The organism is Enterococcus sp. LJL120 (assembly GCF_054871765.1).
Map to the genome: position 1 here is coordinate 1 of NZ_JBTXLV010000012.1, position 57,671 is coordinate 57,671.

Here is a 57,671-nt window from a genome sequence, read left to right on the forward strand (position 1 = left end):
AAAGGGGACAAGGGAGACCGAGGCGACCAAGGTATTCAAGGCTTACAGGGTCCTCAAGGAACGCAAGGAGTCCGTGGTCCTACGGGTGCTGATGGGAAAACTCAATACACCCATATTGCTTACGCAGACAATAGTTCAGGTAGCGGATTCTCTCAATCGCCAACAGGTAAAACGTTTATCGGAATGTATGTTGATTTCACAGCTGAAGACTCAACAGACCCTAGTAAATATCTTTGGTCAAAATATGTTGGAGACCCGGGTGAAAAAGGGATTCCCGGTGCGGCTGGAACTGATGGGAAAACACCCTATTTCCACACAGCATGGGCAAACTCAGCAGATGGTAAGACAGATTTTAGTACCTCGGTTTCTGTAAATAAACTGTATATGGGAACATACACGGATTATACATCGGCAGATTCAACCGACCCTTCAAAATACAGTTGGACAAAGGTTAAAGGAGACAATGCATACAACCACACCGCTTGGGCTTGGGATGCTGATGGGACGGATAGGTTTACTACGGTTTATCCTAAAGAGAATTTATTATTAAATACGGATACTTTTGGAACTCCTTGGGCTAAGTATACGGGAACTTTAACCTCTAATGGTGACGGTACAAAATATTCACTTAAAAATACTTATAGTAGCGGGAATTATCTAGAGCTTGCGAACTATCCGATACTTAATAGTGAATCGACATTTTTTGCAGGAAAATGGTATGCAGTTTTATTCCGAGCTAAAGGATTGGGCGTTAGAACACATGTGTATCCAAATGTTCCTGATGTGTTAATTACTAATGATGGTCGTCAGACTTCGGCAACTGATGGAATGATGAACTGGACATTGACATCGGGTTGGAAAGATTATTGGTATAAATTCAAAGCTAAATCAGGAATAACTGGTGGTAAAAATATTCTGTTCAGATTAGCACCAGGTGTTACACAAGCTGAAATTTCAAGTGTGGCTCTGATAGAGTTAGATAGTCAAAATGATGATCCAGGAATTTATACAAGCAATCCAGACTCAAACTTCACGGATGCCTATCCACTTTACCAAGGTACTTACTCAGACAACAATCTAGTAGCCTCTACTGACCCTACAAAATACACATGGTCACGGATTTTAGGTCAGACCGGCCAAGATGGCACTGATGGTTCAAACGGTAAGGACGGCACAAATGGAAAAGATGGTGTAGGAATCGTTCCTGGTTCCACAGTTATCGATTACCAAGTCTCAAGTTCCGGCACAACGCCGCCAACAGGAACGTGGACGACTGCCATTCCTTTGATGAAGGCAGGGCAATATTTATGGACTAGAACAACGTTTACGTTTACTGACGGTACTAAGAAAAGCAATTACACTGTGGGCATGGCTGGTAAAGATGGAACCAGTGGAATCATTGTGTCTCAAACAGCGCCACAGTCACCGGTAGTCAATCAACTATGGCAAGACACGTCAGCGTCGCCCATCATAATAAAACGTTGGACAGGTAGTGCGTGGGTCGAGTGGGGAATGTCCATTGATAATCTAATTGTCGAGAATGTGGCCATTGAAAATGGTGTGTTTAAGACTTTGTCTGGTGTGGAGATTAACGCATCTAGATTTGTCAACACCTTTACAAAAGTTCCATTACCTAACAATTCCGGTAGTACGGCGACTGGCACGACTTCTTTGGTAAACGGAGAATTAAGTTCAACTGGATTAATCGATAATACTTTTCCGATTCAGACAAAATACAATCCTGTTGGATTAGACCAGGTGGCATTTAATACTAATGGTAGTGTGCGCTTCAGGCAACAGTTAACACAAGGAACTTTGATTTTACAGGATTCCGTTGGCAATCAAGGTAGCTTGAGTGCTGAAGAAATAATGGATACTGGATGGGTTTATCAGACGGTTCAAACTGGTACAGGCAGAGTTGCAGTTCGGCGACGATTTGGGCGGTGGTTAATTCTTCTAGATGGTTGGCGCCCTGCGGCATCAGGGCGCGAGCAAAAAATCTTTACATTCCCTGCCGCTATGAATCCGAAACGACAACAGATGGTTCTAGCTGGCGCATGGAATCTACAAAATCAACCAGAGAAATTCCAGTTAAATGCGGACGGTGCATTTTATAGAATCACTGAAACTCAGGGACAGGTGGATTATCGCACCATTATTGAAGTATTTAGTTAATCCGAGACGTGCTACGGCAGGTCTTTTTATTTTGAAGAAAGTTGGTGAGGTATGCTTTTTGAACAGTGGATTTCTTTAGTCAGTTTATTAGGAACTTTGGTGGGTACATTCAGCGGGATTATGATTTCTAGTAAACTGACTATGTTTAGAATTGAACAACTTGAAAAGAAAGTTGAGAAGCACAATAACGTAGTTGAACGGACATATAGTCTTGAAGGGCGTATGCGAGAAGCAGAACACGATATTGTTGAAATTAAGAAAGAGGGGAAATAAAATGAAAAAAATTAACTGGAAAGTACGTTTTAACAAAAATAATTTAACGTTTGTCATTCGGTTTATCGGTGCCTTGTTGGTGCCGATTTTAGTTTATATGGGATTGGAAGTAACTGACCTTACATCTTGGTCAGCGCTAGGAGAAGTGTTTGTATCAGCAATCTCCAACCCTTATTTGGTTGGTTTAACCATTTTAAACGCCATTAACTTAATTCCTGACCCAACAACTAAAGGAGTAGGAGATAGTGTTCAGGCGTTAACGTATGAAACGCCAAAAGAAAAAATCGTTCAACCACAAGACGAACGGAAAGGATTTGAATAAAATGGACGACAAACAATTAGCGGTTCCAGAAGAAGAACTAACAGCTACAATGTCCAATGACAATGGTCCAAGACCGGGAGACGAGGTGCTAGACGATGGCAACAGCAAATGATGTAGTCAACTGGATGTTGTCTAAGGTCGGCATTAAAGAAAACCCTATGGGGTCGAATAACGTTGAGTTTAATACCAAGTATTATGGTAGAGCGGTATCTGGCTCTGCCTATGCTTGGTGTCAGGCTATGATTTGGTGTTGCTTCCAAGAGCTAGGTATTTCCAATCTGTTTGGGACTAAATCAGCCTATACGGTATTTGTGGCCTCAGCATTTAATCAGCAAGGCAGATTCCATCGAGACAAACCACAAAAAGGCGACATGGTGTTTTTTGACTGGGGCGGAAGCAAAAATATTTCGGCAATAGATCACGTCGGAATCGTAGTATCTGTTAACGCTGATGGCTCTGTAAATACTGTTGAAGGCAATGTCTCCAATCAAGTAATGAAGATGCGCCGTACAATGCAGTTTATCGTCGGCTTTGGACGCCCGGCATATGGAACTTCTGGTTCCACTGGTGGCAATAGCGGTTCAACTCCTGCTACTGGTACTTACACAGTCGTAGCTGGGGATAGTTTGTGGAAGATTTCTCAAAAATTCAACACAACAGTGGCTTCTTTGAAGCAGCTAAATAACCTTAGTTCTGACTTGATTTTTATCGGCCAAACATTGAAGATGTCGGGTAGCTCCTCAACGCCTAGCAGTCATCAAATTGCCGTAAATGGTTATTGGGGTTCTGCGACAACACGCCGGATTCAACAAGTGCTTGGAATTACAGTCGATAGCATCAAAGGTCCAGAAACGTACAAAGCGATTCAACGAAAAGTTGGCACTACTGCTGACGGCATGATTGGACCGAACACGATTCAAGCTATGCAGCGCTATTTTGGAACAGTACAAGACGGAGTTATCAGCGAGCCTTCTCTAATGGTCAAAGCTATGCAGACTAGATTGAACCAGAATAAATTTTAATAAAAATAGTACCGTTACTTAAAATTAAATAAATGTATTTTCATTGTTAATGAAGGAGTTGGGTGAGATGGATAAAGCAACTAGAATCCATATTAGACATTTATTGTGGGAATTGAGAAGTACACGGAGGAAGTATAAAGAGTTAGCATACATTTTATCTTCTGATGAGTTTTTTCATTACGATTGCCCCTTTGTTGAAAGTGAAGAAGCTTGGTCATTAAATAAAATCATTTTTTCTAAACTATTTGATCAAACAGTACGAGGGATTTTGCAAGATTCGACATCTGAAGTCAATGATATTTTTATTTCCAAATATCTCCAAGGCAATGCAAGCAAAGAAAATGCGATTGTTTCATATGAGACTAATTTAAGTGAATCTACTGTGAAAAGAAGAGATAATGAATTGTTGCAAGAAATTGCCAATCGATTAGGCTGGGGATAAGTTTGGCCTATTTGGCTTAAACATCGGCGTTACAATTATAAATGAAATAGAGTGATTACTTGAAAATGGAAATAGACGTATTTCTAATTTTCAGAGAGGAGCAGATTATGAGTCAAGAACAAACAGCTAAAGAGATTTGGGATTATCTAACAAATCGAGGATGGTCAAAAGAATCTACCGCTGGTGTTTTAGGTAATATGCAGTCAGAGAGCGGTATTATCGCAGATCGCTGGGAAGGCGATCGGATTGGTAATATGTCTGGCGGTTATGGTTTAGTTCAATGGACGCCTGCTACTAAGTATATTAATTGGGCAAATGGAAGAGGGTTACCCTACAAAGCTGTGAGTAGCCAATGCGAACGATTAATATGGGAAGTAGCGAACAATGAGCAGTTTTATCATCCGTCCATGTCGTTTAAACAATTTACTCAAAGTACGCAATCGCCAGAAACCTTAGCAGACATCTTTATTCGTTATTATGAACGACCTGCTAATCCTAATCAGCCAATTCGACAAACACAAGCTCGTTATTGGTACAACAAATTCAAAGAATCACATTCAACGTCAACAGAAAAATTAGAATCGGAGGGAATTGGAATGTTTGTATATTGGAGTCCTAGAAAAAATAGTGATATTCGTGATGCATATGGGGTTTGGGGGAATAAACGTATTTACTTAGATACGTTAACTAAGGTTAAACACTTCAAAAACATTGTTAAGGCTGTCACTGGAAGAGAATGCATGGAGTGGCACTATGACTGGCAATACGGTAGCGAACCGATTGCATTAGTCGAAACCTTTACTGAATTCAAATAAACTAAACAAAGCCGCTACTCTCGATTGAGTGGCGGCCTTCTTATGTTATAATCAACTCACGTACCTTTAGCCCAGTTGGTCAGAGCAGACGGCTCATAACCGTCCGGTCGCAGGTTCGAGTCCTGTGAGGTACATAAAAAAAGACAGCCGAAACCGGCTGCCCTGTCAAAAGAAGTGCACAAGTTTCCCGCCCTGTGCAGTGTGGCTATGAATCAAACATTACTTAGGAGAAATGTAATAGCCACTAGTAGATTATATCATTATAAAAGAATACTTCCAAATTTCTGTTTCGAGGTAATATAAAACATATTTGGTCGCATTGTCATAGCATATTACTTGTAATGTGAATAATACGTGGTATAACTCATACATCCATTTAGCAATTTGCTCGGCCCCTCTTTCCGTTTGCTCACGGTTGGAGGGTCTTTTTTTATTATAAATATGCGGACGTTTGATAGACAAATATTAAAGACAAAAAAAGGCAGCCAATTAAGACTGCCCCTGTTGTGTGGTCTGCACTAGGTTTCCGCCAAATGCAGTGTGGCTAATTGTACCAAAAACTCATCATATTATTTTCGAAAAAAGCTAGCCACAACAAAATTATAGCATGAACAAAAGCAGATATATACTTCTTGAGAGTAGAATTTTTTACATAAATTTTACAACATTAAAATATATGGATGATATACTAAGTTAAGTCCCAAGCTGCACAAACTAAAAAGTTTTCTTCATTATCCCGTAATTGACCACCTCAGTTACGGGATTACTTTTTTGTACAAAAATAGCCGCCTAGTTTCCGCTAGACGACTAAATGTACAAACTCTGAGAAAAGTATATCAAAAAACTTGAATTGTAACAATATTATGGTAAAGTAAAGATAATCCATTGAGCAAATTCTGCTCTTGACCCTCTTGTTGTTGATGGACAGCTGGAGGGTCTTTTTTTGCGTAAAAAGAGCCACCCAGTTTCCGCTAGGTGACAAAAGAAAGAAACAGCCACCCGTTTTTCACCGGGCTTGTATAAATCATACCAAAAATATCACTTCAATAAAATATTAATTTAAATTAATATTTTTACAGTCCCAACTCCCTTGTAAACTTATCCACATTATCCACAGCTAACCAGCGTATAACTAATTGGCTACGAGTATTCATGTGCCCTCTAACAGTAACGTTGTACTTGTCATCCGGAAGCATGAGAACCAACTTAGCCAGTATTTCTCTACTGACAATACAATTAATCGACTCCTCGCCAGTATCTAGCGTAAAACGCACCAGAAGCGGTTCCTCTTTGATTAATCTAATCTTCGTCAACAATCCCGTGTGCTTGTCCATAGAGTTCACCTCACAGCTATTTTACCAGAAGTGGCATTTTGGTTAAATAAGATAGCAGCTTTGTATTCCTATTTGCAAAAAAAGCGAGTTTTTTTAATGTTGGTCAAACAAACTCAGTTGATGTTTATGGAAGAAAATTGTATAAAAGTTGATGAACGGTAGAAAGACTGTTGTACTAAACTTCGGTTGTGAAAATCAAGCTGAAATTGTGCGATAGTTGTAAAAAACAGAAATAGTATTTTTGTCACCTTTCTACCAAAAGTGGCGGTGTGGGTGAATAGGGATAAAATGACCATACTTATTTTAAATAACACATAACAAGACTTTTTTTGGGGCAGAAAATGGGGCAGAAACTAGTTGAAGTTAACTAAAGTTGATAAAATAGCAATCTTAGAATGCTTTAAATTCAATAATCTTAATCCTGTTTTGTGCTATTTAGCTATCTCGTAACGCGTAGGTCACAGGTTCGATTCCTGCAGCTGGCATCAGCAAAAAAAGAGTTTCAATAAATTGAATTCAAAAAAAGAATCATCTGAGAAGGAAATGATTGGCAACCGGTCAAAAGGTTTGCTGGCACATTCATTCTCAGATGATTTTTTTGTTGCGGTAAAATCGCTAAGCAAAAATTGTTTCACAAAAATAAACTGGTCAGTAGGCGAATTGTCAGGGGGACTTGCCGCCAAGTTTAAAATTGTGAAACAAATGGAATGGGTTTCATAAGAATTATCCACAAATAAAATTTAAGAGCGCTGACGAGTTAGATTTTCAAACTCCAGCATGATGCTGGTTTTTCCGTGGACAGCGTATTTTTTAACGACAAATTGTTTTCGCTGATTGAAGCTGCCGTAAACGGATAGCTCCATGCCCTCCGTGACGTCTGCAAAAAAGTTTAAGCTATGGCTGGCAATTAAACAATTCAATTGACTCTGATCGGCTAAAGTTAGGCCGAACCATAAAAGCGGCCGATCCTTAAGTTGCTTGATAATACGAATTTTTGTCACAACACCATGATAACTTTCCATAGTAAAACCTCCCTTAAGCGCTGACGACCAAATGCTGTTACTGCTTATCTCTATAATACGAACAAACGTTCTGTTTGTAAAGAGAAAAAGTTTAGCTTCTTAAACTTTTTATAGGAACCTTCAGAAAAACTTTGCAATTCTTCGAAAAGTCTTCAAGTATTTTTAATTTTGATTTTAGGTTTCAGGCTTAAGATAAAGTCAGTTCAACAACTTGTGGATGAATCGGTGTTGGTACTCATCTGTGCCGTAGGTTCAAATCCTGCCATCCACTTTTATGCGCAAGCATAATTTTGAAAAATAGAGAGGATGTTTCCCATGAAAAAAATTATTTCAGTTGGTTCAGCAATTTCTGCAACAGGTTTGATTGTCTTAATGACCTATCGAGGTATCCAAAAAAGACGGGGCTATTAAAAAAAGTCCGGTTTGCCTTCCTCGATTGTTTAAAGAGGAGTTGAGTGCAATGACAGCAATTTTAGATTTTTTAACAAGCGTTAAAGTGACTCTACGCTTTAGTCTGATGGTTTTTTGGGAGTTTCGAGGCAATCGAGAAATTCCCGCCTGTGTTATCGATTGAAATCCTTGACGCAAATTTACTAGAAATTAAATGACGGAGGAATTACATCCCATGAAATGGTTGAGGGACCATGCTACAAGCCTCTGGTATCAAAGAAATAGCCGCTAATTTTTTGACAGTTGTCAAGAGTTAGCGGCTTTTTTGTCAAAAATTCCTTCAAAGTCGCAAATGAAGGGAAACTTTTTACTTAAAATAGAAAAATATTTTTCATTATTTATAAATAAAAAAAATAAATATGAGAATTATATAAATGACATGAAGGACACTTTTTGACGAATCGTGATATAATAAATGAAAGAGAGCGCTTTTAAAATTGAGAATGAGACTTTGCTATTTTGAGGAGGTGTTGTTATGGAAACAATTTTATCCACCGGCATGAGACGGCGTTTTTATGTATTGCATATGTTACACAATTCCAATGGTTGGGTGACCATCGAACAGCTGATGAAACAGATGGAGGCCTCTAGGAAGACGATTATGCGGGACTTGGATTATTTAGCAGAACGTTGGCCCGACAGAATTACAATTGATTATCAAGAAAAATTCGGCGTGCGTTTGTGGCAGTCCACCCATTACTCTATTCATGATATTTATCGGACAATGCTAAAGGAGTCGAGTGCCTTTAAATTATTGGAGGCAGTTTTTTTTGACCCGACAGAAAATCGTGACTACTGGGGCAGTAAATTTTACTTGAGTCAGTCTTCTTTGTATCGGTTGACACATCGTTTAGAAGCAGATTTGAGCGCCCGAGGAATGCGGTTGAATCGTACGCCCTATGCCGTTGAAGGCAATAACGAGCGTCAGATTCAAATCTTTTTTAAACGTTTTTTCTGGGAAATATATGGAATTCACGATTGGCCCTTTGCCTTTGATCAAGAGGCCGTCAATGAATTTGTTGAAAAATTGAACCACGATTTTCATTGGAATCACGAAGATGTTGATCGCGTTGATTTGGCATTTGCTATCGGAGTTTCTCTGGTTCGCAGTGAACAGGGCCACCTGCTTTTAACCGATCCCAATCTAACCGATAAGCATCGGGAGTTAATTAATTCGATGGAAAAATACCGGGGGGATATTGAACGGATTATTCGGCCATTGGGTTATAAGATGCCGAAGGGCTGGAAGGAAGATTTTATTTTAACCATTTTTTGGTGGGAATTTGCGTGGGATAATCCTGAAGAGGAGCGGCGCTTACATAAGCTAGGTTATGAGTTCATTGATACAATTGTTGAAGCTTTGGGGTTATCAATTGATCCCGAGAGTCGGCAAAAAATTCAAGACAGCTTTATCAAAAGTTATATGCGCCATAAAGTTTACCCGTATCCCCGTTATATTTTTTACGATCGCAACTGGTTTGCTAGTAATGTCTTGCAAAGTTACGCGCCCCTCTTTAAAGAAGTGTTGGAAAAAGTTTTAAAGGATTTAGAAAAGAAAACGAAAATGCCTTGGTACAGCATGTATTTTGACCACATGCTGGTGATGATTTCTTCTTGTTGGAAGGATTTTTCCTTGCAGATTGACAGCCTGCGAAAGCCCGCCAAAGTTGCTGTGTTTAGTGATTTAGGCATGTACCATGCGGAATCTTTAGGCAATTATTTAAAATCCGTCTATCAAGAAAAGGTGGAAATCATCATCCAACCCGCCTCGATTTATTACTTGAAGGATTATCCTCGACCAGAGGCGGATTTATACGTGGCGAATTTTTCAATGGAGGACGTACCCTTTGACGATTTATTTATTGTAGAGGATATTCCGTCTTATAAAAATTTATCCGAATTGCAGCGAAAGATTGACAAACTCAGGGTACCGTCTTTAAGGGATTTTCCCTTCTTAGGTTAAATTCCTAAAGCGAAAATCAAAATTAAAGCCAAAACAGTTTGGAGGCCACCCACTGAAAGACCGTAAATTAAAAAGCGGGGGCCTTCTTTGATAAATTTGCGGAAATCTAAACGCAGGCCAATCGCCGCTAAAGCAATTATTTCAAACCAGCCGCTGATAAAATGAGCACTTGTGTCAATAATTGCTGGTAATTCAATTAGGCTATTTAGAATACAAAACAGTAAAAAGCCCAATACGTACCAAGGAAGAGGCAGCTTGAAGCTGCTTTTTTCTTTGTTCTTTATTTGCAGGCCGTGGTATTTTTGATTGTTTTGGGCAATTTTTTTAAAGGCATAGACAACGACGACTAAAAGCATAATCCGCATAATTTTAAATAAAGTTGCGTACTGGACGACATCGGCCCCTAACATGCTGGCGCCGGCAACAACTTGCCCCACCGATTGCAGGGTGCCACCGATTAGAGCACTTTTAGCCAGCAGATTGCCACCAAAAAGAGCACTGCCAATAAATGGCAGCGTCAGCATCATAACGGTTCCCATCAGATTTACTAAAGTGATAATCTGGCCTTTTTGTTCCTCTTTTGCGCCAATCACCGGAGCAATTGAGGCAATCGCCGATGAACCGCAGACCGCATTGCCCCCCGCCATTAATAAGCGGGTCACCAGCGGAAAATGTAGGCGGCTGCCAATCATTAAGACAGCTAAAATAGTGATGGTCATCTGCAAAACGATAAATAAGACACCTTGCCAACCAATCTGGGTAATCGTTTGGAAGGTGACAGTCGCCCCTAATAAAACAACTGAGATTTCTAAGAGCTTGCTTTCAGAAAATTTGGTCCCCACCTGCAGGCTCTCTTGTTTAAAGAATGTATTGCCCAACAAAATTCCTAATAAAATTGCGATTGTTGCTCCGCCTAAATTTGGAATCACCAGAGCTAATAAGCGGCTGATACCAGCGACGCAGACAGCTAACAAAACCCCCGGGACTAGCGGATGAATTCTGCCAAGTGCGGCAAAAAATTTATTGACTAATTCCATTTCCAACCCTCTTTTTTTAAAATGTTGTGTTTATCTTATCATATTTAAGAAAAAACTCGTCAGAAAAAAATTGTTTTCTAAAAAAACTGTCAAAAGAATCATTAGGGAAGTTTAAATTTTTTTGCATTCAGCGGAAAATGACTTTTCTTTCTGGGGGAGGAATAATATAATAAACAGCAGTATGTTCAAGAAAAGAGATGAAAATTTGGAGAATCGCAGAGAATTATATAAAGAAAAAGCAGAAAAGCCGGCTTCCAGAGACAACCGGATTGATTACGGTGTAATCTTAGTCGTCTTCCTCCTCTGCCTAATTGGTTTGCTCTCCGTCTATGTCGCTTTAAGCCAAGACATCAGCAATCCGCCAATCACCTCAAATTTACTGCGGCAAGGCTTGTGGTATTTCCTTGGTGCTGTATCAATTGTGATTATTATGCATATTAAATCCAAGTGGCTGTGGAAGCTGACGCCGGCATTGTACGCCTTTGGTTTAATCATCATGCTATTATTATTGAAATATTTTGATGTGGGTCTCTATAATGAAACGGGTTCGAAAAACTGGTTTAACATTGCCGGCTTTAGTTTTCAGCCATCAGAGATTATGAAAATTGCCTTAATTTTAATGTTGGCCTATGTCATTACCGGCCACAATGTCAAATATGCAATTAGAACCTTAAAATCTGATTTATTGTTGATTGGGAAAATGATGCTAGTCACTTTGCCGGTTATCGGTTTAGTACTAGCCCAAGAAGACTTCGGGACAATGCTAGTCTTTCTTGCAATTTTTGCCGGCATGTTTTTAATGTCCGGCATCACTTGGAAAATTCTCTTGCCGCTGATTATTTTGGCGGTCGCCTTTGTGGCCTTTATGATTTATTTAGTTACGACAGATTTAGGGCGGGAACTGTTAACAAAAGTCGGTTTCCAACAGTATCAGTTTAATCGAATTGATGCTTGGCTAGATCCTTTTGCTGACTCGCAGGGCTCTGGTTATCAGCTAGCTCGGGCACTTTTGGCAATTGCTAGCGGTGGTATGTTGGGTAAAGGCTTTAATGTCAGTGATGTCTATGTTCCCGTTAGAGAATCCGATATGATTTTCAGTGTTATCGGAGAAAATTTTGGCTTTGTCGGCGGCACCATTGTCATCTTTTTATACTTTGTCTTAATCTACCGCATGGTGCGGGTCTGCTTTGATATGAACAATGAGTTTTACACTTATATTGCAACTGGTTTGATTATGATGCTGCTTTTCCATATTTTTGAAAATATTGGGGCGAATATCGGCCTGTTACCTTTGACGGGAATTCCGCTGCCGTTTATCAGTCAAGGAGGTTCCTCCATTTTGGGGAACATGATTGGGATTGGCTTAATTATGTCGATGCGTTATCAGACGAATCCAAATCAAATTTAAACTAGCTTTTGATGGGAAAATTATGAGAAATAGTTTTCTTCAGCGGAAAATTATCTTAGGAAATTTGAAAGTGAGGAAATTTGGATGTATACTTTTTTATGGTATCCGAAGTGTTCTACTTGTCGAAAAGCGAAGGCTTTTTTAGACAATCAAAAAGTCGATTATCAAGCAGTTGATATGATTCAAGACGTTCCATCGGCACAACAGCTGGAGGAGTGGCTGAACAATAGTGAACTGCCGCTGCGTCGTTTTTTTAATACGAGTGGTCAAAAATATCGGGAGCTGGGCTTAAAAGATCAGCTGGCTGGCTTTAGTAAAGCAGAAGCTGCCAAAGTCTTGGCAACAGACGGTATGCTCATCAAGCGGCCCTTATTAGTCAAAGACAACCAAGTGCAGGCAATCGGCTTTAAAGAAACGGAATACGAAAATTTATTCGGATAAAATTTGAAATCTCGGAGGAAGAGACAATGGTTGGCGAAACACATTTAAAGAAAAAAGATGGTCTATGGATTTTACACAATGGCAAAGAATACTGCATTGGGCTGACCAAAGAATCTCAGGATGAACTGGGTCACATCACTTTTCTTTCTTTACCAAAAGTCGGTCAGTCAGTGAAACAAGGGGAAGGCATTATTGAAGTGGAGGCGGAAAAAGCCGTCAGCGAATTTCTCAGCCCTTTGACTGGTACTATCTCTTCTGTAAATGAAAAATTAGATAGTAGTACGGATATCTTAGACAGTGAAGACGAGTTGGATGCGTGGATTTTATCCTTTAAAGAAGTTCCTGAAGATCAATTCAGTCAATTGTAAAAAGTTTGACAGATGCACAAGCGACTGCTATAATTCTGACATTATAAGAAATGCTTTGAAAAGAAGAGTACATCCTCATGAAAGTTTCAAGAGAGCCCGGCCGCTGAAAAAGGGTAACACTAGTGAGATGGAAGATGGTCTTTGAGCATTAATCAGTAAGCACAGGCGAGCTGATTACGGGATTGCCCGATATAGCAACGCAGTCTGCGATGATTCTATCAAGTACTGATTGAGGTTATTTTTGTGAGAAGATAACAAACTAAGGTGGTAACACGAAAGTTAGGCTTTCGTCCTTTTGGTGAGGCATACTCATTGAAAGGGCGGAGGCTTTTTTAGTGCCAAAAGTCAGCAGCTATTTTAAAGTATAAGTGTTAGTAAGATGGTCAATGAAAAAAGAAAGCAGAGGGTCAACATGTCATTTATTGAATTACACCATGTCGAAAAGGAGTTTTCCGGTAAAGCCGGCGCCATTCACGCAGTGGCGGATGTTTCTTTAGATGTGGAGCAGGGGGATGTCTACGGAATTGTCGGCTATTCAGGAGCCGGTAAAAGCACCTTAGTCCGCTTATTAAACGGCTTGGAAAAACCAAGTAAAGGTGAGGTCATCGTTCAGGGACAAAATATTGCCAACTTAAAAAACAAAGAGCTCCGCAGCTTCCGCCAAAAAGTCGGCATGATTTTCCAGCATTTTAATTTGCTGTGGTCCCGTACCGTCAAAGAAAATATTGAACTGCCTTTAGAGTTAGCCGGTGTTGCCAAAAACGACCGCAGACAAAGAGCCAATGAATTGATTCAATTAGTCGGCTTGGAGGGTCGTGGAGATGCTTATCCCGCACAACTTTCCGGTGGTCAAAAGCAACGGGTGGGAATTGCTCGGGCGTTGGCTAATAATCCGGATATTTTACTCTGTGATGAGGCAACTAGTGCTCTTGATCCGCAGACGACAGATGAAGTGCTAAATCTCTTAGAAAAAATCAATCACGAATTAAAGCTGACAATTGTTTTAATCACCCATGAAATGCATGTGGTGCGCAAAATTTGTAATAAAGTTGCCGTCATGGAATTAGGAAAAATTGTCGAAGACGGACAAGTTTCTGCAGTTTTCCGTCACCCGCAACAAGAGGTCACTAAGCGCTTTGTGCAACAAGAATTGCAGCCGGAAACCAATAGCGATGAACAGCTGATTCAAGAATTTGTGGCGGCTAATCCAGAAGGCCGCATCGTCACGTTGGAATTTAAAGAAAACAATGCCAATGAGCCAGTGATATCGCAGGCAATTCGGCAATTTCCAATTGATATTAATGTCGTGGCTGGTCGCATCAGACGAACTGAGGACGCTTCTTTTGGAACGCTAACTGTTTTATTAACAGGAGACGACCAAGCCATCAGCCAAGCAATTGACTTCTTTAAACTACAGGATGTGGAGGTGACCGATTTTGAATAAGGGCTTTGTCGAAACTTATTTTGATTTTACGCAGATTGATCCCCAAACATTTTTGGATATGACTTTGGAAACTCTTTATATGACGATTATTTCCATGCTGTTTGTGATTGTCTTAGGCTTTTTATTAGGTCTGCTACTTTATTTATTAGGCCGCAGAACATCAGCTTTAGCAAAAATAATTTACAGCATTGTTTCATTGTTTAGCAATATATTTCGCTCGATTCCTTTTATTATTTTGTTACTTTTATTAATGCCTTTTACTCGGCAACTAATCGGTACAAGTATCGGTGCTGAGTCGGCCTTACCTGCTTTAATTATTTCAGCGACACCTTTTTTTGCCAGACTAGCGGAAACTTCTTTTAGAGAAGTCGACAGCGGCGTGTTAGAGGCCGCCGATGCGATGGGGGCGACACCTTTTGAAAAGATTAGCAAGGTGTTGATTCCAGAAAGTCTGCCGAGTATTATCGCCAACATTACTTTAACTACTATTTCGATGATTGGGTTTACGGCAATGGCCGGCCCAATCGGCGGTGGCGGTCTTGGGGGCTGGGCCTATCAGGTCGGCTATGCCCGCAATCAGCAAACAATTGTCTTAGTTGCAACAGTTACGATTTTAGTAATTGTCTTCATCGTGCAATTTATCGGTGACCAGTTAGTGAAACGTTTAGATAAACGCTAAAAATAGAAAAAATGGAGGATTTTAATTTATGAAGAAGAAATTATTTGGTTTTGCTTTATCGGCAGCCGTAGTTTTAGGTTTGGCTGCCTGCGGGAATGACTCAAGTTCAACAGCGAGCTCTAGTACAGACGCTTCTGCTAGCGGTGACACACAGGTGTTAAAAATTGCTGCCAGCTCAACACCTCATGCTGAAATTTTAGAAGAAGCTGCACCCTTATTAGAAGCAGAAGGCGTGACTTTAGATATTACGGTGACAGATGACTATAATATCCCGAACCGTTCGTTAGATGCAGGTGACGTCGATGCCAACTACTTCCAACATTTACCATACTTGAATCAGCAAATTGAAGATTACGGCTATGATATTGTCAGCGCCGGTGCTGTCCATATTGAACCAATGGGCCTATATTCTCAAAGAATTACCAGCTTAGATGATCTTGAAGATGGCGCAACAGTAATTACCTCAAATTCAGTTTCTGACTGGGGCCGGATTTTACAAATTTTTGTGGACAATGATTTACTGACACTAAAAGATGGCGTAGATATTGAAACAGCTACTTTTGATGATATTGAAGACAATCCTAAAAATTTAACCTTTACCAGCGATATTGATACGACCATTTTAGCGCAGGCTTATGAAAATGATGAAGCCAATCTAATTGCCATCAATGCAAACTTAGCGTATGCGGCAGGCTTAAATCCAGTTGAAGATGCAATTGCTTTAGAAAGTGACAGCTCGCCATATGCGAATATTGTGGCAGTTCGTTCCGGCGATGAAGATGATGAAAGAATTGTTAAATTAATGGAAGTTCTCCACAGCGATGAAATCCAACAATGGATTCTCGACAAATGGGGCGGCGCTGTTAAACCAGTTGACGAATAATAAATAGCAAATCAGCCGATAAAGGAGGCATGACCTCTTTTTATCGGCTGATTTTTTTTGTGCTGTCTTTTTGGAAAATCCATAGGCGTGGGTTTATTTTACCCAAAACTTGGATAGAGGCGCAACATCGAGCTGGAAACCACGCTGACCCGCACTGGCTTAATTTATCCAAAGCTGGATAAAGACCGTACCTAAAACTAATGTATCCCGTGAAATTTGCGACAATCCCACTGATAAATATGCCCCGACTGAAGATCCAAAGCGTATCAGAGCACAGATTTTAGAAGCTTTGACGATAGTGGAGTATCAGATACAGTCATCATCACAGCAAAATTCCTCCAAAACACTCCACAAGTAAAAATCATTATTTTTTTTTTTTTACAAAAATAAGAAAAGTCTACTTCATTTTTATCCGGCAGCTTAGAAATCCTTATTTAACGGCTTTTTTTAGTCGGAGCTTTTTAATTTTATTTTTTTGGGTAAAAAGCATAAAACCAAACGAGTTACTAAATCAATCTATTTTATTACTATTACGACAGTGAATTTTAGCCTGTATTGATTAAATAAAATCAGAAAGTCGTGAATCCAATGAAAAATAGACTATCGATAATGTTTTTCCTGCTCTTTGCCTGCAGCATCTTCATTGTTTTAACTCCGGAAAAAGCCTCTGCTGCGGTTACCGGGTCGGGAGTAGAATCCGACCCATATATTGTTGAAAATGCCACTGATTTGACAACAGCCTTAAAAAATGGCGACGGCTCAACTTCGACTTTATACATTCAACTCAATAATGATATCACGTACACCGATAGTGATAGCTTCATCATCTACTCCAATGTAGTTATCAATGGTTTGAAAAATAATACAGCAGGTTCTTACTATAAGATGTTAAAAACCGGAACTTCGACTACCACTTCAACTGCTGGATTTTATGTCAATGCCAGCGGCTATGATGTCACCTATGAAAACCTCTCTTTCGGTGATAGCTCGTATACGTATTACCAGACCTACTACGGCATCATCTTAAATTATAATGCCCAAGTTGATTTAACAATTAGAAATGTTGACTATTTTGGTTCTAACGGTGGACAGCCATTGTGTAATTATAACGGCAACACGACGTTCACCTTTGAGGGGACAAACAATTTTAACGTCGCTTCCGGCAGCAACTCTCAAGAGTTCATGGAGGGGGCAAACCTGACCTTTGCAGCCGATAGTACGACAAATATAGAGCAAACTAGTTCAGGTAACACCGCATTTATTTACAATTCTACTAGTACAGATTCAACTCAAACAACAACTATCAATGTCGAATCAAATGCGTACGTAAATATTACTACTAATAAACGTTATTTTGTTTACGATCGAAATTATGTGAATTTGAATCTAGCTGATTCAGCAGTTTTTCTTTACTCAGCAAGTTCTTATGGGTTCAACCCGGCCAACGGCACTGGAACAGCGTCAACCTACACCATCGGAAATAATGCCACATTATCACTAACAGGAGCAGGGAGAGTCGGCAGCTCTGGTTCAGCAACGATGGCAATCAATGCTACAACGCCTGCTGAAATTTCCTTCGAGAACACTTCAGGCACCGGCTTATTTTCTAGTACATCGACACTGACTCCGACAACCATGGATGCCTATCTTTGGGATTATACCGTTGGCGGCGTGACGACTAAAAAAAGTGCAGCTACCACTTCAACTAGCTTGACGGATAGTGCATTTGCAACAAACGTAGCAAAAGTTGTTTATTATCCAAAATCAATCCTCTCCTTTGATGCAACAAGCACAGTAGCCGATGGAACAAGCGACACCAAAGCCACAAGTAATCTTGATATTACCAATTTGAATGCCAGTTCCTCTTACAGCTTAACCAATGTTGAATATAAAATATTTAGTACTTCACCACTGAGTGATGATGCCGACCTTAGTACCGATAGCAATCAAAGTATTATAACCAACGCTTCAAATGCAGATTACGCTGGCGAGACAACCGCCAACTCAGTCTCTTTAACAGAAGTTCTTGCGGGAACTTATACAGTTTTTGTAAGAGGTACGGCGATTTCTTCTTCGGGGAGATTGACGCAAACAACAGATTGGGTGTCGCAGGTAGTGACTGTCGATAGAAGTACGTTGGTTGTTTCAATCCCAATTGAAATGACATTTTCAATTATCGATAATGCTGAATTTACATCTGCTGATTCCTACACTGTAACGAATCAGTCCAATTATCCGGCAACAATGGGGATTCAATCGGTGACCAGCGTTCCTGGCATCACCTTAGTGAATGATGTCAATAATACAACGGCAACCAATCCTTTGTATTTAGCATTACGAGATACCTCCGATGCCTCATCAGAAATCCCCTTCATCTCAGATGGAAGCACAACGAACAGCTTTTCAATGAATGGCTTCGGTGGTGAGGATACCTTTAATCTTGTCGGGCAATACGGCGGAACGGTTAGCTATACAAGTGTCCAAGATATTCAATATACATTGACTGTCGTAATCGGCAGCTAAGAAAGCGAGAGAAGAAAATTGAAGAAAAAAAATAAAAAAACAATTAAAAGAAAAAAATGGCTTATTCTAGCACTGCTGCTGTTACTGGTTTCTATCGTTGGAGGCGGACTTTATTGGTATTTCTCTTCAAAAACAGAAGAAAAAACAGCAACAGTTGTCGCCGGTAGTTTTTTACCAGAGGGCAAAGATGCAGCCGCAATGACCGATGATGAAATTGCCACATACGCTCAAGCGGAAGTGGATGCGAGTCAATTTCAAATGATTATCGGCTCGGAAATTCAAGTAGACAGTCAGGATGATTCAAGCGATCTTTATATTCAAAATCCACCGACTAATGCTTATCCCATTGCAGTCACTATCACCTTAGATGACGGCACGGTAGTCTATAGCTCGGGAGCGATTGCCGTTGGTTATGAAGTTAAAAATGCCACGCTAGATACTCATTTGGATGCAGGTACGTATACTGGGACGGCCTTGTTCAAATTGTACGATGCGGAAACTTCAGAAGCGAAAGGTCAAGTTGCTGCAACAGTTAGCTTCACTGTGACTTGATAAAAAAATTATAAAGGAGAACAACACATAATGAATAAAAAAGTTTTAGGTACAATTTTAGGAATAGGCACACTGGCTACCTTCGGATTAGGAGCGACAACTGTCCATGCCGCTGAAACTATTAATAATGGCACCAATACCGGAGATGTTCAAATTAACGGAACGCTAGGTCAAAGTAATACCGATCCTGATGCACCTATCAATGAAGGCTCTAACCAGTGGATTAACGTAACTTTAGATACAGCGACAATCTTTTACAATACAGCAGGAAGTACTACCATTGAATCTCCAGACTACGCGATTACCAATAATTCTGGACGTCCGGTCAGTGTTGTTGCCACAGGAATTACACAGACAAATAGTGTAGATATTTCGTCGATTTCTTCATTAGCAGTGAACTTAAATAGAAATGATGGTGGAGCTTCTTCAACAGCTTCTTTAGTGACAGATGGAACTACCGGCGTGACGGGTGCGACTAGCTTAGTTTTAGCTAATAATGTTGGCCAAATTGCAAGTACAGATGAAGCGGCCACAGACAGTAGTACCGTTACAAATAATGCCGCAACTTTTCAATATGATGGGTCTTTAACTTCAGCTCTTTCGGAAACCATTGCCCCAACGTTCACAATGACATTAACCTTTGCAGCTCAAAGCTGGGAGTAAAAAACTATACTCTACAAAGGAGTATTTATGAAAAAAACTAAAGTTGCATTACTTGCTCTTCTCTTCGTTACATTTATCGGTGGATGTTTCCCGATAGATGTAAGTGCAAAAGAAGGGACCGTAACGATTGCCGGAACTCTATCGCCCACTGAAACAACTGAAACCACCAGTAGTTCAAGTATTTCAGAGGAAGTCCCGCAAATTAGCAGCACGCTGTATGAGATTTCGATAGACTCACAAGGAAATAGTAATCTTCCGCAACTTGGCGAGCATCCGATAATCGCTTTACTTAGTTTAATCAGCGGTGTATTTTTACTTGTGCTAGTCTTGTTCCTGTTAAAAAGAAAGTTACGCAATTAATTTTTATATGATGCAGTTTTTTAACGCTATCAGATAGCTAGAGACTTAACCACTAGTTCTAAATTTAAAATTTTGACGTTTTTGAAACTTAAACGACGTCGATTCATTTTCAAGGGTCATATGGAGTTAAGCTCCATATGATCCTTTTTCTTTTTTGAAACGAATTTATTTCGGCTTTTTCACAATTCCATTAAAAATTGCAGAGGCCGATAAAATAGTGCAAGCTCATTAGAATTTTTTTCAGCAGAAATCTTTTGAAATTCTTTTTCTATTTAGATTGATTATAAATAACAGCAAAGGGAGTGAATTTTTTGATTTTTCCGATTTAATTCCTAATTATTCGCAAAAAGCGGGCTTGGAGGTTTGCGCTTGGCCATCATTTGGTCTAGAATGTATCTTAGAATAATTTGGTTTTCGACAGGTTTTTTGAGAATGATGAAAGAAATCTCTCGCTAACTGAGAAATTAAAGAAGGAGTCGAACTAAATGTCTGTTTTAGAAATTAAAAATCTCCATGTGGCTATTGAGGATAAAGAAATTTTAAAAGGTGTTAACCTAACGATGAAGACTGGCGAAATCCATGCCATCATGGGACCTAACGGAACTGGTAAGTCTACTTTATCTGCTGCTATCATGGGTAATCCAAACTACGAAGTTACCAAAGGTGAAATTCTTTTTGACGGTGAAAATATTTTAGAACTAGAAGTGGATGAAAGAGCCCGTTTAGGTTTATTTCTAGCGATGCAATACCCAAGTGAAATTCCTGGTATCACCAATGCCGAATTTATGCGGGCAGCCATCAACGCAAAACGGGATGAAGACCACAAAATTTCTGTGATGGAATTTTTGAAAAAATTAGACGCTAAAATGGAATTGCTGAACATGCCAGAAGAAATGGCGGAACGCTATTTAAATGAAGGCTTTTCTGGTGGGGAAAAGAAACGCAATGAAATTTTGCAATTGTTGATGTTGGAACCAACCTTTGCCATCTTAGATGAAATCGACTCCGGTTTAGATATCGATGCCTTAAAAGTGGTGGCTAAAGGAGTTAATGATATGCGTGGGGATAATTTCGGCTCGTTAATCATCACCCACTACCAACGTCTACTAAATTACATTACACCAGATGTTGTCCACATTATGATGGATGGTCGGGTTGTCTTAACCGGTGATGCTGATTTAGCTAAACGTTTAGAAGCAGAAGGTTATGCTGGCATCAGTAAAGAATTAGGCATTGAATACAAAGAAGAAGAAGCATAAGGAGGCCAAGCTTGATGACAAAAACAAATGAAGCTTATCTAGAGGCCATTACCGCTTTTTCTGCTGAAAAAAACGAACCAGCTTGGTTTTTAGAATTGCGTAAAGCGGCTTTAGCCAAAATGGATGAGCTAGAGTTACCAAAAATTGAACGGGTTAAATTTCACCGTTGGCCGCTCTTGAAGGTGACACCAGAAAATATGGTCACTACAGCAGCTGGCACAGTTCCCGTCTTTGATCAAATGAAAGACAATCCGACAGTCGTGCAAAATGGTTCCGAAACCATTTTTGAACAAATTTCAGAAAAATTGGCTAATCAAGGTGTGATTTTCACCAGTTTGGAAACAGCCTTAGTTGAATATCCTGAATTAGTCAAAGAATATTTTATGACCAAGGCTGTCTTAGCAGACGAAGATAAATTGACAGCTTACCACACAGCCTTTTTAAATGGCGGCTTATTCTTATATGTGCCTAAAAATGTCGTAATTGAAGAACCATTGGAAGCTTTATTTTTAAATGATACCAGCAGTCAACAGCACTATTTCAAACACGTTTTAATCGTTGCTGACGAACATAGTGAATTCAGCTATCTGGAACGTTTTCAAACGATTGGCGAAGATACAACCAAAGCTTCCGTTAACATCGTGGTTGAATTAATCGCCAAAGCCGGCGCCAAAGTAAAATATTCCGCCGTGGACCAATTAGGTGAAAATATGACGACCTATTTAAATCGTCGTGGTTACATTATGCGGGATGCTTCAGTTGACTGGGCAATTGGTGTGATGAATGACGGCGATGTGATTGCCGATTTTGATTCTGATTTAGTTGGTGACGGTGCCCATTCTGAAGTGAAGGTTGTTGCCATCAGCGGTGGCCGCCAAACACAAGGAATTGACACCCGAGTAACCAATAAAGCACCTCATACGATTGGTCATATTCTTCAACACGGAGTGATTAGAGAACGAGGTACTTTGACCTTTAACGGTATTGGCCATATTTTGAAAAAGGCCAAGGGCGCTGATGCCCAACAAGAAAGTCGGGTCCTAATGCTTTCAGATAAAGCAAGAGGCGATGCCAATCCAATTTTATTAATCGACGAAAATGAAGTAACTGCCGGTCACGCAGCCAGCGTTGGTCGAGTTGACCCAGAAGAAATGTATTACTTGATGAGTCGTGGCTTACACAAAGAAGAAGCTGAACGTTTGGTTATTCGTGGTTTCTTAGGTTCAGTGATTACGGCGATTCCAGTTCGAGAAGTCCAAAACGAAATTATTGAGGTTATTGAAGGGAAGTTGAATGCATGATCGATGCACAAAAAATCCGTCAAGAATTTCCAATCTTAGATCAGGAAGTCAACGACGAACCTTTAGTTTATCTAGATAATGCCGCAACCACGCAAAAACCACGGGCCGTTTTGCAAAGTCTAAATCGTTATTATGAGCGGGACAATGCCAATGTTCATCGAGGCGTCCATACCTTAGCCGAACGAGCGACAGCTGAATTTGAAGCAGCTCGTCAAAAAGTTCAAAAGTTTATTCACGCCAATGAAGCGGCAGAAGTTTTATTTACACGGGGAACGACGACCAGTTTAAACTGGGTGGCCCGCAGCTATGGAGATGCCTTTGTCAAGGAAGGCGATGAGATTGTGATTTCTTATATGGAACATCACAGCAACATCATTCCCTGGCAGCAGCTTGCTAAGCGTAAAAAAGCTGTTTTAAAATATATTGAGATTACCGAAGATGGTTTTTTGGACATGACTAGTGCCAAAGAACAAATTACCGATAAAACGGCGATTGTTGCAATCGCCCATGTCTCGAATGTTTTAGGTGTGATTAATCCTGTTGCTGAATTAGCAGAATTAGCTCATCAACACGGTGCTGTAATGGTTGTCGACGGTGCCCAGTCGGTACCGCATATGCCCGTTGATGTTCAAGCAATTAACGCTGATTTTTATTGCTTTAGCGGCCATAAAATGTGCGGCCCAACTGGGATTGGCATTTTGTATGGCAAACGCCAATGGCTAGATCAGATGGAGCCCGTCGAATTTGGTGGCGAGATGATTGATTTTGTTCATCTGCAGGACAGCACTTGGAAAGAGTTGCCGTGGAAATTTGAAGCCGGTACACCTAATATTGGTGATGCAATTGCTTTAGGCAGCGCTGTTGATTACCTCAGTGAACTAGGTTTAGAAAATATCCACAATTACGAAGCAGAATTAGTTGCTTATGTTTTACCACGGCTGCAGGAAATTGAAGGCCTTACGATTTTCGGACCGCAAAATCCGCAAGAGCATACCGGCGTGATCGCCTTTAATCTTGACGGCGTCCACCCTCATGATTTAGCAACTGCACTTGATATGGAGGGCGTTGCCGTTCGAGCTGGCCATCACTGTGCACAACCATTATTAAATTATTTAAACGTTCCCGCAACCACTCGAGCTAGTTTCTATTTTTACAATACGAAAAACGATGCCGACCGTTTAGTCGAAGCGATTATGGCAGCAAAGGAGTTTTTTGCAAATGGCGCTATCTAAATTAGATAATTTATACCGACAAGTCATTCTCGATCACTCAGCTCATCCCCATCATCATGGCAAATTAGGGGAGTCTACCAATGCAATTGAAATGAACAATCCAACCTGTGGCGATGTCATTGAATTGGAATTAGCCATTGAAGACGGCGTAATCAAAGACATCGCCTTCAGCGGCAGCGGCTGTTCAATCTCAACCGCCAGTGCTTCAATGATGACAGACGCCGTTGTTGGCAAAACAGTGGTCGAAGCCGAAGCATTAGCAGATGATTTTTCCCATTTAGTTTTAGGCGAAGATGTCCCTGAGGCAGAAAAACTCGGCGATGCCGCCATGCTCCAAGGCGTTTCCAAATTTCCTGCCCGTATCAAATGTGCAACCTTAGCATGGAAAGCTTTAGGCAAGGCCATCGATGAAGAAGAGGGTCATGGCGTGGTTCATCAATTTCACGGGGCAGAATAAAATTTCCAATGTAATTAAGAAAAGTCCTCAATACTTTTCCATTACACCAATCAGAAAAGGAGCGTGGGACCATGGGAGTACCCGAGTTAGAAGAATATAAATTTGGTTTCCATGACGACGTCAAACCCGTTTTTACTACGGGTGAAGGTTTAACCGAAGAAGTCGTCCGGGAAATCTCACGAGTAAAAGAAGAACCAGAATGGATGTTGGAATTTCGGTTGAAGTCTTTAGAAGCCTTCAACAAAATGCCAATGCAAACCTGGGGCCCAGATTTATCAGATATTGATTTTGCTAAAATCAAATACTATCAAAAAGCCAGCGACCGTCCCGAAAGAGATTGGGAAGATGTGCCGGATAAAATCAAAGAAACCTTTGAACGCATCGGGATTCCAGAAGCAGAGCGGGCTTATCTAGCCGGTGCCTCTGCCCAATATGAATCAGAAGTTGTTTATCACAATATGAAGGATGAATTCACTAAATTAGGAATCATCTTCACCGATACAGATTCTGCTTTAAAGGAATATCCAGAATTATTCAAACAATATTTTGCCAAATTAGTCCCACCAACAGACAATAAATTAGCTGCGCTAAATTCAGCAGTTTGGTCTGGCGGCACCTTTATCTATGTGCCAAAAGGCGTCAAAGTCGATGTCCCTCTGCAAACTTATTTTAGAATCAACGCTGAAAATACCGGTCAATTTGAACGGACACTTATCATCGTTGACGAAGGTGCCAGCGTTCATTATGTCGAAGGCTGTACAGCACCAACTTATTCTAGCAATAGTTTGCATGCAGCCATCGTAGAAATTTTTACCTTGAAAGATGCCTATACACGTTACACGACTATCCAAAACTGGTCAGACAATGTCTATAATTTAGTTACTAAACGAGCAAAAGCTTTAGAAGGCGCAACAGTTGAATGGATTGACGGAAACTTAGGCGCCAAAACTACTATGAAGTATCCAAGTGTTTATCTTGATGGCCGTGGCGCTCGCGGCACTATGTTATCAATTGCTTTTGCTGGCGCTAAACAAATTCAAGACACAGGTGCCAAAATGATTCACAACGCACCAAACACTTCCAGCTCAATTGTTTCAAAATCAATTTCCAAAGACGGCGGCGAAGTAAACTACCGTGGTCAAGTAACCTTTAACAAGGACAGTGCCGGTTCAATTTCCCATATCGAATGTGACACTATCATCATGGATGAACTATCGAAATCCGATACAATTCCATTCAATGAAATCCACAACAGCCAAGTTTCTTTAGAACACGAAGCCAAGGTTTCTAAAATTTCTGAAGAACAACTTTATTACCTGATGAGTCGTGGCCTGACCGAAAGCGAAGCCACAGAAATGATTGTCATGGGCTTTGTCGAACCATTTACGAAGGAATTACCGATGGAATATGCGGTGGAGTTAAATCGTTTGATCAGTTATGAAATGGAAGGTAGTGTGGGATAGGCCTACTTTATATGCTAGGAACGCTGATATGACAGTGTTCCTAGCTTTTTTATTTGTTCTGGAATAGTAGAGGTCTGTGAAAAGGTCTGTGAATCATTTGAAAAGTGATAAAAAATCATCCATAACCATATTATGCTCTTTGAATTTCTTTTTGCTAAAGCTTAAGGTTTTTTTTGGTAAAGTATGTGCAATTTTATTTCTAAGCATTTTAGAAGAATCTTGATTAGAGTGAAATAATTTTGGTATGTTAACTATGCTATATGCTTGGCTGTTACCAAAATACATGTTTAAGGCTGGAGCAATCGATCTACCATCAAGCGTAATTTTTTCAATATTATCAATTTGTTTTTTTGAACGATACTTATACCAGCGAAGAAGTTGTTTCATGATAGTCTCGCAACATACAAATTTTACCAAAAACATATAGTCGAAGTCAGAGCTTACCTTTAATATTTGATTCATTGTGTGAAGTTCTGCTTTAAATGAACTTGGCTTGGGAACAGTTTTTCCCACTGAAAACCACCTCCTTAAAATCCAACAAAGTTAGCAAATTTATCAGCCGTTTTTTCTGCTTCTTCCGGCATGACATGGGTATAAATTTCTAAAGTAATTTTTACATCCTTGTGGCCTAACCGCTCACTTACTTCCTTAACTGGTACGCCAGATTGCAAAAGAAGTGATGCATGGCTATGCCTAAAATGGTGAGGTGTTATCTTGGGCAAGTTATATTTCTTGACGAGATAATTCAGCCAGTCATTTACAACTTGAGGGTAATACAATTCATTGCGATTATTGGTAAAAATATATTGATCTTCGCTAGAAGTATTGAATCCCATGCTTAGATAATCAGTCCGCTGTATTGTGCGCCATTTGGAAAGAATTTTGATAGTTTCATCATCTAGGCTAATGGTTCTTGTGCTGGAAGCTGTCTTAGGTGTCTGGATAATAATATTAGTAAATTCATCCAAAGCTAAAGTTTTGCCGATAGAAACATTTTTATTCACCAAGTCTAAGTCTTTCCATTGTAAAGAAAGCAGTTCAGATTTCCGACACCCACTAAAAGCTAATAGCCTAAAGAATGTTAACTGTTTAAAGTTTCCGAAGTCTTTAAGGCAATCGAAAAAATGTGCTAAATCCTCTTTAGTATAAAATTGAAGCTTTTTTTCTTCTTCTTTAGCCCTAGGAAGAATAGTTTTAGCCATTGGGTTACTATCCATCAACTCCATAGCAACACCATACCTCATGATTTGAGCTGTTCCTTTACGAAAATAGCTATATTGTTTGTATCCTTGGCTAAACCATTTGTTTACTAAGTCTTGGCACTGAATAACTGTGATAGATCCCAAAGGACAGTCACCAAGGTAAGGTAAAACATGACCTTCAATAAAACGTCTATTAAGTGCGATTGTAGAAGGCTTGACGTTTAATCTATGCTGAGCCAACCATTTATCATATAGATGCTTAAATGTCACGATTTCTTCTTTAGCATCATCATCAAAGCCATTCTCATCTATATCCTCTAGCAGCTTAGCAAGTGCAATTTGAGCTTGTTTTTTCGTTTTAAATCCTTGTCGTTTACGATAAACATTTTTCTTAGTTCGAGGGTGGCGACCAACATAAGCATTGAACATATAGGCGGTTGAACCGTCTTTTTTTGTGTATTTTTCTATTTGTGTCATTTTGATTTCTCCTATCTACCACCAACGCCAATTAGAGTAGATATGTAGGGAGTTAAATATAACTAGTATTAATTGAAATCTGCATTAATTAATAAACTACCAACGTTCTCAATTTCATCTGGAAATAGATTTTCCGCCAAATTAATAATGTAATCAATCAAGGATTCTTCAAAATAGTCTCCTGAAAATACTGATGGCACTACCAATTCATTGACTATTTCATTTTTCTTAAAATCTATGTCTAAACCTGAGAGCTCTTTATCATTGTCAATGCTGTATGAAACATTAATTTCACAAGGAATTGCTAAAATAACATCATCGAACTCGGCGGTGACACGAAAGTTAGGGAGCCCAAAGCTTATTTCTGATACATAATTAATAGAATCCTCATCGCTGTTACCATACGTAGATTCAGAAAAAGATACAGTGATATTTGGGGTTTCATCATAATCAAAAATGAATCTAATGCCTGTAATGGAATCAGGAGTGTAGACAATTAGTTCTTGAACAGGAATTTTTAAACATCCTAAAATTTTGTTTAAGGTTTTAAATTGTATTCCTTTAGATGAACCATTTGCAAGTTGACTTAAAGCATTTTTTGAGATTCCAGTTTCTTTATTAATATCTGCCATAGTTTTCTTTGTTTTTGCCAAAGATTGTCTTAATTTAAATTCAATCATTAATATCACCTCTACCTTAAACAATACCATTCAGATGTACAAAATACAATTATAATTATAAAACGCTTGACACAAAAAAAAAACCAATGTACCATACAAATGTACAAAGTAAATGTAAAGTTGTACGGAGAGGAGAGATGGAGATGAAAAATTATTTATCTCGGATTTTAGGAGAACGACTCTTGAAAGTTTCTGATGTCTATCGTGGTACCGGGATTAGTAAAACTACACTTACAGAAATCTATTATCAACGTGCGCTCAATGTTCAATTAGATACTTTGCAAAAAATTTGTGATTATTTGCAAATTCCTTTGAGTGAGTTAATTGAGTACGTACCAACAAAAAAGGAAAAGGCGAATGATCAATTTGAGCACAAATGAAGACTTAACGTAGCTTGTTCTGAAAAAGATTGGAGGTGACAACGTGGAATCTGTAGAAAAATCCAAATTCGAGATTGAAGTGAGCCATACGTTAGCGCCAGAGCAATTGAATTGTATTTATGATTCGGTGTATCAAGTGACTAAGCGAGCTATATCAGATGCCCGTAGAGACGCAGATATTGATAATGACATTCTATACACGAAGATGGCTTTACGACGTTTCTTAGATAATTGCAGCGCTGCATATGTCGAAGAGTTGCTAGCTGATGAAACATTTCCAAGAGGAAGAACATTATCTGATAGAAAACAGTGTTTTAGTAAAACCGCCATAAAAAAATGGTTATTAGAAAATGAAACTAAATAAATCCATCAACGCCAAACCGTGATTATCAGAAAAGAAATAAGTGTTTCTATAAAATATGAAAGAGGGGATAAATATGTTAGATCAAGCAATTATTAAGTATGTGGCATCGTTGGCAGTTAAACGGCATAAAATCGTAATGAGGCTATTTGAAACACTGCAGAAACCAACGGCCGAAGAATTAATTGAGATTGAATGGATTAGATGCAAATTAAGATTAATTGACCGGATGCAAAAGGCAACATGGATAAAAACAGAGACGTAAGATGAGTAATCAGATGAACATTCAGAAAAAAATGGAAGTTCAGATTAAAAGATTAGTGGAGGGTATTTAAATGATTTATGGCAATAAAAAAAGCCTTATCCATTCAAGTCTTGGCGGACAGGATAAAGGCAAGCATGGGAGAAATCCCTATTTATTGCCATAATTATACCAAAGATTATGGAGGAAATCAAAAATGAACGTAAGAAAAATAAATGACATCACTTCTGAATTAAGTAATCAAACTTACCTCTTGTCATTGATAAGAAACTATATTAGCTGTATGCAGCTTCAAATCAAAAAAAATGATAAGAATGATGGCGAATTTTATACACTTTGGAGTTTAACTGCAGAAAACGGGTTTGATAATATTTTTGAGATTTTAAGAATGGTTGAATTAAAGACTGAAAGTTTGGTTAATGAGCTTCTAGATTTGGAGGCGACGATTGATGAAAAAAGTTAGACTCGTAGCATTAGCTTTTTTAGCCGGCGGAATTACTACAGTATTCTCGTTCTATGTGAAGCTGGCCATCTTTATTTTAGTAGGAGTTAGTTTATGGATTGCTTATGATGAATGGGCATATAAGGAATACACAGGAGGGACTAACATTGAATAAAAAAATTGACTTGGACGATTTGGGAAGTGAGTTATTGGAAACAGAGCATTTACTTTTCTTTCTTGGGGAGTCCTTAGACAGTATTCAAAGAGGAAGTGTAAATTACCGGCGGCAGAAAGGCAATTCTGCGAAATTATTAGCACATGAGACTGATCGCAATATAGATCAGTTAGTGACATTGCAATATATCTTAATAGGGAAAATCCAGTTACTAAGGGAGAGTTTTGAATGATGGGGATGGTGAGGCAAATTGAGTAGTTCGCTTTATACAAGTGTTGGTTACAGTACAAAAAAGATGAAGAAAGTTCAAACAGAAAAAACGCCTTTTCAATATTTGTGGGATTACACACCTAAAGAAGTTCCTATTGATGAAAACTTTTCAAAAGAAACCATTGAGGCTACCAAGGCTGTCATAGCACCGTTTAAAAAGAAAGTGGTGTACTTCTTAGCTGGAGAGCTTAAAAATGAACAACGGAGCAACGAGAACCTTTTACAGAAAGACATGATTGTAATTGATTACGATAGCATTGACATGATGTATTCAGTTTTTTTAGGTCAGTTGCGAGATAGGCTTCAAGGCGTGAAGTTTATTCTCTACCCTTCAATTTCTAATTATGTAGGGCAAATGGGATTGAGATTTCGATTGATAATTGAAACCAGCCGGCCATATAACAGAAATGAAAATGATAACCTACTTCAAAATGTGATGGATTATATCGGAATTCCTGCGGATAATGCTTCTAAAACTTGGGGGCAATTAATGGGTATGCCAACGCTTAATAAATTATCTCCTGCAAGTCTTATTACTAAACAAGAAGGAGAGCCTTTGAATGTTGAAAAGTTTCTTTTTGAACCAAAGACGAAAAAAGAGTATGTTCCAAGCGTTACTTTTACTGGCGAATTAAATCATGAATCCGCTGTTGCTATGGTTACGGCTTACACCCAGCGAGTAGGAAATAAATTGTTAGATCGTGATTATTTCATCAAATACCCATATATGAACATCAAACATAATTTTGAAGTTGGTGCCATTGATTGGGAGACGGTCCAGGATTGCTTAACTATTTTGGCCATGGACAATGAGGATTGGGCAATAAATAATATCGAACATTTTAAGCACGACACATCCCAAGTTAAAAATGGTACACCGTTTGCTGAATTCTTTGGTTGGGCATTAGGAACTACGCCAGAAAAGGATTTTGAATTAAATCAGATTTCATTTAAATTAATACAACAGTTAAAAACAGATCTGCTAGAAATCTATGATACAGCCGAAGAAACAGATGCAGCTACTTACAAGGAATGCCTTAAAGTCATTCGAACGTATAGACCAAAAAACCACTATGAACTATTCACTATCCTTGAAATCGAAGGGATTTTAAAACGTCAGATGCTTAAGGAAGTGAAAAAAGGTCCTAAGAATGAATTTATCGTAAAACGCTCACGAATTAAACCAAGAAGTATCGCAAACATTTTAAAAGTACATTGTCAGTTTTACCGTTTGATTGTCCAAAGTGAAGAAGATAGCTACCCATTTATTATCTACGACATGGAAACAGGGTTATACAAACAAAGTTTTGATTTTTTGAAGCGATTAATCTTAAAAATTGACTATGAAAAATTAGAACATGAATGTAAGCAAGTGAAACATTTTTTATCCACTGAATGCAAAATGATGCCCAAAACAAAGGATGAAAATTTAATTGTTTGTAAAAACGGCGTGTTCAATCGTACTACAAGGAAGCTTGAGCCATTTTCACCTAACTATGTATTTTTAACTGGCATTAATACAAAATATGTCGAGAATGCACCAGAACCGAAGTATAAAGATGGCTGGAGTATTGAAACATGGATAAAGCAATTGAGTGGTGATGATCGCACAAAAGAACTCAATTTCTGGAGATGTATTTTTCATGCGAATAACCCAAATATTGAACATGGAAAATCTGTTTTCTTCTATTCTGAGGAAGGTCGAACAGGAAAAGGAACATTCAAGGATTTAATTGTGAACATGGTAGGTGAGCAAAATCATGCTAGCGCTAACCTAAAGAGATTTGATACAAGGTGGGTAAATGCTGAAATCTATGGAAAAACTTTTGTCAGTGGTGATGAAAATGACGATGTTAAATTTTTAGACGGCGAAAACTTTAAAACGGCAGTTTCAAATGATTACAATTCCATTGAACAAAAAAACGAAAAAACGTTTACGGATAAGTTAGGTGTGTTCATTTTGCAGCTAATGAATGAGAGGCCAAATTTCAACAAATTTAATAGTGCTGAGAAAAGAAGGATTCTGCTTGTTGAATTTAAAAATCAATCGTATACAGGAAGTCAAAACAATCCAAATGTCAAAAATAAATATGTAAAAGATGCGAAGCTGCATGAGTATATTCTTTTTAGAGTGTTGAATATGGATAACGTGGGATTTGAAGATACGGAGGAAAGTAAGAATTTAATTTTTCAAATGGAACTTAAGCGGAAGCCAGTTAAACGATATTGGCTAGATTACAAAGATAAATTTGTTAGTTTACGTATACCTATTAGTTTCTTATACAATCATGGTTTCACGTCATATATGCGTGCTGAAGGAGTAAAAGATACCTATATAATTGCGTTGAATACATTCATAGAGGAGCTGAAAAAGGAAATTGGAGACGAATGGGAGTATACGAGCCAAAAGAAACCGGGCAACTATTTTAAGCATGAGGACTTCTCTATGTTTGAAGATATCGAACATTATCCTTTTGTTTGGGATGAAACTCAAAAGGGTAAAAATCAACGTTTGATTGAGAGGAAAGAATAGAATTTAAGCCAATTAAGCCACGATTACGCCAAGAATGCGCCAAACAAAAAGCAGTGTTAGCAATACTTACAGCCGTTTTGGCGTACTTGGCTTAAATTATTTTATTCTTTATATAAAAAAATAGTTATAAAAGAAAAAGAAGAAATAAAAAATTTATATAAAGAGTTGAAACAATTACGCCATAAGCCGAAAACGAGAAAAAGCCTGTTATACGAGTGCTTTAGCATTGGCTTAAGTTTGGCGTACTCTGGCGTAATTTAGTTGTAAAAGGCTTCAAATCAATGTTTTAGTTTGGCGCAAATTACGCCCAAATAATTAAATAACAAAATTGGGGGCTTTTGAGTGAAAGTAAAAATCTTTGAAGGTATTCTTCAACTACCACCAGGAGCTAGAGACGGGGGATTTCTGTCTTTAGATGACAAAGTAAATGCTTTTCTGGAAGATAATGAGGATATAAAAATTAAGTTTATTAAACAAAGTAGTGCTACAACTGGGGATAGTGAATGGATGACAGCTACAACTATCATATCTATATGGTACGAAAAGTAGAGCAGCTAAGCATTGTTAAGGTTGGCTCACATATAAATAATGAAAGGAGGGGAGTAAATGGATAAATTAATACATTGATACCAATAATAAATCAGTTACCCTTGACTTACCGGAACACGGCACAGTAAAAGTCATTATACAGGATGGAAAAGTCATTCGCACAGAAACAACCACGTCACAAAAAATTAAATAGTCTGACTGGAAAACCAGAGGACATGAGAGGTTAGTCGATTTTTTGGCCAGCCCCTTGTGTCCTCTTTTTATTTTTAAGAAGGGAGTGATTTGTTTGGATCCTTTTGATGAAATAATGCTTAAAAGCTATTTCAATATGAATACTATTTTTCAATCATTGCAGCGATACAAAAAGAGGCTGCGAACAATTTTCTATTCTCAAAACATGTCAACTCATACCGAGTATGGAGAGCTGGGGATAGTCACTAGAGGATTCAGACCAGACAGAGAAGTCGAAAAGCTTCTTGAATGTATGGATTTAGTTGACAAGCGCTTTGACCGATACGTGTATCGTAATCGGCATTTTAATCGGTATTTGGAAAGCTTATCTTCCAATGACTGTGATGCGCTTTATCGTGCATTTAAGAGTAACGAAGTAATGCCAATACTCCCTAGGCAATTAATAGACCAGACAATTGACGAAATATACGAAATAGAATCTTCTTTGTGTTTTCGTGATGGTATTGACCCTGGTGAGCTTGAAAGGATTGAGTTAGTTGAGGATGTAGATGAAAATTTAGAAAGGATGTGTGATTTTTTTGCATTATGAATCTGTTAGAGTGCCATTCTATCTCAAGAAATGGAAGTTTTACGAGGTGGCCAGATACGAGTTGACGGAACTTGAAATGACTAACGCTAAGATACTTTTTAACGGACTCAAACAACTCAATGAAGAGGATAGGAAAGTATTGGCCGATAAATATTATTATTCTACCAACTTATGTTCTTTTGATGCAAAGAGAGGTGTTTATCAGACCGTTGATCCAGTCAATGACGTTGAGCTATCACATAAATATGGGTTGCCACTTCATCAGTTTAGAACTAAGAGAATTGAAGCTGAGGAAAATTTAGCTTCAGCAATGAAGCGCATATTGCGCCAAGAATATGATAAGCTGCAAACATTTTATCTTCAACTATCGGGCAAACTCTTTTTTTCGAGAATACCTTCTCAAAAACGGTTCCTGTATCAAAAGGAGTTTGTTGTGACAAGTGAGGAAAGCTTAGCTAAAGTATTTCATTCGTTTGACGAGGATAGCTTAGTATTACAGCTTTTAAGTTTTGGGTTTAAGAAAGTTCCAGTATCAGCAAAAAATAAGAACAATCATGAGGAGAGTTACAATGAAAACATTAGAACAAATTGAAAAAATATTAAACGACAAACTGGCTGTAAATCAGCAAGAGATTCAGGAATATCAAGAGAAAATAGATGAAGCTTCTAAGTCGGTAAAAAAGGCCAATGATGATTTGCTGGCATCAGAAAATGAAGTGAATGTTGACAACTACAACTTGGCGAAAGATAGGATTTGGTCAAGCAATCATGCCAAAGAACTATATCAAAAACAAAAGGAAAAGCTAGCCGGTGAACCTTTGGTCACAAAGACAGAGTATAACCAGCTTTTGTCAGAAGTTACACAAGCGGCAGACGCAGCTCTTGAAGAACAAAATACTCGTGCTGCTGATCTGATAGCAGAGTTACGAAACATATCGGAAGAATCAAGCTGTATCTTTCAACAAGCTAACCAACTACTGCATAGACTGCAGCGAGAAGTATACAAAGAGCCAGAAGGTAAGCTTCAATTAGATAACGGAAACACCACCTGGTCGGCAGATAAGACTTATAAAAAGGATGTTACCGTTCATGCTTTTTATAACAACAAAGTAAAAGGGTCGCCATTAGCAAAACGTTCCGGAGAGCAGGAACAGCCTTCAAGCTTTAAATACTGGGGCTAATAAAATATAGGAGGGGAAACCCATGACAGAAAAGAATTATCTAGACTCACAAGGCATGCAGGAGCGGGCTGATACAGAGTTTCAAAAGAAGGTAGAGAAGTCTAAAGACAACTTTCGGAAGCAGCGGGAGAATGACCAGAAGCAACGAGAAGAAGTTCAGTCACTCTTTGCTAAAGCAATTCTATCAGAGCGTGAGACAGCCGAGAAGCAGCGAGCAGTTGAAGTAGAGCAAGAGAAGGCAAGAGCAATTGCAGAAGTTGAAGCAAGATATGAAGAAAAAGGTGTTAAATCAAATGACCAATTAAAAAAAGATGCAGCGTATAAAAGCTTGCTTTCTGGTCTTACTAAGTCAGAAAAATAAATTGGTCCATTGGAATGAAAGAGGGGGGATACCTCCCCCTCCACGCCTGTGAGTGACCTTCACGCCGTCACTGTACATTTTTTCTCGTGTCTTATGGTTTAACAGAAAAGAAGGTAACCTATGGGTTTAAAAAAGTGTGTAATTTGCGGCAGTTCTTTTGGAACACAGCGTGCGAATGCAAGATATTGTAGTGAAAATTGCAAGCGTATAGCACATAAAGAAAGCCGTGAGCAATGGAAGCTAAAGAATCCTGATTATATGAAAGACTACATGCAATCTCGTAGAAAGAAATAAAAAAGTCGCTCAACTAATCTTGAGCGGCTCTTTTGAATTATATCATTTAGGCAAAAGGCCGAGTATAGATTTATTGAAAACGTTGATTCTGTCGTGTTGGACAAAAATGTCTTTAGCGTTACACTGTGCTACCCTGTACTTTTTGGTACACCCTTAAAATAGCTGAGGGAGAAAGTCCCCAGTCCTTAAATTTACTGACCACAGAAGTGTGGAGAGCGCAAACTTGCGCCGTCAGGATATAATCGTGGATTTAACGAGAGCAAAAATGCGCGGGTAATCAATTTAAAAATAGATTGTATTGAGATGCGATTTGACGATGAGGTGTCGGATTTTAGACGAAGCCAAATTTGGATTGAGGTTATAAAATAGACGAAAGCATTTTTGCTTTGGTAAAGGGTGGTAGGGCACTCTAAGGATAGAGAAAACTTGCCGGACTAGGAATGATAGGGAGTAAAATTAATTTATGAAATGCTATAATCATATTGTCGAGATAAGTTAGCGGTCAGGGGAAACCTTGGCTATTTTTTGTTTGCCATCTCTTTTAAGGTAGCTTTTTTTGGTATACTATTATTAAAAAGATAACTGAAGGCTGTAAGTGGAGGAAATTATTTTATGGTAAAAATAAGTAATCCTAACCTATTTGATTCGTTTGAGATGGAAGGGATATGGTCTACCGATGCTGATTTCAAGAATTTTTACGCTGGCAAATTAACTTATAAAATAGACGCTAATGAGTCAAACTTGGAACTCGACTTATATAATTCAACTTTTAAATTTCAAGAAGAATTACCTATTTTTTATGGTAAGACTGATACCAGTGAATGGATAACGTTAATCGATTGTCGTGTGACTAGGACAAATGAAACTCTTATTAGCAAACAAAAATTAGAAATGCAGAAAATTATAATTGGTCCGTCTGTTTTATCTCAAAAAGAGATGACTACATTTAGAAAAGTGTCTTTCAGTTTCTATCTATTAAACGAGTGGATGAGTAAATTAAGCACAGAACAAATGGAACATTTAAACTTCGCAATGTCGGATATAAAAAATAATACATATAGTTTAGACGCAATAGAAGCAATAATGGAAGAACGTGTTGTTAGGAGAAATGATTATCAAATCACAAAATTTAAAATGGAAGTTGAACAGTTTTACATTTTAAAATTTAAAAAGGAAAAATCAATTGATGAAATATATAATCAAACTTATCTGATAGTACAATTTTTTTATTTTTTGTTTAGTCAGCGATTACCTATGAAATTTATCGAATTTGAAATAGAAAGTCCTGATAGTGGTAAATATCCTCCAAAAACTTATAGAATGTATTTTAAGCAAATTGCGGAGGTTCCTAGTAACAGCAGAAAACAAGTTCATGATTTAATCAGTTATAATGAAATATATGAAAAAATTGGTGGATATATCAATCGATGGCTTGAAATTTATAGCCAGATGCGTACAATCATTCAAACATATGTGGGTGATTTACAGTTAAAATCTTTTGTCGAAACTGAGTTTTTAAATGCTATAAGAAATATTGAAGTCTTTCATCGTACTATTCTTGAAAAGAAAACCGCTATTCCAGTAGAAACTGATAATGTAAGAAGACAACTCATTAAATTTTTAGAAAATGAAGAAAAAACCGTGAGGGATTATTTTATTAAACGAATTAATCATACCGAGGAGGGGACCTTATCAAACAGATTAAAGGAAAGTATCAGCATTCTGCCAGATTATTTAAATAAATATATAAAATATCAAGATAGGAATCCTTCTGCTTCAAGAAAAAGATTTATTAGATCTTGTGTACAGACTCGCAACTATATAACTCATGGCAATGTCAATAAAAGTGATTATCAACCATTATTAGAAGGAAAAAATTTGTTGATTGCTACGCGAATCCTTAATATGATAGCTGAATACTATATCATGCGACAAATAGGTATCGACGATGAGATTATTAAAAAGAAATATACGAATAACCCAAGGTATAGGTTGCTCCAGTATCATGTCTTAGAATAGACAGTTATTTGTATCAAACTTCTTCGTTTATTTTTATCCGCTTGTGACATTATAAGGAAAGGTTATTTAAAGTAGCGTTTTAAGACAATCTTTGAGGGTGATTAAATTGAAAGTAAATATTGAACTAGGAAATATTTGGGATATGTTGGGTGCATTTGGAACTTTAGGAGCAGTCATTGTTTCGTTATGGCTTGCTAAAAGAGAGACAAAAACAGTTATACAAATAATTGGTAGACTTGTCTTTAGAACAGATAAGGACGAGGATGGAGTTGTTAAATCTAATCTGGACAGAATGATTCAAGTTAGTGCCTATAACGCAGGGGTACAAACGATTGGCATTTCATTCCTTGGGTTTGGTGTAGGTTTAAAAAAAGTATCTCTTTTTGATCGTTTAATTAAACGCAAGCGAGAAGAATTAACTACTCACATAGAGTATATGAGGGATATTTTTACTAGCCCAGAATTAGAATTACTTGCTCCAGGAAAAAAAACTAAAGTTTATGAGATGGAAATAAATTATTTATATGATGTTGGGAAAAAGTATGTTGAAGATGATGGTACTTTATTAGTTTATGCTGATTTTGAAGATTTTCGTGGAAAAAAGTATATAAAAGAAATTCGTATTGAAAAATCATCAACAAAGTAAAAAGCCGCCCATAAAATGAGCGGAGGCACCCCAAGATATAGGAGAATTTTACAATATGTATTTTGGCGTTGGTGGTCTGTGAAAAGGTCTGTGACTTCAGGTAAAACTATGTGCTTTTATCTTAACGCTATTTGGTCAAAAGCCTTTAATAGCAAGGATAAACATATCTACTCAAAACTATAGAATAGCCAGATTTTATATGGAAGGTAGTGTGGGGTAAGCTACTATTTAGCCTAAAGAATGTTGAATTATCAGCATTCTTTAGGCTTTTTTTGTTGTGTCCAAAACTTTAAACGCCTGAAGTCTTATGGTGTGAAAAAATAGAAATCGACTTACTGATTCTTTAATAGTCAATTGGAAATTAAGTTGACTAAAAAAGTCATTTGTGTCACGCCTGATAAAGTTCCGACAAATGACGAATACCAATTTTAGAATAAATGAGTTTGCCGTGTTATATTCTTATTCTGAAACACAAACGAATCTGGTCCTATGTATACAACGTATTGAACTATTAGCAATATATTTTTATGTATTAATAATGAGACGAAAATAGGCTTAATTTCATCGTGCTCAGCGTTTATAATTTTTTCTCCTCGAGTTCAAACCATTTTGAGAAATAGCCAAGAGGTAATCCTCAGAGAATTAAGAAAGACTCGTAAGAAGGAGAATCGCTATTTCAGTCTAGTATACGAGGCTATTTTAATTAATTTGGAGGAGATGCATGTGCTTTGCTAAAGTAATTGAAATCGTATAGAAAGATTAATTTTTCAAAAATTACATAACTTGAATTATTATAAAAAATAAAAAAATAATAGCAATTTCATTGAAATAGTGTAATCTTATTGGTGGTAAGAATAGATGGTGTGATATTTTCTAAGAGGAATATGATAAGTGTTAGACACTTTAAAAATCAAAAAAAATTCCTTGTAAGTATCAATTACAAGAAAAACTCGGGAAAATAATATAAATAACTTACAATTAAATATTAATGTTTTTACATTATGTTGTCAATCTTATTTCGTTTATTTTTTTTGTATTTTGGATAAAATTATGCTAAATAGTTATTTTTGTTCGTTGATTACCAAAAAATTGATACCGGATTTCAGCATATGTAATGCAAAAAGCCATAGAGAATGTAAGGGATATTAGAATTTTAAAAAAAGGGTAGCTTGTTTTTCTAGTTTTTTTTATTAACTACAAGTTAAAGAAATTAAAAGCCGTCAAAAAAGTTGTCAAGTAAGGAAGGAAATCATGTGGTAAAAAGAGGAGAAAATATTTATAAAAGAAAAGATGGTCGTTGGGAAGGACGTTACATAAAAAATCGAACATCGGATAAAAAAATAGTTTATGGCTATATCTATGGGAGAAAATATCAAGATGTAAGGCAGAAGCTTAACTTAATTATCGCACAAAAGGTTAATCATTCTCAGGCTAACTTATCTAACTATAATTCGAGCTATTGTGATTGGCTGTTGTTGGATTTTCTACCAGGAGTTCGTCAAAGAGTCAAAATGTCAACATATTCCAACTATCAACGTTTAATAAAAAAGTATATAAGTACATATTTTAATGAATTGACGTTTGAAGATTTAAATGAAAATATTTTTCAAGGATTTATTGACTACTTAGTGCTACGGGGACTGAGTAGTAGCACAATTCGATTAGTTTTTAGCCTCGTAAAACAAGCGTATAAAGAAGCTGTAAAGAAAAGGTATGTAATTGATGGGTATTTGTTAAATATACAGTTTCCTAGGGAAAAGAAAGTTCGAATTCGCCCTTTAAGTGTGAGTCAACAAAAAGAATTAGAAGATATTGCATCAAAAAGCGAGTATGGATTACCGATTATCTTATCTTTATATTCTGGACTAAGAATTGGTGAGATTAGCGGATTAACTTGGCAGGATGTTGGTTTTGAACAAAATGTGATTCATGTAAATAAAACCGTTGCAAGAATTACTAATGAAAACAATTTTAATGGGAAAACACGTATAGTAATCGATGATCCTAAAACCTTGAATTCAAATCGCTATGTTCCACTATCAAATACTTTAAAACAATATTTATTAAAAGAAAAACAAATTAGTTCTTCTAACTATTTAGTAAATGCTAAAGGGAGTTTGGCTGAACCCAGAGTCATAAGTTATCGATTTAAGAAGTTGATCAGTAAGACATCTTTTGCTCACATTCATTTTCATATCTTAAGACATACTTTTGCTACTCGTAGTTTAGAGCTAGGAATGGATATTGCGAGTCTTAGCAAGATTTTGGGGCATCAATCTATTAAGTTGACACTAGATACTTATAGTGATTCTTTAATGGAACAACGTCAGAAAGAAATCCTAAAAATCGATTTAATCTATCAAAATCGATGATTTTGAATATTAAGTACAAAATAAGCTGCCAGATTTTTCTGGCAGCTTTTTTTATCTAAAAGCCGTCGTGAAAGCCGTCATGACTATAATTCATCCTTGCAAAAATGGCTTTTTAGTAGTTTTTCTTGTAATTGATACTTACAAGAAAAACTAGCAAACGAAAGTTCGTTTTTTTTCATTTTAAAAATGGGTAATCTGTTTAGTTTACCATAAAAAGCTATTAAAGTCTTTAATTTTATCATTGTGTAAAAGTCTACGTTAGTTGAGCATTCGTTCTAAAGGTTGTTGCAGATGTCTTTTACCATACATAGTTACTGAAATTTTTGAGAACCACATGAGTTTGTTGAACAACTTTGAATAGAGAGGTAGGTGATAGGTAATGAGACCGGTAATAGTTTTAACTAAGAATAGCCTCGGTGAGGATTTACTGAAAATTACTTTAGAAAAATTGGGCTATGAAGTTTTTTGTTCAGAACAGGTTGTTCACAAATTACTTCAAGGAGAAGGGAAAATCTATTTATCTTTATTTTACAATGTGATATTTAGTGAATCTTTAAGCAATCATGAAGTTCAGCAGTTGTTGGAGTTTTCAAAAGATAGAGATGTAAATTTTATTCGTCTTGATTCAGAAGATATTTCAGATGAAAGATGGAGAAGTTGGCGCGAGCTGGGATTAAAACAATGGCTGCCGAATGATGTCTCTTTACCTCAGTTAAGAGAAAAATTATCTGACAACTATTTAAGCTTCTCTGATTTAAAAAAATCTAGTTTAACTGTTGATAAAGAAAAAAGTAAGGAGGCTGTGAAAAAATTACTGAAAAATCTATCACCAAAGGAAGCGGGATTATTTGAAATCCTATATAAGGCTCAAGGCGAAGTTATTTTACGAGTGGATGTCTGTGAACAGTTATGGAAGAGAGGTGCAAATCACTCGACATTAACGCAACTATCACAGTTGATTCAACGGATAAGAAAAAAAATGGAGCATTTCGGTGTTGATGGCAGTCTATTAGAAACTCACTGGCGCAGTGGTTACTCATTATCACAAGAATTTTTTGAAATCTTGCCAATTGACTTACAAAGAACTTCATCAAAGCAATTAGTTAACCTTATCAGCAGTTGAGCCGAATAAGCGATGGTCTGATTTCATGTGAAGAAATCTTCTGCTTTTTTTCTAACTAAGAGAAGTAAAGCCATGACGGAAAGTATTTACTTCATCCATAAAGAAGTAAACAGATTTCAAATTGTCTTAAGATGGGGGATTAGATGAGGAGCAATAGCAATGGGAAAACAAAGCAGGCAAAGAAACCTGGTACCAATATAGAGGAGAAAAAGAGGAAAACGGCGCATACAGATAATATGCAAAGTTCGAGCAAACCGATAAATAGGACAAAGTCTTCAAAAAAATCAAAATCCGAGAGTTCAGTAAAAACTAAAAATCAAGTAATATCAAAAAATTCAAAAAAGCAAACTTCAAAGAAAAAATATCGGGAGATTCCCCCCTCAAAAACTAAAAGAGTTTTAAAGGTACTATGGGACGTTTTATTCTATGCTTTTCTATTTTTGATTATCGGTGGAGCTATCTTCTTTAATTTTAATGATAGTCCAGATAAATCATTTTTTGGATATCGGTTTATGACCGTATTAACGAACTCAATGGCACCTAATCCAGAGAAGCCAGAACTTACAGATGGCTTCACAAGCGGTTCAGTCATAATTATTCAGCAGGTTAATCCTGAGACTTTACAAGATGGGGATATTATCACCTTTTATCCAGTACCAGGAAATACTGAATCTTATTTAACTCACCGAGTCGTCGAAACGATGGATAACTTAGATGGTGAAGAGGGTTTTTTTATTCAAACCCAAGGAGATGCAAACACAGGAGCTGATATCCCAATTAGTGGTAGCCAAGTAGTGGGGAAAGTAGTTCTTACAATTCCTTTCATTGGTAATTTTCTGAATTTTGTTCGAGATAATTTGGTTGTAGTAGCAATTTTCTTAGCTACACTTTTTGGACTATTCGTTACATTGAAATATTACATAGGATTGGGAAACTATGAAGCTGTACCAGCAAACAAGAAAAAAAGAAAAGCGAGAGCACACCAATAAGAAGTAATTGGATGGATATAAATTAAAAAAATGTTAAAAGGAGAGCGGATGATGGAAAAATTGCGGATGGGAAGCCCGTGACGGCTATGTACTCATTTGATAAATGAAGTGTTTTTAGGTGTGTTCTCTTGCATTGCAAGATTACAAATAAAAAAAGAAAAAGGGGGTTTTTCCAATGAAACGGAAAAACGGAAAAAAGAAAACTGCTATTGTGGCTTCCTCAGTAGCCTTATTAACAGTTTTAGCGGGGACGTTTGCATGGCAATCGTACACAGAATGGGTAAAAAACCATCTGCAATCTAGGGGTTATGAAGAAGGTCGGGTAACAATCGTCGAAAAATTTGACCCTGAAACACCAATTGACGAAGCTGTTAATGGTGAAATTACCAAAGAAGTAAGTGTCGTAAATACTTCAAGTACCGATGCATTTATTCGGGTATCATTTGAAGAAATGCTTCACAAATTGGAAGATACTGCTGCTGGCCTGGGTTATGCTAGTGAATCTGCTGCTGCATTTCCAGTAATCATCAATGCAACAGAATATGTGACAACGTACACAGATAAAACTGCAGATTTGGTTATCTATGATACAGTTGGTGGTACTTCGCAAACTGTACCTAGCAATTTAAAATTATATGTATCTGCAGATGATACTAATGCTGTTTTAATCAATGAAAGAACTTTGAAAGTTGCTGAATTACCTACAGACTTTGATTACAACAAAGCTTCTGCAAAAATGCCAGTTCTTAGTGGCTCATTTGACGCAGATACTGCCGTTGTTGCTCAAAAAGTGACTGGTGAAGTTGTCAAAGATGCTGCAGGTAACTATGTTGTTTATCAAACAGCTGCATCTGCTGACCTTGCTTTAGCTTATTGGGGCTATGGTGTTGGTCTGGGTGCTAAAGAAGATGCAGACTGGGCTGGAGCTAATGTAAATGTTCCTAATCCAACAGCACTTTCTCAAGGTACTGTTACACCAGGCGTTTCAACAACATCTGCAATTGCAGGTAGTGATATTTCGTTTATTACACCAAACGTAACAACTACTAAACCAACTGCTGGTTCTGCACCGGTTGCTGATTGGTATTTTGACAGTACTGATGGCTACTTCTACTATACAAAAGTATTGCCGTCTGGTTCCACTACATCAGCATCAATGATGGATGCGATTAAGTTCCCTAGTGCTACTGATAGAGAAGACTACAAATTAGCTAGCTACAACTTATATGTTGGTTTAGAATCTATTCCAGCAGCTCGTAGTGCAGTAACTGCAGCTTCTAATAATGGTGCGTTGATTGGTTCAGTCCAAACTGAAGGAAACAAAACTTGGGTTTCTAATGGTTCAGGCTGGGGATTAACTGATGCACAATTAACAGCTTATTATGAGTCACTTGCAACAGTCGTAGAATAATAAGTACATGAGTTAGGAGGAAGAAAGATATGAAAAAAATGGTTAAACTCATACTTTTTTTCATGGTGTCACTGCTACTTTCATTTGGCTTTGCTGGCCGTGCCCATGCTGAGACCCTTCCTCCTGGCTTTTTAGTTGGTGATGATACAGGTATCCAAGTCGGGACTGAAGGGGAATATTTTATTGTTAATAATAATATCACTCCCGGACAGACTTTTTCTCGAACAATAACACTAAGCAATTACTCAACAGACGATGGGGATTTTGCTTTGAAATTAGTCATGAATCCTAATGATGAAGATCACCAGCCGGAGATGAATGGGGAACTCAATCTTTTAGAAGTCATCAGTGTCAAATTGACTTATCAAGGGCAAGTAATTTATCAAGGGACAATTGATGGAAATGGAACACCTGTAGCCAATCAAAGACAACAACCGATTGATCTAGGAACTTTAGAAGTTGGAGAGGTTCGCAATATTCAAGCGGATTTTACAGTCAGTAGTGAGTATCCAGATACGAGCTGGCGTGAAATAAGTAAGGTTGATTTTTATTGGCTTTTTTTTGCGAATAGAGAACCAGGCTCCACAGTAACTTCTACAACACCTTCACTACCACCAACTGGAAAATTGCCGCAAACTGGGGAAGACTGGCGAAATGTCTTATTAGGAATGGTTGCCGGATTCATTTTAATCGGCATCGCTTTAATTGTTTTAAAAAAACGCAAAGATGAGCAACAAAATTAATGTCTTAAGAAATCAATTTAATCTTAGTATTGAATTGATTTCATGAGTGAATCCATCTGGGATCCGGTTCATTGATGAATTCAATTCAAAGGGAGTGGGGAAATGAAAAGGAAGAATAAAAAGAAACTGAGTTGGGGAGGCTTGTCGCTAAGGAAGAACAAAAAGTTTTTTGGGGTGTTTGTTGCTGTTTTTTCATTGATTATCATTGTAAATGCGACCTTAGCCTGGTCGAGTTATTCTGAATGGGTAAAAAATCATACACAGTCTAATCCTGAATCAGTTGCAGTAAAAGTAACAGAAACTTTCAAACAGGAAAGTATTTTATCCTTTAAAGAAGAAACTGAAAAATCTGTTAAAGTCAAGAACCTTGCCAACCGAAATGCAATTATTCGAGTGCGGTTTTATGAGTCTGTTTTACCCTTTGAAATGGATATGACCGATGGTGAAGGCAACGGCAATGGCAATATAAAGCTGGTGAAAGATAACGGTGAAACTAAGCTGAACCTAGATGATTTAACGACTTGGGAAAGTGGAAATATTCTTGACTCTGGACTAAAGGATGGTGCTGATCCTCTTTATTACCAAGCTGATAGTCCAGTAATCATCAACCAACTTTATACGGGCGAAACTGACAGGAGTAATGTTTCTCGCCCAGTAGCTTTACAGTATTTTAGCTGGAGTCTTAATCCAGCCGTCCATAGTGTACCTCAAAATGCTGTCTCAACACCATATTGGGTCTTTGATGGTGAATATTTTTATTATTCACAAGTCTTAGAAAGTGGAGAGACGACAACGATTGATTTACTGCAGTCTGTTATATTATCAAATATAAATATTCCTAATCAATACAAGCAGGCTCTATATGATATTGAAATAGAAGCAGAGGGTGTGGAAGCAACTCAAAGAGGTCTTCAAACATGGACGAACGACGGTGGTTATTTGACGATGTACCAAGAAGATACAAGATTCAAGTAAGGAGGCGAAGAGGTTGAAAATTAAAAAGAAATGGTTGGTTTCCTTTCTTCTTGGAATGGTTTTAATTACATCAATTGCTGCTGCAGTTATTTATGCGGCCACACAGAAGAATGATAGTGTTCATAATAAGCTTTCAATTCCAACGATTAAAGGGGAAATTGTTGAAACCTTCACACCAAATGAACCGATTGCTGTCGGTGGGACACAGACAAAAGATATTATTATTGAAAATACAGGAACTACTGGTTTGTTAGTTCGAGTGATGGTCTTTCCAGAAGTAAAGCATCCGAGTATAGATGACGGTCGGTTACCAGCATCTATTGGGAAAGAAGTCTTAATTACTGTGGGAACGAATTGGCAGTATGGTGAAGATGGCTACTACTATTATTTAGGAGAAGTTAGTGCCCTTGGAACAACTACTTCGCTCTTCAATGAGATTTCACTAGCAGACAATTTAGGTACAGAATATAATGGTGCTGATTTTGTTATTCAAGTTAAAAGCGAAACGGTAACTGCTGCAAACTACCAATATCGCAAAGCTTGGTTTAATTTAGGCTTAACTGAAACACCACAAGCAGAACCATTGGCAACAATCGACACTGCTTTGGCGACAGTTGTGAATAGTTGATAAGGGTAAAAGAGGGGTGAAGAATCAAATGGAAAAGATTAAAAAAAATAAATTTTTACGAATCCTATCAGTTATTGTTCTGTTTAGTGTAGCCTGTGTCTTATTAATAAAAAGCGCTTCGCCCACTGAAACAAAAGCCGTCAATAGTATCGATTTGCCACCGGAATTACAAGTAACCAACCTTGATTCACTGGATTTGGCCGATCCAATTGAAGCAACGGATCCGGGACTGCTATCTTCTGTTCGTTTTATTGATGCGGTAGCACTTTATTTAGGCGGCGGTGCCTTGGATGATCAAGGCGGTGTCTGGATGTGGGGCTACAATATGTATGGTGTGATGGGTGTTGATATGGTATGGAATCAAGGGGGTACAAATCGTTACAATGGTGGAATGAAACGGGTCCCTTATTTTACAGATAATAATATCAAGATTAAAAAAATCTGGGGTGCATATCATACAATGTATGCCTTAGCAGAAGATAATACGATGTATGCTTGGGGCAAAGGCGACACTGGAAACATGGGGAATAACACTCTTCAATTACACAATAACAAACCGGTAGAGATGACTGGTATGCCAACAGGAGAAGTTGTTGATGAGTTGTATGTTGGTCGAGAGGAAGCCCACGCAGTATACATTAAGATGGAGAGTGGAAATTATTATGCTTTTGGTAGTCGTACCACTTACAGAATTCCCAATAGCTTTTTGCCAAATAACGGGGCAACTGGTCCAGGTGTCACTGGATCAGCTATTTCAATTCCCCAATATATTGAACCCTTGTCTACATTAAATAAGTCAGATCCAATAGTTTCATTTTCATTAGGTGGATCCCATGCATTGGTTGCGACAGAATCGGGAAAAGCATATTCATGGGGATTAAATGGAACAGGTCAATTGGGGATAGGAAGTGTCACATCAGTCTATACTTTAAATGAGATACCTTTCTTTAGTAATAATAATTTAAAAGTGATACAAGTAAGTGCTAATACGGATGATTCTCTTGCTTTAACAGATACCGGAGATGTATATAATTTTGGGTTGATTAAAGCAGACAATAATACTGGGGCTTCAGCGGCCAGTATCATAAGAACTCCAACGAAAGTAGAAATTGATTTAACATCCGCCAACTATACACCAATCTTTAAAAAAATTCAGGCTGGTCGATATGCTGAGTTAGCGATTGACCAATACGGTCGTGTTTGGGCATGGGCTTCCAATATGACCTATCAGTACGGATCTGATGGTCCAAGCAAGGGTACTGAGGGAGAGAATGTATTATTTCATTTTGAAAACCCAAACTATGGTAAATTAGCTAAGCGTTTATACAAAGCAACACAAGTTTTGACAGTTCTTGGGGATGGAGATACCCAATACGAGACGGGAGGGACAACGGCTAATCCTAATACACCAGTGAAGGCACCAGTATTTAGTGATCTATCTGGGACTAATCAAGTTTATCAACTTGGTCAAACCTTGTCCAAATGGCGTAGTGCCGGCATGTGGTCAAACCAATTGCTACCAGCAGCTGATAGTGGTAATCGCCACCCGACGATTTATGATAAAAGATACTATGAAACAACTGGTGATTTATTGGATATAACATCTGTTGCACCGTCAGACGCTGTAAAAGCGAACTCACATGACAAAGTTTATTTTGTTGATGAGGATGGTAGGAAACTGGTTTATGTGGTTTTACGAGAAGGTACAAGTGCTCCTTATACCTACAGTGGAAACTTTTATGTGGCAGAGGATAGTTATTCAGGTAGTTGGTTTGTTAATAGATCTGGTATTACTGATTTGAATCCAAGTACTGCTAGTAGTAGTCTTCCTATTGGTGTTACCAGCGAAACTGCGTTACCTAAGGTTAAAGAAGATGAACGTGGTTGGATTGAGGCTGTGACTGATGGAGAAGCCAATGATTTTACCGGTACTCAAAATGCAGCAGCTCCATATGCGGGTAAGATTTATACTTATCAATCTTATGTCATGATTCTCGATAAATCTGGTAATCTGTATCGTTCAGCCTTAGATGGTTCTGGAACTATCGCTTGGGGCTGGGATTATATGCCACAGTATGAGTGGAACGGTGCCTCTCATTATTATACCGATGGGAATGGTTTGAAAGCCCGGCACGCTGTAGATGGACTATTTGATATGTACACTTACGAATTGATGTTTATGCGAGGAGCACCACGAATTAACCCTACAACAACAGACATAAATAGTCCGATTCGTAAGATTTATAAGTCTGAGTCTGAAGAGAGCCAAAAGCAAAACACCGACGTTAGAATCACCTTAGGAACAGCGGTAGTTAATGAACAACTGAATATTACAATTGAACCGGAATTGACTCAGGCAAAGTATATTAAGATTCCATTAGATCCTAATGATGTCAACTCTACAATCACAGAGCCAACTCAACAGCAATTTGAAGCGGCTTATAATGGTTCAAATGGATATGAAAAAGGGGACTTAATCACTCTAAACGGATGGACAGCAGATGATTTGATCAATAAAAGTCCAGATACAAGTAAACGTCTATCAGACAATCAGCACATTGTAGTGACAGATAATTGTGTGCTATGGGTGATGACCGTTACTCATGGATACTCCGATGATACGGCCAATATCTCTCGAAAGGTTTATGACAATTATTATACAAATACAACTGTTTATCATGATGGAGTAAATGTAGATCCGCCTAATGAAGAAATTTATCCTGCGACAGAGAAATACATTGCCAAAACGGCCGAGAGTAAAGACTCTGATGATGAAGACATGACCATTTATGGTCTGCCTTTGGATAAAAATGGAGCTGTTATCGTCAATCCAACTTTTGGATACGATGAGGTAGCTATTCGGGCTTTTGAAACTGGGGATCCAGAATACACCCAGTATATTGATGGTTGGTATTTACTGGATAGTAATTTGACACCTGTAAAGTATTCATTAGATAGTACTGATTATCTTTTAGCGAAGACATTTACGCATACTTTTGATTATGAAAGAGATCCAGACGGTTGGGTAACCATCAATTATAAAGGCCGTTTGAATGGTTCTTCGACTGATATCACACCGTATGTAATGGATGGTATTACTGGAAATGAAGGGATATCTGGTAATCAAGAAACGGTTAAGAAATCAACTGCAGGTACTACGATTACGATGACTAGAATTCCAGTCGATGTGCCTAGCGCTACACCGCTCAACTTTACAGTTGATGGTGGAAGTCCGCAAAATTTAACTGATAAAAAAATTGTATTTAATACTATATCTGACCGAAGTATCAACACAATGGAGGTTATTATTTATTATAGTCAAGCTGAATTATTCCTTCGACAAGTAATTTCCAGTCAAAATAATGAAATAGTTGTTCCAAGCCAAGGATACTTCACTTTAGAAAATACCGATGGAACTGATTCTGGAAAAGAATATAATATGTTAGTAAATTCAGGTACTGGGGAGGCAATCGGGTTTAAACGGGTACAGCTCCAAACAGAAACAGGAAAAGATTTATTTACGATTAATCCGATTCTACCAGAAATGTATCAATATTACGGCTATCGTATCTCTGCTACTGAAGAAAGTCATGCTGCTGCTACACTAGAAAGAGCACCAGCTACAGTTTCTGTAGACTTTAGTGCTGGTAGTAAATACTACGTGACGATTTATATTGAGCCGACTATTGCCAATAGTGCCGACATTCCATTTTATAATTGGGATTACAAAATGAATACCTTTGGAAAAATTACTGCACCTTAAATAATTTAAAACTAATGAAGCGCCTAAGTTGCTAACTGATTTATCAAGTTAGAATTTGGGTGCTTCTTCAGGATAAGCTACGTCACTATTTTTTAAAAAAATTGATGAAGTTCCCGAAATGTTGATGAGTAATGTTTCGGGGCTTTTTTTGTTTTCAAATCGTAATAATTTAGTACGATTTTTTTATTAATAGACTGTGATATAATTTAATAGTGAGGGTATAATTATCGTGGTGGTGATTAGTATCTCTTATATGGGTTAAAGGAAAGAAGGCTATTTCTGTAATATGCCAGGAAATGATAATAAAAAAATTGGAGTTGGATATTATTGATACTAGGTCAAAAAAATTAGAAGAGTTTCAAAAATATTTTATAAGTATAGCTAAACAACTGAGAAACGATAATTCTGTAGAATACAATAAAGGGTTTCATGAACATATTTGTGAGCAGATTGATTTTTTCGATTCTTCAAGCGCTTTGCACGGATATTTGATGAAGCAAAATGAACATAGAGAATATAATGGAGATTTCATATTTCCATTTGGGATAAATAGTAGTCAGTTAAAGGCTGTCGAGCAAACATTTGAAAATCAAATTTCAGTGATTCAAGGACCTCCTGGTACAGGCAAAACACAAACTATTTTAACGATTATAGCTAACACCGTAATGAACAATAAGACTATAGCGGTAGTATCGCCTAACAATTCAGCTACAGATAATGTATTTGAAAAGCTTGAAAAAGAGGGTCTATCTCTTATCGCTGCCAATTTAGGGAAAAATGAAAAAAAAGATGCTTTTTTTGAAAATATTTTACCTATTCCCAAAATAATCAACGAGTGGAAAATATCTGAAGATGAGTTAAACAAATATAAGGAGGAATTAGCGAAAGATCTTAAAAGTTTAAGTCAAATTTTAAATGAGCGAAATCGACAAGCTGCATTGGAACAAGAATTGCGAGATTGGCAGCAAGAAAAAAAGTATTTTGAATCTTATATAAAGCATAAAACTGATTCTGATAATAGCTTAGCAACAAAATTGAAACGAACATCCTTAATCGGATTTGATGGTCAAAAGAAAATGAGACTCCTTGTAGATTTGAATTTAAATGATAATCAACAACCAAATTTTAGAAGGAAAATTAAGTACTTTTTCCAATATGGAATATATAATTTTGATCCTTTTCGTTCTAGCGAGTCTATTCAAGAACTTATTGATTATGTAGAACGAGAGTATTATCAGAGTAAAATAGTATCATTAAAAAAAGAAATTGCAGAAACTTTATCATTCTTGGAGGGAAGCAACTACAAAATACTTGACGAGAGAGTTAGAGAGCTTTCATTAAGAATATTTAAATCTTTTTTGAGTAACAAATATGTTGTTGGAAATAGTAGGGCGACTAAAAACCAAGTGTTCCAGAATTATAAAAAATTCACAAATGACTTTCCTGTTACACTCAGCACTTGTGATGCTATTACAAGGAATATTCAAAAAGGTGAAAAATTTGATATTGTTGTAATTGATGAAGCATCTATGGGTGGGTTAGTTCCCAGTATTTTTCCACTTAGTGTCGCAAAAAATATTGTTATAGTTGGTGATAATAAACAGTTGCCCAATATTATAACAGATAAGGAAGAGAAGCAAAAAAATATAGCCCCTCCAAAAGATAGAGCTTATGACTACTTTGGACATAGTATTCTATCATCAATGGAGGCAGTATTTGCTGATGACTTACCTTCAGTTTTACTAAAAGAACATTATCGATGTCACCCCATGATTATCAATTTTTGTAATCAGGAATTCTACAATGGAGAGTTAATTGTTTTAAGTGATTTTAACAAAGACGAAAAAGCGTTAGTTCTTGTTGAGACATCTGAGGGAAATCATATGAAATTTGACTATGATAAGAAAATATTTAATCAGCGGGAAATTGATAGTGTTCTATCAGAGGAGTTTAGTAAAGCTTGTCCACTTATTCACGATATGAAGGGTATCGGAATAGTGACACCGTTTAGAAGACAAGCAGATAAAAGTCTAGCTGCGATTGAAAAACAGCAAAAGAAGCACATTGCAGATACTGTTCATAAATTTCAGGGAAGAGAATGCGAAGCAATAATTTTTTCGACTGTTTTAGATAATAAAGGAAGTAAAAGAAATTATAATTTTGTAGAGGATGAGAAGTTAGTCAATGTTGCAGTATCAAGAGCTGAGCGCCTGTTTGTTCTAAATAGTTCCGTGAAAGAGTTTAGCAAAAGAAATGGCAGCATTGCGAGTTTAATTAGATATATTAAGTATAATAGTGATTATTCACTGGAACATAAAAGTACAGTGAATTCCATTTTTGATTTGTTGACAAAGGACTTCCAAGAGGAATTGTCTAAAAGGAAAAATCATTATAAAGTCAACCATTCAAATTATGATTCAGAAAATCTAATGATGGATATGATTTTAACTATTTTAGCAGAAGAAAGATACAAATCGATTACCTGCACGACAGAATATACCATAAAAAAATTAGCTAGAGATTTTTCGATGTTGACACCTGATGAGCTTCAATATGTAAAGAATGGTGCAAGATTAGATTTTGTTTTTTATTTTAAAACAGGAAAAGAGCCTATTGCTGCTATTGAAGTAGATGGTCATAAGTTTCATTCGAGACCGGAACAGTTGGTAAAAGATTTGCGGAAAGATAGCATTTTATCTAAATTGGGTATAAATCTTGCCCGCTTTTCCACAAATGGAAGTGAAGAAGAAAAGAAACTTAGGACTTTCTTTGATAGTTTGGTGTTGGGTAAATAAAGAGTTTAAATTATTACCATTATTTTTGCGATTAAATAGTATTTCTTTATAGCTAGTATTGAAAGTTGATTGATAGTCACAGGCCAAAATATTGAATATCAGTTTAATTTAGTAAAATCCATGTTAGGAAAAAGATAAAATTTATAAATGTTAATTTTCAATGAGGAAAGTAGATTTGTATGTTCACTTTACACAATAAACAGACAACATTGGAAGGGGAAAATTGGATAACTTCTGTGAACACATTAGAGACTGCGTTTATTCTAATAATCCAATAGATTATAGATATTAAGTAAGAGTAAAATTCTAAAAAGTCAAAGGCAAGGATTTGTGGGTTAAGCTAATACTTAGTCTAAAGAATTCTGATTAGCCAGTATTCTTTAGGCTTTTTAATGCAATAGAAGTTAAAATTTTAACATAACCTTTTTGAACTACTTCACTAATCTCTAGAGACAACCTAATCAATCGAATCCCCATACACTCGATTTCTATAAATACTCAATCATCCCACAAAGATTTTCTTTATACTAGCTACGAAAAATCAGTCCTTTTTTCTCGTACTATGCGCCAACCAAGCTCCCAATTCCTCTAATATCATTTTTGGAGCAAAGTCACCTTCCATGATATAATAGAAGAAAAGGGGTGGAGGCTATGCAAGGAACGGACATTTTATTACTGGTTGTTTTCTTGGTTACGTTTTTAGCGGCGGTGCAATTGCTGCGGGGCAAGTGGCTGATGCTGATTGCTGGCTATAATACGGCTGGTAGAGATGAGCGGGAAAAAATAAATGGCCGAAATTTGGGGAAATTGATGGCTGCAATGTTATTTTTCTCGGACTTCATGATAATAGGGATGCGCTTTTTAGACTTTAATGAAAATGTTTCGGCGATTGTGCTGACGATTGTTGTCTTTATTTGTATTGTGTTTGCTAATGTCTCACCTATATTTAAAAATTGAATCCAATGAAAGCTAGCGCTGCTTGAATTTTGAGCAGCGTTTATTTTTTGATTAAAGCTGTGTGCCTGAAAGATTGATTCACCCTTTCATCCCCAAAAATTCCGATTTCTGTGTTAGAATGGGGGTGAAATTAAAATGCGGAGGTTCATATGGGAAAGAAATACCACGATTCAAGATTGAAGCTGTTTAGTTTAAATTCCAACCAGCCATTGGCGGAAAAAATTGCCAAGGTTTTTGGAACCGAGTTAGGCAAATGTCGTGTGCAGCAGTTTAGTGATGGTGAAATTGCCATCAACATTGAAGAGAGTGTCCGGGGGCATCATGTTTACTTGATTCAATCGACTAATGCACCGGTGAATGATCATTATTTAGAATTGTTGATTATGATTGATGCGCTGAAGCGGGCGAGTGCAAAAACAATTAATATTATTTTGCCTTATTACGGCTATGCGCGACAGGATCGAACTGCTCGTCCCCATGAACCCATCACGGCTAAGTTAGTCGCTAATCTATTAGAAGAGGCTGGGGCAACTCGTTTGCTGACGCTAGATTTGCATACGGTTCAAGTGCAAGGTTTCTTTGATATTCCAGTGGATAATTTATTTACAATGCCGTTGTTTGCCGATTATTATCGAGATAAGGGGCTCTATGGCGATGACGTGGTCGTTGTGTCTCCGAAAAACAGTGGCGTACAGCGGGCCCGCAGTCTATCAGATTATTTGGATTCAACACTTTCAATTGTTGATCAGTATGAAGAAGATGGTGAGCTGACTGGCTATGTCATCGGAAACGTAGCTGGAAAGAAAGCAATTTTGGTCGATGACATTTTAAATACTGGCGAGACGCTGGCGGCTGCTGCCAAAATTTTAAAAGAAGCCGGTGCGATTGAGGTTTATGCATGTTCTTCCCATGGCTTGCTATCTCCACCTGCTAAAAAGGTACTGGAAAATTCAGAAATTGAAGATATTTGTATTACCGATTCAGTTTATACTCCAGATGAACGCCATCCAAAAAATTTAACGATTATTTCCTGTTCAGAATTGATGGGCGAGGGGATTAAACGGATTCATGAAAATCGGCCGATGAGCCCACTATTTAGAAGAAATAAATAAAATTTTGAAATGCTAGAGTCTTTTTGGCTTTAGCATTTTTCTTTATATTGGCTATGAAAAATATGCTATACTAAAAGATAAATTTTTACTTGAAAGCTACCTAGAGTAGCGGAATCTGCTTTTAAATTTAAAAAAGTGAAGGTGTAACATGAAGGAAAAAAATAAAGGTTTGTTATTTGGGATCAGTGCTTATGTGTTGTGGGGAATTATTCCGTTGTATTGGCGGTTGTTGCCGACGGTCAATTCGTTTGATATTTTATGTTATCGAATTGTTTGGTCCTTTATTTTTATGCTGATTTTATTGGTTACCACTGGTAAATGGCAACAATTTTTACAGGAGTGTCGAGAGTTGTGGCAGGACAAGAAAAAATTAGGCTTGATTGCATTGGCGGCAGTCTTAATTACGATAAATTGGGGCGTTTTTATCTGGAGCGTCAGCATCGGCAAGGTGACTGAGGCGAGTTTGGGATATTATATGAATCCATTGGTCAATGTTTTGTTGGCAACTATTTTTTTGAAGGAGCCTTTGAGTCGTAGTGGTAAAATTGCCTGTGGCTTAGCGCTTTTAGGGGTATTATTATTGACTCTTGAAACAGGGACATTACCAATTCCTTCTCTAGTGATGGCCTTTGCCTTTAGCTTTTATGGGCTGATTAAAAAAGGTGTCAAACTTAGCTCAGCTTCTGGGCTAACCATTGAGACGATGATTATTTTTCCCTTTGCGCTGCTGTATTTATTTTTTGTTTCTGATGCGGGCTTTATGAGCTATCCGACCTCCATCAATTTATTGTTGGCTGGGGCGGGAATTGTCACGGCGATTCCCTTGTTGCTTTTCGCTGAGGCGGCTAAGAAAATTTCGTATATTTTGTTAGGCTTTATTCAATATATTAATCCAACGATGATGCTGCTGATGGCTATCTTCCTCTTCCACGAGCCTTATACGACAGAACAATTTGTGGCGTTCGGCTTTATCTGGGCAGGGATTGCCGTCTTTATGTATGGCAATTTAGCTGGCTATTTAAAGGAAAAACGCTTTGTCAAAAAAGAAATGCGATAGGGAATAAAAATTATCTATAATGAGTGCACTTATTACAATTAGTTAGAAAAGCAGCTTTGTTAGGTAAAAAATAACCCCTGTGCTAAAATGTTTCTAGAATTTTTAAGAGGTGATGAACAATGAGCAGAATGTATTTTGACCACGCCGCTACGGCACCAATGGCTCCTGAGGTCATTGACGCAATGACACAGGTGATGAAAGAAGTCTTTGGCAATCCCTCTAGCATTCATCAATTTGGTCGGCAAGCTCATGAATATTTAGAAAATGCCCGGCAGGTGATTGCCAGTTCGCTACAGGTCAAGCCCCATGAAATTATTTTTAATAGCGGCGGTACTGAAGGCGATAATACGGCCATCATTGAGACAGCTTTAGCGCGGCAAAATTTTGGAAAACATCTAATCACAACGGCGATTGAACATCCGGCTGTTTTAAATACTATGAAATATTTAGAAACACTGGGGTTTGAAGTGACGTATTTGCCGGTTGACCAAAAAGGCAACCTTGCTGTAGCTGATTTTCAAAAGGCACTGCGGGAAGATACGATTCTTGTTTCGATTATGTACGTCAACAATGAGACGGGAAATATTTTACCGATTCCAGAGATTGGCGCTATTTTAAAAAATTATCCAGCTTATTTTCACACTGATGCAGTTCAGGCTTATGGATTACTGGAAATTAATCCCCATGAAATCGGAATTGATTTACTAAGTGTTTCGGCCCATAAATTTAATGGTCCAAAGGGTGTCGGATTTTTATTTAAAACAGATGCTATTCAGCTACCGGCCTTTTTGCATGGTGGCGAGCAGGAGGAAAAACGACGGGCCGGCACAGAAAATTTAGCTGGCATTGTCGGCATGAGCCAAGCTGTTTCTTTATTGAAAGCCATCGACAAAAATAGTAAGCGAGCTGAGTTCCAACAATTTCAAACCGTTTTGCTCAAACAGCTGGAAGCAGCCGGCATCCCGTTTGAAATCAACGGGGATGTTGAACAGACAACGCATCACATCTTGAATCTGCGTTTTCCTGGCGTCAGAAATGATCTGTTGCTGATGAAATTAGATTTGCAGGGGATTGCTATTTCAACCGGCTCTGCCTGCACGGCGGGCACCGTTGACCCTTCCCATGTGTTAGAAGCGATGTATGGCAAGGGAAATCCCGCGATCAAAGAATCTGTCAGAATTAGTTTTGGCAGCGACAATACCTTAGCTGAAGTCGAGGAATTGGCGGCAAAACTAATAGCAATTC

58 protein-coding genes, 1 tRNA gene and 1 other annotated feature (1 of these 60 running past the window's edge) are annotated in these 57,671 nt (G+C 37.7%); of the genes, 54 read left to right on the forward strand and 5 right to left on the reverse strand.

What is annotated here, in order from left to right:
* From ACYSNU_RS16520 to ACYSNU_RS16560, 9 genes are all read left to right on the forward strand, one after another.
* On the forward strand, window positions 1–373 hold a 373-nt coding region (locus ACYSNU_RS16520; protein WP_461738268.1), incomplete at its 5' end, for a hypothetical protein.
* A gap of 371 nt (window positions 374–744) precedes the next feature.
* Entirely contained in the window at window positions 745–2,175 is a 1,431-nt protein-coding gene (locus ACYSNU_RS16525) for a hypothetical protein (RefSeq protein ID WP_461738269.1), read from the forward strand.
* 51 nt (window positions 2,176–2,226) lie between these two features.
* Entirely contained in the window at window positions 2,227–2,448 is a 222-nt protein-coding gene (locus tag ACYSNU_RS16530; RefSeq protein ID WP_265460350.1) for a hypothetical protein, read from the forward strand.
* Between the two features lies 1 nt (window position 2,449).
* On the forward strand, window positions 2,450–2,770 hold the full coding sequence (locus ACYSNU_RS16535; protein ID WP_461738270.1) for a phage holin: 321 nt from the start codon (window positions 2,450–2,452) through the stop codon (window positions 2,768–2,770).
* A 95-nt stretch (window positions 2,771–2,865) separates the two neighbouring features.
* Window positions 2,866–3,792: a LysM peptidoglycan-binding domain-containing protein gene (locus ACYSNU_RS16540; protein WP_461738271.1), complete on the forward strand. Its 927-nt coding sequence runs from the start codon at window positions 2,866–2,868 to the stop codon at window positions 3,790–3,792.
* Between the two features lie 67 nt (window positions 3,793–3,859).
* Entirely contained in the window at window positions 3,860–4,234 is a 375-nt protein-coding gene (locus ACYSNU_RS16545; RefSeq protein ID WP_461738272.1) for a transcriptional regulator, read from the forward strand.
* Window positions 4,235–4,341: 107 nt separating this feature from the next.
* Window positions 4,342–5,049, forward strand: coding sequence for a phage tail tip lysozyme (locus ACYSNU_RS16550; RefSeq protein WP_461738273.1), 708 nt, complete (start codon window positions 4,342–4,344; stop codon window positions 5,047–5,049).
* 60 nt (window positions 5,050–5,109) lie between these two features.
* Window positions 5,110–5,183 (forward strand) — tRNA-Ile (locus ACYSNU_RS16555).
* Between the two features lie 1,710 nt (window positions 5,184–6,893).
* A complete protein-coding gene (locus ACYSNU_RS16560; protein ID WP_461738274.1) occupies window positions 6,894–7,103 on the forward strand; it encodes a hypothetical protein in 210 nt (69 codons plus the stop codon).
* Window positions 7,104–7,123: 20 nt separating this feature from the next.
* Here the strand turns inward: ACYSNU_RS16560 and ACYSNU_RS16565 are convergent, their stop codons facing one another.
* The gene (locus ACYSNU_RS16565) at window positions 7,124–7,405 is read right to left on the reverse strand and encodes a hypothetical protein (RefSeq protein WP_461738275.1); all 282 of its coding nucleotides are present in this window, start codon (window positions 7,403–7,405) and stop codon (window positions 7,124–7,126) included.
* Between the two features lie 925 nt (window positions 7,406–8,330).
* On the opposite strand from ACYSNU_RS16565, the gene ACYSNU_RS16570 reads away from it, so the two are divergent.
* Complete coding sequence (locus ACYSNU_RS16570) at window positions 8,331–9,818, forward strand: helix-turn-helix domain-containing protein (RefSeq protein ID WP_461738276.1); 1,488 nt, start codon at window positions 8,331–8,333, stop codon at window positions 9,816–9,818.
* Here the strand turns inward: ACYSNU_RS16570 and ACYSNU_RS16575 are convergent.
* Window positions 9,815–10,855 carry a YeiH family protein gene (locus ACYSNU_RS16575; protein ID WP_461738277.1) on the reverse strand — a complete coding sequence of 347 codons (1,041 nt, stop codon included), beginning with the start codon at window positions 10,853–10,855 and terminating at the stop codon, window positions 9,815–9,817. The two genes, ACYSNU_RS16570 and ACYSNU_RS16575, sit on opposite strands and share 4 nt — an antisense overlap.
* A gap of 205 nt (window positions 10,856–11,060) precedes the next feature.
* On the opposite strand from ACYSNU_RS16575, the gene ACYSNU_RS16580 reads away from it, so the two are divergent.
* The 15 genes from ACYSNU_RS16580 to sufB all read left to right on the forward strand — a co-directional run bounded on the left by ACYSNU_RS16580 (window position 11,061) and on the right by sufB (window position 25,888).
* Complete coding sequence (locus ACYSNU_RS16580; RefSeq protein WP_461738278.1) at window positions 11,061–12,263, forward strand: FtsW/RodA/SpoVE family cell cycle protein; 1,203 nt, start codon at window positions 11,061–11,063, stop codon at window positions 12,261–12,263.
* 84 nt (window positions 12,264–12,347) lie between these two features.
* Entirely contained in the window at window positions 12,348–12,704 is a 357-nt protein-coding gene (locus ACYSNU_RS16585) for an arsenate reductase family protein (protein WP_461738279.1), read from the forward strand.
* 26 nt (window positions 12,705–12,730) lie between these two features.
* A complete protein-coding gene (locus ACYSNU_RS16590; RefSeq protein ID WP_461738280.1) occupies window positions 12,731–13,072 on the forward strand; it encodes a glycine cleavage system H family protein in 342 nt (113 codons plus the stop codon).
* Window positions 13,073–13,118: 46 nt separating this feature from the next.
* Window positions 13,119–13,370: a binding site (T-box leader), on the forward strand.
* Between the two features lie 114 nt (window positions 13,371–13,484).
* Window positions 13,485–14,516 carry a methionine ABC transporter ATP-binding protein gene (locus tag ACYSNU_RS16595; protein WP_461738281.1) on the forward strand — a complete coding sequence of 344 codons (1,032 nt, stop codon included), beginning with the start codon at window positions 13,485–13,487 and terminating at the stop codon, window positions 14,514–14,516.
* Window positions 14,509–15,195 carry a methionine ABC transporter permease gene (locus ACYSNU_RS16600; protein WP_461738282.1) on the forward strand — a complete coding sequence of 229 codons (687 nt, stop codon included), beginning with the start codon at window positions 14,509–14,511 and terminating at the stop codon, window positions 15,193–15,195. The genes ACYSNU_RS16595 and ACYSNU_RS16600 overlap by 8 nt, the downstream gene beginning before the upstream one ends.
* Before the next feature lie 28 nt (window positions 15,196–15,223).
* The gene (locus ACYSNU_RS16605) at window positions 15,224–16,078 is read left to right on the forward strand and encodes a MetQ/NlpA family ABC transporter substrate-binding protein (protein ID WP_461738283.1); all 855 of its coding nucleotides are present in this window, start codon (window positions 15,224–15,226) and stop codon (window positions 16,076–16,078) included.
* A gap of 588 nt (window positions 16,079–16,666) precedes the next feature.
* A complete protein-coding gene (locus ACYSNU_RS16610; protein WP_461738284.1) occupies window positions 16,667–18,601 on the forward strand; it encodes a hypothetical protein in 1,935 nt (644 codons plus the stop codon).
* Window positions 18,602–18,619: 18 nt separating this feature from the next.
* Window positions 18,620–19,153: a hypothetical protein gene (locus tag ACYSNU_RS16615; RefSeq protein WP_461738285.1), complete on the forward strand. Its 534-nt coding sequence runs from the start codon at window positions 18,620–18,622 to the stop codon at window positions 19,151–19,153.
* Window positions 19,154–19,183: 30 nt separating this feature from the next.
* A complete protein-coding gene (locus tag ACYSNU_RS16620; protein ID WP_461738286.1) occupies window positions 19,184–19,816 on the forward strand; it encodes a hypothetical protein in 633 nt (210 codons plus the stop codon).
* Window positions 19,817–19,843: 27 nt separating this feature from the next.
* Entirely contained in the window at window positions 19,844–20,176 is a 333-nt protein-coding gene (locus ACYSNU_RS16625) for a hypothetical protein (RefSeq protein WP_461738287.1), read from the forward strand.
* A 485-nt stretch (window positions 20,177–20,661) separates the two neighbouring features.
* Window positions 20,662–21,435 (forward strand): Fe-S cluster assembly ATPase SufC, encoded by a 774-nt coding sequence (gene sufC, locus ACYSNU_RS16630; RefSeq protein ID WP_461738288.1) that lies wholly within the window; start codon window positions 20,662–20,664, stop codon window positions 21,433–21,435.
* Between the two features lie 14 nt (window positions 21,436–21,449).
* A complete protein-coding gene (gene sufD, locus ACYSNU_RS16635) occupies window positions 21,450–22,736 on the forward strand; it encodes a Fe-S cluster assembly protein SufD (RefSeq protein WP_461738289.1) in 1,287 nt (428 codons plus the stop codon).
* Complete coding sequence (locus tag ACYSNU_RS16640) at window positions 22,733–23,968, forward strand: cysteine desulfurase (protein ID WP_461738290.1); 1,236 nt, start codon at window positions 22,733–22,735, stop codon at window positions 23,966–23,968. Before sufD ends, ACYSNU_RS16640 begins: the two co-directional genes overlap by 4 nt.
* The gene (sufU, locus tag ACYSNU_RS16645) at window positions 23,955–24,425 is read left to right on the forward strand and encodes a Fe-S cluster assembly sulfur transfer protein SufU (RefSeq protein ID WP_461738291.1); all 471 of its coding nucleotides are present in this window, start codon (window positions 23,955–23,957) and stop codon (window positions 24,423–24,425) included. Before ACYSNU_RS16640 ends, sufU begins: the two co-directional genes overlap by 14 nt.
* A 71-nt stretch (window positions 24,426–24,496) precedes the next feature.
* The gene (gene sufB / locus ACYSNU_RS16650) at window positions 24,497–25,888 is read left to right on the forward strand and encodes a Fe-S cluster assembly protein SufB (protein WP_461738292.1); all 1,392 of its coding nucleotides are present in this window, start codon (window positions 24,497–24,499) and stop codon (window positions 25,886–25,888) included.
* Window positions 25,889–25,981: 93 nt separating this feature from the next.
* Here the strand turns inward: sufB and ACYSNU_RS16655 are convergent, their stop codons facing one another.
* The 3 genes from ACYSNU_RS16655 to ACYSNU_RS16665 form a co-directional block, all read right to left on the reverse strand.
* On the reverse strand, window positions 25,982–26,401 hold the full coding sequence (locus ACYSNU_RS16655; protein ID WP_461738293.1) for a hypothetical protein: 420 nt from the start codon (window positions 26,399–26,401) through the stop codon (window positions 25,982–25,984).
* Window positions 26,402–26,415: 14 nt separating this feature from the next.
* Window positions 26,416–27,567 carry a site-specific integrase gene (locus tag ACYSNU_RS16660; protein WP_461738294.1) on the reverse strand — a complete coding sequence of 384 codons (1,152 nt, stop codon included), beginning with the start codon at window positions 27,565–27,567 and terminating at the stop codon, window positions 26,416–26,418.
* A gap of 68 nt (window positions 27,568–27,635) precedes the next feature.
* Window positions 27,636–28,247: a helix-turn-helix domain-containing protein gene (locus ACYSNU_RS16665; RefSeq protein WP_461738295.1), complete on the reverse strand. Its 612-nt coding sequence runs from the start codon at window positions 28,245–28,247 to the stop codon at window positions 27,636–27,638.
* 143 nt (window positions 28,248–28,390) lie between these two features.
* On the opposite strand from ACYSNU_RS16665, the gene ACYSNU_RS16670 reads away from it, so the two are divergent.
* From ACYSNU_RS16670 to ACYSNU_RS16810, 29 genes are all read left to right on the forward strand, one after another.
* Window positions 28,391–28,627 (forward strand): helix-turn-helix domain-containing protein, encoded by a 237-nt coding sequence (locus ACYSNU_RS16670; protein ID WP_461738296.1) that lies wholly within the window; start codon window positions 28,391–28,393, stop codon window positions 28,625–28,627.
* A gap of 43 nt (window positions 28,628–28,670) precedes the next feature.
* Window positions 28,671–28,991 carry a hypothetical protein gene (locus tag ACYSNU_RS16675; protein ID WP_461738297.1) on the forward strand — a complete coding sequence of 107 codons (321 nt, stop codon included), beginning with the start codon at window positions 28,671–28,673 and terminating at the stop codon, window positions 28,989–28,991.
* Between the two features lie 73 nt (window positions 28,992–29,064).
* Entirely contained in the window at window positions 29,065–29,253 is a 189-nt protein-coding gene (locus tag ACYSNU_RS16680) for a hypothetical protein (RefSeq protein ID WP_461738298.1), read from the forward strand.
* Between the two features lie 193 nt (window positions 29,254–29,446).
* On the forward strand, window positions 29,447–29,713 hold the full coding sequence (locus ACYSNU_RS16685; RefSeq protein ID WP_461738299.1) for a hypothetical protein: 267 nt from the start codon (window positions 29,447–29,449) through the stop codon (window positions 29,711–29,713).
* A complete protein-coding gene (locus ACYSNU_RS16690; RefSeq protein WP_461738300.1) occupies window positions 29,700–29,867 on the forward strand; it encodes a hypothetical protein in 168 nt (55 codons plus the stop codon). The genes ACYSNU_RS16685 and ACYSNU_RS16690 overlap by 14 nt, the downstream gene beginning before the upstream one ends.
* Complete coding sequence (locus tag ACYSNU_RS16695; protein WP_461738301.1) at window positions 29,860–30,099, forward strand: hypothetical protein; 240 nt, start codon at window positions 29,860–29,862, stop codon at window positions 30,097–30,099. Before ACYSNU_RS16690 ends, ACYSNU_RS16695 begins: the two co-directional genes overlap by 8 nt.
* A gap of 18 nt (window positions 30,100–30,117) precedes the next feature.
* Window positions 30,118–32,670 carry a phage/plasmid primase, P4 family gene (locus ACYSNU_RS16700; RefSeq protein WP_461738302.1) on the forward strand — a complete coding sequence of 851 codons (2,553 nt, stop codon included), beginning with the start codon at window positions 30,118–30,120 and terminating at the stop codon, window positions 32,668–32,670.
* A 342-nt stretch (window positions 32,671–33,012) separates the two neighbouring features.
* Window positions 33,013–33,219: a hypothetical protein gene (locus ACYSNU_RS16705; protein ID WP_461738303.1), complete on the forward strand. Its 207-nt coding sequence runs from the start codon at window positions 33,013–33,015 to the stop codon at window positions 33,217–33,219.
* 73 nt (window positions 33,220–33,292) lie between these two features.
* Window positions 33,293–33,412, forward strand: a complete 120-nt coding sequence (locus ACYSNU_RS16710; RefSeq protein WP_461738352.1) for a DUF2292 domain-containing protein — start codon at window positions 33,293–33,295, stop codon at window positions 33,410–33,412.
* Between the two features lie 84 nt (window positions 33,413–33,496).
* Window positions 33,497–34,000 (forward strand): hypothetical protein, encoded by a 504-nt coding sequence (locus tag ACYSNU_RS16715; protein ID WP_461738353.1) that lies wholly within the window; start codon window positions 33,497–33,499, stop codon window positions 33,998–34,000.
* A 61-nt stretch (window positions 34,001–34,061) separates the two neighbouring features.
* Window positions 34,062–34,592, forward strand: a complete 531-nt coding sequence (locus ACYSNU_RS16720) for a hypothetical protein (protein ID WP_461738304.1) — start codon at window positions 34,062–34,064, stop codon at window positions 34,590–34,592.
* A complete protein-coding gene (locus ACYSNU_RS16725; RefSeq protein ID WP_461738305.1) occupies window positions 34,570–35,181 on the forward strand; it encodes a hypothetical protein in 612 nt (203 codons plus the stop codon). The genes ACYSNU_RS16720 and ACYSNU_RS16725 overlap by 23 nt, the downstream gene beginning before the upstream one ends.
* Before the next feature lie 22 nt (window positions 35,182–35,203).
* Window positions 35,204–35,542, forward strand: coding sequence for a hypothetical protein (locus ACYSNU_RS16730; RefSeq protein ID WP_461738306.1), 339 nt, complete (start codon window positions 35,204–35,206; stop codon window positions 35,540–35,542).
* 120 nt (window positions 35,543–35,662) lie between these two features.
* Window positions 35,663–35,836: a hypothetical protein gene (locus tag ACYSNU_RS16735; protein WP_461738307.1), complete on the forward strand. Its 174-nt coding sequence runs from the start codon at window positions 35,663–35,665 to the stop codon at window positions 35,834–35,836.
* Between the two features lie 612 nt (window positions 35,837–36,448).
* Window positions 36,449–37,855 (forward strand): HEPN domain-containing protein, encoded by a 1,407-nt coding sequence (locus ACYSNU_RS16740; protein ID WP_461738308.1) that lies wholly within the window; start codon window positions 36,449–36,451, stop codon window positions 37,853–37,855.
* A gap of 106 nt (window positions 37,856–37,961) precedes the next feature.
* Window positions 37,962–38,501: a hypothetical protein gene (locus ACYSNU_RS16745; protein ID WP_461738309.1), complete on the forward strand. Its 540-nt coding sequence runs from the start codon at window positions 37,962–37,964 to the stop codon at window positions 38,499–38,501.
* Window positions 38,502–39,754: 1,253 nt separating this feature from the next.
* Window positions 39,755–40,873 carry a tyrosine-type recombinase/integrase gene (locus tag ACYSNU_RS16750; RefSeq protein ID WP_461738310.1) on the forward strand — a complete coding sequence of 373 codons (1,119 nt, stop codon included), beginning with the start codon at window positions 39,755–39,757 and terminating at the stop codon, window positions 40,871–40,873.
* Between the two features lie 379 nt (window positions 40,874–41,252).
* The gene (locus tag ACYSNU_RS16755; protein ID WP_461738311.1) at window positions 41,253–41,996 is read left to right on the forward strand and encodes a helix-turn-helix domain-containing protein; all 744 of its coding nucleotides are present in this window, start codon (window positions 41,253–41,255) and stop codon (window positions 41,994–41,996) included.
* 143 nt (window positions 41,997–42,139) lie between these two features.
* The gene (locus tag ACYSNU_RS16760) at window positions 42,140–42,985 is read left to right on the forward strand and encodes a signal peptidase I (protein WP_461738312.1); all 846 of its coding nucleotides are present in this window, start codon (window positions 42,140–42,142) and stop codon (window positions 42,983–42,985) included.
* A gap of 175 nt (window positions 42,986–43,160) precedes the next feature.
* The gene (locus ACYSNU_RS16765; protein ID WP_461738313.1) at window positions 43,161–44,396 is read left to right on the forward strand and encodes a hypothetical protein; all 1,236 of its coding nucleotides are present in this window, start codon (window positions 43,161–43,163) and stop codon (window positions 44,394–44,396) included.
* 29 nt (window positions 44,397–44,425) lie between these two features.
* A complete protein-coding gene (locus ACYSNU_RS16770) occupies window positions 44,426–45,139 on the forward strand; it encodes an LPXTG cell wall anchor domain-containing protein (RefSeq protein ID WP_461738314.1) in 714 nt (237 codons plus the stop codon).
* A 102-nt stretch (window positions 45,140–45,241) separates the two neighbouring features.
* Window positions 45,242–46,114 carry a hypothetical protein gene (locus ACYSNU_RS16775; protein ID WP_461738315.1) on the forward strand — a complete coding sequence of 291 codons (873 nt, stop codon included), beginning with the start codon at window positions 45,242–45,244 and terminating at the stop codon, window positions 46,112–46,114.
* Window positions 46,115–46,127: 13 nt separating this feature from the next.
* Window positions 46,128–46,742, forward strand: coding sequence for a hypothetical protein (locus ACYSNU_RS16780; protein ID WP_461738316.1), 615 nt, complete (start codon window positions 46,128–46,130; stop codon window positions 46,740–46,742).
* 28 nt (window positions 46,743–46,770) lie between these two features.
* Window positions 46,771–50,505, forward strand: a complete 3,735-nt coding sequence (locus tag ACYSNU_RS16785; RefSeq protein WP_461738317.1) for an RCC1 domain-containing protein — start codon at window positions 46,771–46,773, stop codon at window positions 50,503–50,505.
* Between the two features lie 317 nt (window positions 50,506–50,822).
* Window positions 50,823–53,300 (forward strand): AAA domain-containing protein, encoded by a 2,478-nt coding sequence (locus tag ACYSNU_RS16790; RefSeq protein WP_461738318.1) that lies wholly within the window; start codon window positions 50,823–50,825, stop codon window positions 53,298–53,300.
* Window positions 53,301–53,951: 651 nt separating this feature from the next.
* The gene (locus ACYSNU_RS16795) at window positions 53,952–54,257 is read left to right on the forward strand and encodes a DUF3784 domain-containing protein (protein ID WP_461738319.1); all 306 of its coding nucleotides are present in this window, start codon (window positions 53,952–53,954) and stop codon (window positions 54,255–54,257) included.
* Between the two features lie 149 nt (window positions 54,258–54,406).
* A complete protein-coding gene (locus tag ACYSNU_RS16800) occupies window positions 54,407–55,369 on the forward strand; it encodes a ribose-phosphate diphosphokinase (RefSeq protein ID WP_461738320.1) in 963 nt (320 codons plus the stop codon).
* A gap of 148 nt (window positions 55,370–55,517) precedes the next feature.
* Window positions 55,518–56,426 carry an EamA family transporter RarD gene (rarD, locus tag ACYSNU_RS16805; protein ID WP_461738321.1) on the forward strand — a complete coding sequence of 303 codons (909 nt, stop codon included), beginning with the start codon at window positions 55,518–55,520 and terminating at the stop codon, window positions 56,424–56,426.
* Window positions 56,427–56,545: 119 nt separating this feature from the next.
* Window positions 56,546–57,671: the 5' portion of a cysteine desulfurase family protein gene (locus tag ACYSNU_RS16810; RefSeq protein ID WP_461738322.1), read on the forward strand. The gene runs 14 nt beyond the window's last position; the window shows 1,126 of its 1,140 coding nt (coding positions 1–1,126); it begins with the start codon at window positions 56,546–56,548; its stop codon lies beyond the right edge, outside the window.

Bases quoted from the DNA above. Each gene is read 5' to 3' on its own strand.
- ACYSNU_RS16785 (WP_461738317.1), top strand. From the start codon at position 46,771: ATGGAAAAGATTAAAAAAAATAAATTTTTACGAATCCTATCAGTTATT.
- ACYSNU_RS16765 (WP_461738313.1), top strand. From the start codon at position 43,161: ATGAAACGGAAAAACGGAAAAAAGAAAACTGCTATTGTGGCTTCCTCA.
- ACYSNU_RS16565 (WP_461738275.1), bottom strand. From the start codon at position 7,405: ATGGAAAGTTATCATGGTGTTGTGACAAAAATTCGTATTATCAAGCAA.
- ACYSNU_RS16795 (WP_461738319.1), top strand. From the start codon at position 53,952: ATGCAAGGAACGGACATTTTATTACTGGTTGTTTTCTTGGTTACGTTT.
- ACYSNU_RS16585 (WP_461738279.1), top strand. From the start codon at position 12,348: ATGTATACTTTTTTATGGTATCCGAAGTGTTCTACTTGTCGAAAAGCG.
- ACYSNU_RS16670 (WP_461738296.1), top strand. From the start codon at position 28,391: ATGAAAAATTATTTATCTCGGATTTTAGGAGAACGACTCTTGAAAGTT.
- sufC (WP_461738288.1), top strand. From the start codon at position 20,662: ATGTCTGTTTTAGAAATTAAAAATCTCCATGTGGCTATTGAGGATAAA.
- ACYSNU_RS16575 (WP_461738277.1), bottom strand. From the start codon at position 10,855: ATGGAATTAGTCAATAAATTTTTTGCCGCACTTGGCAGAATTCATCCG.
- ACYSNU_RS16620 (WP_461738286.1), top strand. From the start codon at position 19,184: ATGAATAAAAAAGTTTTAGGTACAATTTTAGGAATAGGCACACTGGCT.
- rarD (WP_461738321.1), top strand. From the start codon at position 55,518: ATGAAGGAAAAAAATAAAGGTTTGTTATTTGGGATCAGTGCTTATGTG.
- sufU (WP_461738291.1), top strand. From the start codon at position 23,955: ATGGCGCTATCTAAATTAGATAATTTATACCGACAAGTCATTCTCGAT.
- ACYSNU_RS16680 (WP_461738298.1), top strand. From the start codon at position 29,065: ATGTTAGATCAAGCAATTATTAAGTATGTGGCATCGTTGGCAGTTAAA.
- ACYSNU_RS16570 (WP_461738276.1), top strand. From the start codon at position 8,331: ATGGAAACAATTTTATCCACCGGCATGAGACGGCGTTTTTATGTATTG.
- ACYSNU_RS16590 (WP_461738280.1), top strand. From the start codon at position 12,731: ATGGTTGGCGAAACACATTTAAAGAAAAAAGATGGTCTATGGATTTTA.
- ACYSNU_RS16595 (WP_461738281.1), top strand. From the start codon at position 13,485: ATGTCATTTATTGAATTACACCATGTCGAAAAGGAGTTTTCCGGTAAA.
- ACYSNU_RS16665 (WP_461738295.1), bottom strand. From the start codon at position 28,247: ATGATTGAATTTAAATTAAGACAATCTTTGGCAAAAACAAAGAAAACT.
- ACYSNU_RS16770 (WP_461738314.1), top strand. From the start codon at position 44,426: ATGAAAAAAATGGTTAAACTCATACTTTTTTTCATGGTGTCACTGCTA.
- ACYSNU_RS16730 (WP_461738306.1), top strand. From the start codon at position 35,204: ATGACAGAAAAGAATTATCTAGACTCACAAGGCATGCAGGAGCGGGCT.
- sufD (WP_461738289.1), top strand. From the start codon at position 21,450: ATGACAAAAACAAATGAAGCTTATCTAGAGGCCATTACCGCTTTTTCT.
- ACYSNU_RS16685 (WP_461738299.1), top strand. From the start codon at position 29,447: ATGAACGTAAGAAAAATAAATGACATCACTTCTGAATTAAGTAATCAA.
- ACYSNU_RS16660 (WP_461738294.1), bottom strand. From the start codon at position 27,567: ATGACACAAATAGAAAAATACACAAAAAAAGACGGTTCAACCGCCTAT.
- ACYSNU_RS16800 (WP_461738320.1), top strand. From the start codon at position 54,407: ATGGGAAAGAAATACCACGATTCAAGATTGAAGCTGTTTAGTTTAAAT.
- ACYSNU_RS16775 (WP_461738315.1), top strand. From the start codon at position 45,242: ATGAAAAGGAAGAATAAAAAGAAACTGAGTTGGGGAGGCTTGTCGCTA.
- ACYSNU_RS16535 (WP_461738270.1), top strand. From the start codon at position 2,450: ATGAAAAAAATTAACTGGAAAGTACGTTTTAACAAAAATAATTTAACG.
- ACYSNU_RS16530 (WP_265460350.1), top strand. From the start codon at position 2,227: ATGCTTTTTGAACAGTGGATTTCTTTAGTCAGTTTATTAGGAACTTTG.
- ACYSNU_RS16605 (WP_461738283.1), top strand. From the start codon at position 15,224: ATGAAGAAGAAATTATTTGGTTTTGCTTTATCGGCAGCCGTAGTTTTA.
- ACYSNU_RS16690 (WP_461738300.1), top strand. From the start codon at position 29,700: ATGAAAAAAGTTAGACTCGTAGCATTAGCTTTTTTAGCCGGCGGAATT.
- sufB (WP_461738292.1), top strand. From the start codon at position 24,497: ATGGGAGTACCCGAGTTAGAAGAATATAAATTTGGTTTCCATGACGAC.
- ACYSNU_RS16735 (WP_461738307.1), top strand. From the start codon at position 35,663: ATGGGTTTAAAAAAGTGTGTAATTTGCGGCAGTTCTTTTGGAACACAG.
- ACYSNU_RS16610 (WP_461738284.1), top strand. From the start codon at position 16,667: ATGAAAAATAGACTATCGATAATGTTTTTCCTGCTCTTTGCCTGCAGC.
- ACYSNU_RS16755 (WP_461738311.1), top strand. From the start codon at position 41,253: ATGAGACCGGTAATAGTTTTAACTAAGAATAGCCTCGGTGAGGATTTA.
- ACYSNU_RS16740 (WP_461738308.1), top strand. From the start codon at position 36,449: ATGGTAAAAATAAGTAATCCTAACCTATTTGATTCGTTTGAGATGGAA.
- ACYSNU_RS16725 (WP_461738305.1), top strand. From the start codon at position 34,570: ATGAAAACATTAGAACAAATTGAAAAAATATTAAACGACAAACTGGCT.
- ACYSNU_RS16760 (WP_461738312.1), top strand. From the start codon at position 42,140: ATGAGGAGCAATAGCAATGGGAAAACAAAGCAGGCAAAGAAACCTGGT.
- ACYSNU_RS16540 (WP_461738271.1), top strand. From the start codon at position 2,866: ATGGCAACAGCAAATGATGTAGTCAACTGGATGTTGTCTAAGGTCGGC.
- ACYSNU_RS16625 (WP_461738287.1), top strand. From the start codon at position 19,844: ATGAAAAAAACTAAAGTTGCATTACTTGCTCTTCTCTTCGTTACATTT.
- ACYSNU_RS16550 (WP_461738273.1), top strand. From the start codon at position 4,342: ATGAGTCAAGAACAAACAGCTAAAGAGATTTGGGATTATCTAACAAAT.
- ACYSNU_RS16640 (WP_461738290.1), top strand. From the start codon at position 22,733: ATGATCGATGCACAAAAAATCCGTCAAGAATTTCCAATCTTAGATCAG.
- ACYSNU_RS16545 (WP_461738272.1), top strand. From the start codon at position 3,860: ATGGATAAAGCAACTAGAATCCATATTAGACATTTATTGTGGGAATTG.